This is a genomic window from Fibrobacter sp. UBA3718, assembly GCF_002371935.1.
Lineage (GTDB): Bacteria > Fibrobacterota > Fibrobacteria > Fibrobacterales > Fibrobacteraceae > Fibrobacter.
Map to the genome: position 1 here is coordinate 173015 of NZ_DFHR01000022.1, position 40500 is coordinate 213514.

A 40500-nucleotide genomic window follows, 5' to 3' on the forward strand; every position below is an offset into this window, starting at 1 on the left:
TTACTCCCAACGAGGAACACATCATCCAGGTGCTCCTCAAGAAGAACGGGAAGCTCGACGAGAGCATCCTGCGTAAAGCTATTGCCTTCATCGCCGACGCGCACGACGGGCAGTACCGCAAGAGCGGAATGCCCTACACCGAGCACCCGTTCGAGGTCGCGAAGATCCTCGCCGAACTGCAGCAGGACCAGCCGACGGTCCTTGCAGGCCTGTTGCACGACGTGGTGGAAGACACGCCGCACACGCTTGCAGAAATCGCGGCGGAATTCGGCGACGACACGGCGTTCATGGTGGACGCAGTCACCAAGATTACCGCGGCACAGGAAGAGAACAAGACCGCGCAGAAGGCGGAGACCTACCGCAAGCTTATCACCGCGATGGCGAAAGACCCGCGCGTCATCATGATCAAGATCGCAGACCGCATCCACAACATGCGGACGATGCGCTACATGAAGCCCGAGAAGCGCAGGGCCATCGCGCAAGAGACCTTGGACATCTACGTGCCCCTCACCCACAGGTTCGGTCTCTACAAGCTGAAAACCGAGCTCGAGGACCTGAGCTTCAAGTACGTAAATCCCGACGAATACCAGAAGATTGTCGACGCCCTTATCGAGAACAAGGCCAAGCGAGAACAGTACGTGCAGTCCGTCATCGGGCCTCTGCAAATCAAGATGGCGCTCGAGGATTTCGACTGCACCATCCAGGGCCGCACCAAGAATATCTACAGCATCTACAACAAGATGATCAGTCGCGACTGCCAGTTCGAGGACATCTTCGACATCTTCGCAATCCGCATCATCGTGGAAACCATCCCCGAATGCTACCTCGCACTCGGCTACGTCCATAACCTGTGGACCCCGCTCCAGAGCCGCTTCAAGGACTACATCGCGACCCCGAAGCCGAACCTCTACCAGAGCATCCACACCACGGTCATCGGACCCGAGAACAAGATGGTCGAAGTCCAGATACGTACGAAGGACATGGACTTGACCGCCGAGAAAGGTTTCGCCGCGCACTGGGCCTACAAGCTCGAAACGCAACACGAGGGCGAAGAACTCGCCTGGCTCAACCACATGGTGAAGTTGCAGTCTGAAATTTCGGACTCCAAGGAATACCTCGACTTCCTTAAGGTCGACCTTAAGCCCGAGGGCATGACGGTGTTTACCCCGAAGGGCAACTCCATCGAGCTTCCCGAAGGCGCCATCGTCCTCGACTTCGCGTTCGCCGTCCACACGGAGCTCGGACTCCATTGCATCGGTGCCCGCATCAACGACGAAGTGGTGAGCCTCGACCACGTGGTGACGCACGGGGCCACCATCCAGGTGCTCAAGAGCCCGAGCCAGGAACCAAGCCCCGAATGGCTCGACATCGTGAAAACCGTGAAGGCGAAGCAGGAACTGCGCCGCTGGATGAAGACCAGCATCACCAAGCAGGCACGAAGCCTCGGCAAGGAAATCTGGACACGCGAACTGAGACTCGCGAAAATCGAGAAGGACAAGCTGCCGAGCGAGATGGACATCTGCAAGTACTTCGGCACTTTCAACCTCGACGACTTCTACGAACGCATCGGGCAGGGCGAACTCCCGCTGCAGGACATTCACCGGTTCATCACGGGAGGCTCGTCGCTCCCCAAGGAAATGGCGCTCCGGTTCTTCCCGGCCTTCGGCAAGGACAAGAAAAACGATATCCGCGACGAGATGCCGCTCCAGATTGGCCAGGAAACAAGCCTCGTCATCCACTTCGCCGACTGCTGCGCCCCTATCCCGGGCGACAAGATCGTGGGCGTCCTCAGGCCGCAGATGGGTATCGAAGTCCACAACATCACCTGCCCGTGCCTCAAGGACCTGCCGAGCGACCAGCAGATCGCGGTGGAATGGAGCGCCGACGTGACGCAGCCGTTCACCACGCACCTCACCATCGACACGGATAACCGCAAGAACATCACACTAGACATTTTGCAGGAACTGAAATATTCCGACCTCTCGCTCGACCGCATGAGCGTTGCAAGCGCGCAATCCTCCGGACGCATCCGCATGGAATTCAAGGCGTTCCGCAAGGAGCAGGTCGACGCCATCGTCACGAAGATTAAACAGATTTCGGGAGTCCGGGAGGTGTCCAAGGCATGATTACCCCGCTGCACCATAGCGACTACACGCTCAAGAACCGCGCCTTCAGTTGCCGCATGCGCAACCGCTACTACGAGGAAGTCTACTATGCGTTCCGAGCAGTGATGCCGCTCGACTCGAAGGGAAACATCGACGGGTCGGCCATGAACGCCGAATGGTTCAAGAACCTCGCTCAGGAAATCAAGAGGCTCGACCGCGTGCTCATGACATGTCTCGAATATTCGCAGGCAGCCGTATTCTACGGCAAGGCGGACATCGCGACGCTCTACTCCAAGGACAAGCGCTGGGGCATTCTGCAAGAAGAAATCTTCCTCGTGCACTTCTTGCAGGAACTGCTTTCCACCACGCGCTATATCATCGCGCGTCTCGAAACTGACCACATGTTGCAGCGCTGGAGCGGTTCCATGCAGGACATGAAGGCGAAGCCCATGAGCTCCGGATTCGTGAGTTCCATCCAGGAAAAGCTTACCGCCATGTCGGAGGCGACCATCGACGAGTTCAAGGACCTCTTCAAGCATATCATCGACCGTTTCCAGATCGGCAACCAGCTTTTCGGGACCGTGCAGGAACTGCAGAATTTCTATTAAGGACAACCCATGTCTGAATACATAATACTCTCCATTTTCCTTTTTCTTGGTGCGTTTATCGCGGCCGCGGCGACTGTCGTCGGTCTCCTGCTAGGCTACCGCACGAAGAATACGAAAAACAAGATGGCCCCCTACGAATGCGGCATGGAGACCATCGGAAACGCCCGCATCCAGTTCAAGGTGGGCTACTACCTCTTCGCGCTCCTCTTCCTGGTCTTTGACATCGAAGCCCTGTTCCTCTTCCCCGTGATGATGAACTTCAGGGAAATCATGGCTGGCCACACGGCGCTTTCACCGGTGATTGTCATCGCCGACCTCGCCATTTTCATGGCTATCCTCGTTTCGGGCCTCGCATACGCCTGGAAAAAAGGAATCCTCAAATGGGAATAATCAATTTCGCACCCAAGATACTCGACCCGATTCCCGGCGGCAAGTATGTCGTGAACGCTATCGACTACGTTGTCAACTGGGCACGGGCAAATTCTATTTGGCCCCTCACCTACGGCACGAGCTGCTGCGCCATCGAGATGATGTCGAGTTCCATGGCACGCTACGACATCGCGCGTTTCGGTTCCGAAGTGTTCCGCGCATCGCCGCGCCAGGCAGACCTCTTCATTCTAGCAGGTACAATCACCCGCCGCATGGCCCCCGCCATCCAGATGCTCTGGGAACAGATTCCCGGCCCCAAGTACGCCATCGCGATGGGCGCATGCACTATCAGCGGCGGACCGTTCATCTATGACAACTACGCCGTCGTCCGCGGAGCGCAGAACCTGATTCCGGTCGACGTGTTCGTTCCCGGATGCCCGCCGCGTCCCGAAGCGCTTTTCCACGGGCTACTCACCCTACGCGAAAAGATTCTCAAGGAGACCTGCCGCCACCCGTGGCACGAAGGCCAGCCGAAAGACGTCTCCACCATGGACCGCTACCGCGAAGCCGCAAAAACCTGGGCCGCCCTCGAAGAGATGAAAGACGAGGAGATGGCCGAAGCCCGCGCGAAGTTCAAGGAAGAACACCCGGACTACAAGAGCACATTCAAGCCTGTCCGCGTGAAGAAAGAAGACTTTCCCGAAGTGGAACGCAAGCCGTTCCGCAGGGTGGGCCTCACGCAGCTCGAGCTCTACCAGAAACTGCACGACAAGTTCCCCGGCATCACCTTCCACACCCACAGCGAAGATCCCATTGAGACGGTGCTTGCAAACGCGCCCGCCGACAGGCCGCTCGAAGTGATGGTGGAACCCGAGGACTATGTAGCCGTGACCGAATTCGTGAAAAACGATCCTGAATTCAAGATGGACTTCCTGATTGACGTGACAGCCATCGACTACGACGACCATTTCGACCTGGTGACACAGCTCCGGAGCCTACAAATCGGACACAAGATATTCCTCTGCGTGCAGCTGAAAAAGGACTTCAGCATTCCGGAAGAAAAGCGCGCGACATCGCTCCTGGCGAGCGTGCCTACCGTAAGCCATCTCTATCCCGCCGCAGAATTCAAGGAACGCGAAGTCTACGACATGTTCGGAATCAACTTCGAAGGCCACCCCGACCAGCGCCGCATATTCCTTGACAAGGATTTTGTCGGGTTCCCCCTGCGCAAGGACTTTACGCACCCGGAAATGATCAGGAGGCCCGTATGATCCAGCCACGTTTCTCGAACTTGCCTCCCGGATTCCGCATCCAGCGCGAAACCAATACCGAAGAATTCTTTATCAACATGGGGCCGCAGCACCCGAGTACGCACGGCGCACTCCGCCTTGCGCTACGCATGGACGGCGAAACCATCGTTGAACTTGTACCGCATTTCGGTTACATCCACCGCGGCATGGAAAAGCAGGCGGAATCGATGAGCTACCTACAGTACATCGCGCTTTCCGACCGCCAGGACTACCTCACCGCCATCCAGAACAACCTGGGTGTCGTCATCGCGCTCGAAAAGGGCATGAACGTAGGCGTCCCCGAAAAGGGAGAATACATCCGCGTGATGCTACAGGAACTGGGCCGCATCGCATCTCACCTCGTGTTCTACGGCTGCTTCGGCGGCGACCTCGGCGGACAGACATGCCTCCTCTTCGGGTTCAAGGAACGCGAGATGATTCACGACATCCTGGAAGAAGTGACAGGATCGCGCCTCACTACAAACTTCTTCAGGCCGGGCGGAAGCCGTTACGACGTGCCCGACACGTTCATTCCGCGCGTAAAAGCCTTCCTCGACCATCTCGAAGACGCCATGCGCGACTACGAGCGCTTCCTCTCGAAAAACATTATCGTGCTCGAAAGAAGCATCGGCATCGGAGTCCTCTCCAAGGAAGACGCCATCGCCTACGGATGCTCGGGGCCGGTACTGCGTGCAAGCGGAGTCGAATTCGACGTCCGCCGCGCAAACCCCTACAGCATCTACGACCAGTTCGACTTCGACATTCCCGTGTTCCATAACGGGGACTGCTACGACCGCTACAAAATCCGCATTGCCGAAATCCACGAATCCATGAAGATCCTGAGGCAGTGCATCGACAAGTTCCCGAAAGACGGTCCGTGGAGATCCAAGGAAAAGCCGGTGCGACTCCCCGTGGGCCGCTACTACAGCGAAATCGAGACGGCAAAGGGACTCTACGCGACCTACGTGGTCGCAGCCACCACCGGCGAGAAGCCCTACCGCATCCACACGCGAGGGCCCAGTTTCCCGCATATCGCCGCGCTCAACAAGATGGTGCAAGGCCACAAGGTTTCGGACCTCGTTACCATCATGGCGACCCTCGACCCCGTGATTCCCGAAATTGACAGGTAGTTTATGTTCGTTCCCTCCATTACAAACCCCGTCGGCGACTTTGTCCGCGAAATGGTCCCCAGGCTCGCGGAATACCTGCCCGCTAGCATCCAGAGCGATACGCTCAACAGCATCGTCGCCTTCCTGGTGAATGCGCTCATCTGCGTCATCGCCGTCTGCGCGGTAAACATCGGTTCTGCCCCGATCCTCATCTACATGGAACGCAAGGTGTGCGCCCACGTGCAATGCCGCCTTGGCCCCATGCGTCTCGGCTGGCACGGAACCATCCAGACCATCGCCGACGTGCTCAAGATGCTCTTCAAGGAAGTGTATGCCCCGAGCGGTGCAGACAAATTGATGTTCTACCTCGCCCCGCTCATCGTCCTTATCGCCCCCTTCATCGTATGCGCGCTCATCCCCTTCGGCCGCGACCTCGTCGTTGCGGACGTCTCGATGGGAATCCCGCTCATCATCGCGGTGAACGGATTCGGCGTGTTGGGTATCTTGCTCGGCGGCTGGAGCAGCAACAACAAGTACTCCCTGCTCGGCGCCCTCCGCAGCGGCGCCCAGATGATCAGCTACGAAATCTCGTTCACGATGATCCTCCTGTTCGTCGTAATGATTTCGGGTTCCACGAACCTCATGAGCATCACGCTCGGCCAAGAAGGCACCATTTCCGACTGGTGGATCTTCAAGATCCCCGTCCTCGGCATCATCGCCTTCATCCTCTTCTTCATTTCTTCGACCGCCGAGATGAACCGCGCGCCCTTTGATATCGCCGAAGCGGAGCAGGAACTCACGGGCGGATACCACACGGAATACAACGGCACGCCGTTCGCCATGTTCTACCTCGCCGAATACATCGCGCTCGTCACGAACTCGGCTCTTGCCACCACGTGCTTCCTCGGCGGATTTTTACCGCCCTGCATCGGAGTCGCGTTCGTGGACAACTATCTCAACATGGTCCCCGGCGTCGTGTGGTTCTTCGCGAAAGTCTTCTTCATGATCTGGTGCTACATGATGGTCCGCTGGACGTTCGTGCGTCCGCGCGTCGACCAGCTCATGGATTTCGAATGGAAGTTTTTGTTGCCCGTGAACCTCGTGCTGCTCATTGCCGGCGCGGCATACATCGTGATCTGTGGTTAGGCGGGAGTTTGCTATGCAAGAGAATATTACCTTACTACAATATTTCAAGCGCTACTTCAAGCGTTGCATCACGGGGCCGTGGAGCCTCATGTGCGGGCTTTCCGTTTCGCTCAAGTATTTCTTCGACCCGAGGCGCATCGTCACCGAACAGTACCCCGAGAACAGGAAGACTCTTCGGATGCATCCGCGCTACCGCGGACGCCTCGAAATGATCGAGGATGCAGACGGGAACAACCATTGTACCGCCTGCGGCATGTGCGAACGCGCCTGCCCGAACGCATCCATCAACGTGCTCTCGACCAAGAATATCGCGGGCAAGAAGGTGCTGGGCCGCTACGTGTACCACTTCGCGAGCTGCACCCAGTGCGGGCTCTGCGTCGAAGCCTGTCCGTTCGGCGCCATCCGAATGAACCAGGATTTCGAGGTCGCAACGACGGACCCGAATACTCTCGAAATGATCTTGAACAAGAAGGAGGGACAAGGCTAATGTTCCCGAACCTGAATTTGCCCGGCCTGCAGTTGCCGGACCTTCCGCTAGCCTTCCCCATGGGAGGCATGGACATCGCGTTCTACGTGGTCGCAGCCGTAATGCTCTTTACCGCCGTCTGCACCGTTGCCGTGAAGAATATTCTGCAGAGCGCCGTGTTCCTGATTTTCAGCTTTGTCGCGACAGCCATCCTCTACCTGCTCTTGCATGCGGAATTCATCGCACTTGCGCAGGTGATGGTCTACGTGGGTGGTGTCGTCATCTTCGTGGTGTTCACCATCCTGTTGACAAGCCACTTGGGCGAAGACGCCTTCGCCACAAAAATCCCGCGCGTATTTGCCGCATTCGCGCTTTCCATCGCTTTTGTACTCGTGATGGTCAAGTGCATCTTGCCGACGCCCGAACTTGCAAGCGGCGCCGTCAGTTCCCCGGAAAACTACTCCGGGCTTGAACCCATCGCGATGAGGCTTCTCGGTTACGGACCCGACGGATTCATCATCCCGTTCGAGGTGGTGAGCATCCTTCTTCTAATGACGCTCATCTGCGCCATCACTGTCGCACGCAAGAGCAAGGACGAAGTCGAAAAAGAAAAGGCGGTGCAACAATGAACTTGATGAACTGCCTGATTCTTGCCTTCCTGCTGTTCGGTATCGGAGTCTGGGGCCTCATGCGCAGGCGTCACCTCATCGGCATGCTCATTTCCATCGAGCTCATGCTGAACGCAGCAAACATCAACTTTATCAGTTTTGCCTACTTTACCGCGCACGATGCAACGGCAGGTGCGCTCTTCAGCATTTTCGTCATCGCCGTGACAGCCTGCGAAATGGCAATCGCGCTTGCCATCATCGTCACCATGTACCGTCGCCACAAGAGCCTTGACGCCGACCAGTTGAGGGACCTCCATGATTAACGACATCACCCTCTCCTACCTCATTTTCCTACTCCCGCTTCTGACATTTGTCGTAAACGGGCTTTTCCTCGGCAACCGAAACGCGAAGGCCGCGGCCGCATTCGCCATCGCATGCAACGGCATTGCCGCGGCATCGGCCATCACGGTCGCCATCCACTACTTCACCTCGACATACGCCCCGCAGAAGGCGACGCTCTTCGAGTTCAACTTCCTCCCGTTCGCAGGCGACCTCGTCGCAAAAATCGGGATGCTCGTGGATCCGCTCTCGGTGATGATGCTCGTGGTCGTCACGTTCATCAGCTTCATGGTGAACATCTACAGTCTGGGCTACATGCGAGAGGACCGCGCGATGGGCAGATTCTTCGCCCTGCTTTCGCTGTTCAGCTTCAGCATGCTCGGGCTCGTCGTTGCGACCAACCTCTTCCAGATGTTCATCTTCTGGGAGCTCGTGGGCGTTTCCAGCTACCTGCTCATCGGTTTCTGGTACCACAAGCCCTCCGCGGTAAGCGCCTCCAAGCAGGCGTTCATCCTCACGCGATTTGCCGACAGCTTCTTCCTGCTCGGCATCGTGCTCGTAAGCTACGTAATCGGGAGTTTCGATTTCTCGACCATCAACTCGCTTTCGCTCTCCGACTTCCGCTCGGGAACAATCAACCTCGGGCTCATCGAGATGTCGCAGGCAAGCGCGCTCATCCTCGGTTCAATCCTCATCTTTACCGGCGGCTGGGGCAAGTCGGCCATGTTCCCGATGCACATCTGGCTCCCGAACGCGATGGAAGGCCCGACTCCCGTCTCCTCCATCATCCACAGCGCAACGATGGTGGTCGCAGGCGTATACCTGGTCGCCCGACTCTTCCCGTTCTTCGCTGCATGCGGGGATTCACTCACGCTCATCATGTGGGTAGGCGCCTTCACGATGGTGTTTGCCGCCGTCATAGCCTGCACGCAAAAGGATATCAAGCGAATCCTCGCCTACTCCACGCTATCGCAGCTCGGCTACATGATGTTCGCTCTCGGAGCATGCAAGATCGGCCAGGCCGTGTTCACCACGGGCTGGACGGCATCGACCTTCCACATCTTCACGCACGCCTTCTTCAAGTGCAGCCTGTTCCTTATCGCGGGCAGCCTCATCCACCAGGTGCATACGAACGACCTCGATGCGATGGGTGGACTCCGCAAGAAGATGCCAGTCACCTACATCTGCACCCTCATTTCCGTGCTCGCGATTTCGGGAATTCCGCCGTTCTCCGGTTTCTTCTCGAAGGACGAAATCATCCTCACCGCCTTCCAGGGCCAACATTATGCGGTATTTGCGCTTGCCCTCCTCACGAGCGGGCTCACCACGTTCTACATGTTCCGCCTGTTCTTCCTCGCCTTCCACGGAGAACCGCGCCATGAGGGCGTTCGCGCAGGCCATGTGCACGAAGATTTTGCAATGACGCTCCCCATTGTCGTATTGGCCGTTCCCGCACTCCTGAGCGGTCTCCTCGGCAAGGGACTCTTCGAAAAGTACTTCACGCCGGGAAATCTGCACGTTCCCGTGATGCTCAAGCTCGCCCATGCGGAGTGGATACCGTTTGTCGCCGTAGCAGTCGCCATTATCGCACTCCTTATCGCCTGGTTCCTCTATGCAAGTCCGAAGGCGAAAATAGAACGCGCGCTCGACGAGACGAACCGAAGCGGCATTTACAAGGTCATCTACCACAAGTTCTATTTCGACGAGATGTACTACACCGTCGTGCGCCAGTTCATTTTCGGCGGCATCGCATGGGTGGCACGCGCCTTCAACGATTACGTCATCGAAGGCCTGCTCGCATTTTCCGTCTGGTTCATCCACAAGCTGGGCGACCTTGTGCGCACGGCACAGGCGGGCTATCTCCCCTTCTACCTCGGCACACTGATTGTGGGCGTTCTCCTCTGGCGTTTCTTCGGCCAGCTTCCCCTGTAGGTGCAATATGGATACAATACTTTTTAACCTCATCTGGGTCATCCCGCTCGTCACGGTTCTCGCCTGCATTCCCATTCCGGCGGCTCGCGAAAGGTTGCTCCGCGGAATCCACACCGCCTCCGCGACCCTCGTTCTCGGCATCGTCTGCTACCTCACCTTCCGCGTCTACGCCATAGGAAGCGTTTCCGCAAACGAAGTCGCGGCACCGCTCCTGCTTCGGTTCTTTACTGACATTCCCTGGCTTTCGATGTTCAATGCCCACTATATAGTGGGGGCCGACGGCCTCAACATGCTGCTGCTCGCGCTCACCGCGTTCATCGTATGGGCAGGAGTCCTCGTAAGCTACAGGATCAAGGGCAACCAGAAGGTATTCTTCGCGCTCATCCAGATTCTTGCAACGAGTGTCTACGGCGTATACATGAGCTTCGACCTCGTGCTGTTCTTCGTATTCTACGAGATGGAAGCGCTCTGCATGTACCTGATGATCGCCTGCTACGGCAGCGGCAAGCGCGACTACGGTGGCAAGAAGCTCACCTTGACGCTCGCGTTCGGATCTTCCATGATTCTCGCGACCCTCTTCGGACTCTACTTCGAAGGCGGCGTAAACAGCTGGAGTATCATGGAGCTTTCCAAGGTGACACTCCCGATGGAATTCCAGATGTGGGCCTTCCCGCTCATGTTCATGGGATTCGCCGTATCGAGTTCCCTGTTCCCATTCCACTTCTGGAGTCCGGACGGCCACTCCGCCGCCCCGACGGCCGTCTCCATGCTCGCCGCCGGCGTGATGATGAAGATGGGAGCCTACGGATGTCTCCGCGTCGCCATGTTCCTCATGCCCGAAGCGGCAAAGATTTGGCTCCCCTACGTGGTGGCGCTCCTCATCTTCAACGTGGTTCTCGGCCCCTTCATCGCGCTCCGCCACAAGGATCTCAAGTACATCACCGCCTACAGTTCCATCAGCCACCTGGGCCTCATCTTCTTGGGCCTTGCGGCACTTACGCCGGTCGGCCTGCGCGGCGCCAGCCTCCAGATGATTTCGCACGGATTCCTCACGGGCCTCTTCTTCGCGACCATCGGCATGATCTACGAACGCACGCACACCCGCGACATCACGCAGATGGGCGGCATCATGCGCAAGATGCCCTTCCTCGGCGTCGGTTTCGTACTCGCAGGCTTTGCGGGCCTCGGACTGCCGGGATTCAGCGGGTTTATCGCCGAAAGCACTATCTTCATCGGCGCCTTCCAACAGGATTCGACCCTCACGCGCATCGTCACGATTCTCGCTATCCTCTCCATTACGACGACCGCTGTCTACATCCTGCAGACGGCTAACCGCATGCTCCACGGCCCGCTCCCGCAAAAATACGAGAGTCTCACCGACGGATGCTTCCGCGAAAAGCTCGTCATCGTCGTGCTTGTCGCATGCCTCCTGTTCATCGGCATTTGCCCCGGCTGGATTTCCGACATGCTCGACTGGAGTATCGCCCCGATATTTGCAAAGATTTCTGCAGCCACCCAGCCCGTCATCGGCGGGATTGGAGGTTAAACCATGTTCGATTTTTCAACGTCACACTTTCTTATTCCCGACCTGCTGTTGCTGATTTTCCCGTTCATCGTCATCGGGAGCCGCCTCTTCTGCAACGCGCAATCCAAGATGCCCTGGCGTATCGCAAATTTCGGTTTCATCGCCATTTTCATCTTGCTGAACTTCATCCCGCTTGCTAGCGGCGAAGGCCGGTTCTTCATCAGCAACTGGCGTATCGACGACTTCGGCGTACTCATGCGCGAGGTGCTCCTCGTGAGCGCCATTCTCGGCATGTGGTTTGCAAAGGACTACTTCGAGCACGGAGCCGACGGCAAACCGCAGATGCACCAGATTGCAGAATTCATCGGAGCCATCGCATTCGCGACCTTCGGCGGCGTGACCGTCGTTTCGGCATGCGACATGCTCACCTTCTTCCTCGGCCTCGAAATCGCGACCATCCCGATGTATGCGCTCACCGCCTGGAACAAGAAGGACCAGCTCGGAAGCGAAGCGGCCACCAAGTATATCCTGATGGGTTCCGTCGCCACCGCTTTCGAACTGTTCGGATTCAGCTACCTCTACGGTTTCGCAGGCTCTCTCCACTTTAGCGAAATCCAGACCGCCGTGGCATCTGGCACAAGCCCGCTCCTTTGGGTTGCCGTACTCTTCCTCTTCTGCGGAATCGGATTCAAGCTCACGCTGTTCCCCTTCTACACCTGGGCCCCGGACGTCTACGAAGGCGCGCCGACTCCCGTCACAGCAGTCCTTTCCGTCACCTCGAAGGCAACCGCCATCGCATTCCTCGTGGTGCTCGTTTTCGGCCCCCTCGCCCCCATCCAGGAACAGATAGCACCGCTCATTGCGCTCCTGGCCGGCACCACGCTCTTCGTGGGTAACCTTGGCGCCCTGAAGCAGAGCAGACTCCGCAGGTTCATGGCCTACAGTTCCATTGCACAGGCGGGCTACATCATGGTCGCCCTCCTCGGCCCTGCCGCCACGGCAAAAACGGCCATCATCTACTACCTGTTCGTCTACGCGGTCTCGAACTACCTCGCATTCTTCGTGTTCGGCATCATCGGGCACCACCGCGAAGAGACTTTCGCTTCGTTGCGCGGTCTTTCGAAGCAGAACCCAAGCCTCGCCATCTCGCTTGCGATTTCGATGTTCAGCCTCGCCGGCATTCCGCCGCTTGCGGGATTCTTCGGCAAATTTCACCTGTTCTACAGCGGAGCCTCTACCGGCCACTACATGCTGGTCGCCTTCGCCGTCTTGAACAACGTTCTCGCTCTGTTCTACTACATACAGCTTATCAAGAGCGCCTGGGTCGACGAGCCCGACGGACACCTTACACCGCTACGCCTCACGCGTCGTCAACGCGCAGTCATCGTGGCACTCAGCATCGCCGTCGTAGCGCTCGGATTCCTGCCGTTCCTGAGCAACAACATCGTCGCGGGATTCAGCTTCTAGAATTCCAGCAACAAATTACACCAGCCGCAGGAGTACACCTTCTGCGGTTTGTTTTTTCCGTAGCGGTTATTCGTCCGCGACACAGCGGACATTGAGCTCGTTTTCCTTGTATTCTTCATCGGGGTACATATACGAGGCGTCCCTATAGTATTCCCTAAGGACGTAGCTCCTTGCAGACCTGGCATTCAACTGCGAAGTGCTCCAGAATTTCGCAGTCACCCCGCGATCCAGGAAGTTTCCACTCATGAACCTGAAACCCGACGGATATATATTAAAATGCGATTCGTTCGTCCCGTTTTCCCTTTTCCATCCGTAGGTCGATTTTAAGGCCCGGGTTGCAAGCGAGCCAGCCTTGCTTTTGACATAATAGAGCATTTCCTTCCATTCGGCATCGCTTGGGATATGCCAGCCTTCGGGACAGACACCACGAATATAGGGCTTGGCCAACAATTTACATTCCGAAATGTTGCATTTCGTTTCAACGCCCATCGCAGACGCCCATGTATAGAAGCGACCGCCTTCTTCCTTGCAGTTTAATTCTTCACCGTTGAAACATTCGCTATTGGGACTGCGGTACCTCAAGTTCTCCGCCATCCAGGCCTTCTTGTTGATAACGGCAATCTCGTATTTCCGACCGTCGCGCTTATCCGTAAAATAACGTTCCCATTTGCTTGCTTTGGGTGCGGCGCTCTCCACGCTGTCCTTTTTCGGAACTTTCGCATCGCTAGCCTTTTGGAATGGGGATTTTTCCCACGGATTGTCATTGCTGTCAAATGACGCAGAAGCGCCAAAAGCCGACAGCATGACAAAAAAGGCTATAGCTTTCAAGCGGGACATGCTTCCCCGAAGAATTACCCAACAAAGATACGGCCGTTGCGGAACAACTGCATCCACGGGCCGTCTTCGCCCCATTCTGCCGGGTGCCAGGAGTACTGGCAGGTACGGAACACGCGTTCGGGGTGCGGCATCATCACGAGGGCGCGACCGTCTTCGGAGCAGAGGCCGTTGATGCCGAACGGAGAGCCATTGGGGTTCAGCGGGTAGCGTTCGGTGTATTCGTGCTTGCCGTCCACGTAACGCAGCGCCACGAGACCGGTCTTCAGGCAGGCTTCGGCGGCTTCGCGGCTAGCGAATTCCGCGCGGCCTTCGCCGTGTGCGACCGCAATCGGGAGCACGGAGCCTGCCATGCCCTTGAGGAGCACAGCCGGAGTGTCTTCGACCTTGAGCGTGCAGAAGCGGGCTTCGAAGCGTTCGGAGAGGTTCTGCACAAAGCGCGGCCAATGCTTAGCGCCCGGAATCAAGTCCTTGAGGTTAGAGACCATCTGGCAGCCGTTACAGACGCCCAGCGTGAAGGTATCCTTGCGGTTGAAGTAAGCCTCAAATTCGGCGCGGGCCTTCGGGTTGAAGAGGATGCTCTTGGCCCAGCCTTCGCCAGCACCGAGAACGTCACCGTAGCTGAAGCCACCGCAAGCCACGAGACCGTTGAAGTCCTTGAGGCTTACGCGACCTTCGAGAATGTCGGTCATGTGAACGTCGATAGATTCAAAGCCTGCCTTCTGGAAGGCGGCAGCCATTTCGAGTTCGCCGTTCACGCCCTGTTCACGGAGGATTGCCATCTTCGGGCGGCTTGCGTAGTCCTTCACAATCTTGGCGGACGCCGCCACGTCGAAGGTGACCTTCGGCGTGATACCCGGATTGTCCTGTTCCAGCTTGAGCTTGTATTCGCTTTCGGCACAATCCGGGTTATCGCGGAGGGCCGCGATGCGGCGGGTCGTGTCGCTCCAGATGGCGCGCAGATCCGAGAGGCCTTCGGCGTAGTCGCCGATGACCAAGTTGTAAGAATCGTTGAGCGTTGCAATTTCAGAAACCGTATCGCCGAGACCAGCGGCAGCAAATGCGTCGCGCACAGCCGCAAGGTCGGCATTCTTCACCTGGAGCACGGCACCGAGTTCTTCGTTGAACAATGCGTCGATGAGATTACCCTTGAGGGCGTCGGCCTTCACCGTCACGCCCACGTGGCCTGCGAATGCCATTTCGGCAAGCGTCGTGTAGAGACCGCCATCGCTCTTGTCGTGGTAGGCCATAATCTTGCCAGCCGCATTGAGCTTCTGGATGGTTTCGAAGAAGGCACGGAGTTCCTTAGCGCTATCGACATCCGGAGCCTTGTCGCCGAGGTTGCAGTAAACTTGAGCGGCAATGGATGCGCCCATGCGGTTCTTGCCACGAGCGAGGTCCACGAGAACGAGGGTCGAATCCTTGTCCTGCAACAGCTGCGGGGTAAGCGTCTTGCGCACGTCGGCGCACGGAGCAAAGGCACTGATAACGAGCGAAATCGGAGCGGTCACACGGTGGCTACCCTGAGCGTCAGACCACACGGTGCTCATGCTCATGGAGTCCTTACCCACCGGAATCGTAATGCCAAGTTCCGGGCAGAGTTCCATACCGATGGACTTCACGGCTTCGTAGAGGTCTGCGCCATCGCCTTCGTAGTTCGGCGTAGCCATCCAGTTTGCGGACAAGTTCACGCGGCCCATATCAGGTACGCAAGCGGCAGCCATATTCGTAAGGGATTCAGCCACCGTCATGCGGGCAGCGGCAGCCGGAGAAATCAAGGCAACCGGAGCGCGTTCGCCCATACTCATCACTTCACCTTCGTACGAGTCGAGCGTTGCGCTGGTCACGGCGCAGTCGGCGACAGGCACCTGCCACGGACCAACCATCTGGTCGCGGCAAATCATACCCGTCACGCTACGGTCACCGATAGAAATGAGGAACGTCTTGTCGGCGACGGTCGGGTTCGCGAGCACGCGGTGAGCCACGTCCTTGATAGTTGCATCGGCCGGAACCACCGTGGAATTGAGCGGGCGCTTCTGGCTCTTTTCGTTGCGGATCATGCGGGGCGGCTTACCGAGGAGCACGCCCAGCGGCATGTCAATCGGAGTCGTGCCGAAATGTTTGTCGGTAAGCGTCAAGTGCTTTTCGGGGATGGCCTCGCCCACCACGGCATACGGGCAACGTTCACGCTTACAAATCGCGTCGAACACATCGAGTTTGTCGCCGGCGATTGCAATCACATAGCGTTCCTGGGATTCGTTACTCCAGATTTCGAACGGGCTCATACCCGGTTCATCGTTCGGCACGTTACGGAGTTCAAACTTACCGCCGAGGCCGCCATCGTTCACGAGTTCCGGGAAGGCGTTCGAAAGTCCACCTGCACCCACGTCGTGAATGAACGTAATCGGGTTTTCTTCGTCCATCGCCCAGCAGCGGTCAATGACTTCCTGGCAGCGGCGTTCCATTTCGGGGTTTTCACGCTGCACAGACGCGAAGTCCAAAGATTCATTACCGGCACCGTTCTGCACGGAGCTAGCAGCACCACCACCGAGACCAATGAGCATCGCCGGACCGCCGAGCACAATCAGGTGGTCACCCGGATCGATGTGGCCCTTTTCGATATGTTCATGCTTGATGTTACCGAGACCACCGGCCAACATGATCGGCTTGTGGTAACCGCGGACTTCCTTGCCGTTCTGGGCATCGACTTCCTGTTCGAAAGTACGGAAGTAACCGAGGATGTTCGGACGGCCGTATTCGTTGTTGAACGCAGCGCCACCGAGCGGGCCTTCGATCATGATGTCGAGGGCCGACGCAATGCGGGACGGGCTTCCGAAGTCCTTTTCCCAAGGCTGGACTGCACCCGGCAGTTTCAAGTTCGAAACGCTGAAGCCCGTGAGACCGGCCTTCGGCTTGGAACCCTTACCCGTGGCACCTTCGTCACGGATTTCGCCACCACTACCAGTAGCGGCACCCGGGAACGGAGAAATCGCCGTCGGGTGGTTGTGGGTTTCGACCTTCATCAAGATATCGACTTCTTCGTTGTGGAAGTCGTACTTGTTCGTACGCGGGTCAGCGTAGAAGCGGCCGGCGGTAGCGCCCTTCATCACGGCGGCGTTGTCCTTGTAGGCGCTGAAGATGTTCGAGTTGTGGAGCTGGTAGGTGTTCTTGATCATCTGGAACAGGGACTTGTCCTGTTTGACGCCGTCGATGGTCCATTCGGCACCGAACACCTTGTGGCGGCAGTGCTCCGAGTTGGCCTGCGCGAACATGTAGAGTTCCACGTCGGTCGGATTGCGCTTGAGCTCGGTGAAGTTCTTCACCAGGTAATCGATTTCGTCGGAGCTCAGAGCGAGGCCCATTTCCTTGTCAGCCTTCACGAGGGCGTCGCGGCCTTCGGTAAGCACCGGAATCACATTCAGCGGACGCGGTTCTTCTTTGCTGAAGAGGACTTCCAAGGAGGCGGTGTCGGCAAACACGGCCTGCGTCATGCGGTCGTGAATCTTGGCGGAAATCTTTTCGCGGGCGCCAGCCGGTGCAGCACCTTCAAACTTTACATAGTATGCAATAGCGCGTTCGATGCGCTTGATGGCCGGGAGGCCGCAAATGTGAGCAATATCCGTTGCCTTGGAGCTCCACGGGCTGATGGTACCCGGACGCGGGCACACCACAAAGAGTTCGCCTTCGAGAGCCTTGGGTTCGCGGGCCGGACCGTAGTGCAGCACCTTCTTGAGCGTTTCAGTTTCTGCATCGGAAAGTTCGGCGGACAGGTCCACCACATGCAGGAATTCAGCATAGACGGAAGCGACAGAGAGCCCCGCAGCCTTGAAATCGGAAGAAAGTTTCTGGAGACGGAAATCCGACAGAGCCGGCGTACCACGAAGAATGAGCATTATAAACCTCGGTTTAAATTTTACGCCGTAAATTTAGAAAAAACATGCGGGAGGGGACCCAGCTCGGAGTTGCGAAGGCCGCACGGTCCCCTCCCTGCACCCTCCCCTTCCTTGGCCAACGCTTTATTATCTTCCATAAAAAATAACACGACCCTTTTTAGAGTCGTGTTTCATTTTTCCGTATCTTATTAAGTGTCAAGCGATTAGCGCTTTTTACCCTTCTTGCCTTTCTTGCCCTTGTCGGCCTTTGCAGGCTTTGCGGGAGCCGGGGCTTCTTCGACAGCTTCGTCGCCCTCTTCTTCCTCGCCTTCCACTTCTTCTTCCTGAGCGGCAACGAATTCACCGTAAAGCGCGCTCACGTCGATAGAATTGAGGCCCGAAAGGGTCTTGAGTTCAGTCTTCTTGTCGACATCGACCTTGTCAAAACTGGAGACGATGAAGTAGGCGCTCGTGGCCTCGAAACGGCGAGTCTTGTTCGCGATGCTGTTGGCACCCTTCGTGGTCGGGAAGTACTTGGCTTCGAGCTTCGCCATATCCTGGGAAGTCTTCACCGTCTGCTTCGCTTCGCTGGCCAACGCCCACACAAGCTTGTTCACGTCGGCAGAATTGTTCACGCGGCTCAAGATTTCAGTGGCAGCGTCGTAGTTCGCCTTCGTTGTCGTATTATAGTGTTCGGTCGCCTGGCCTACATAGTTGCCTTTCTGCATAAGGACCAGCGCCGCGACAGCGACAACCAGGATGGACAAAACAATGGCAATGTTCTTACTATTCATCCTATACTCTCCTTATTCGAAATGGTAGGGGGCCGCTTTCGCAACCGTGAAGTTTTCAGCAAAATTGTATTCGACGAGGGCCTTGTAGTCGCTCTCCTTGAGCTTGCCCTTGACAAACGTAAACTTGACGACGCAGTTCTTGCCACAGGCAACTTCCTTCACGCCGCCTTCGTCCTTCAGGAGGAACTGTTCGGCAAGGCCGACCGCGCTGATGTCGCTCTGGACCTTATCCGGAATGCTTGCCGCCGTGTACATGTACGAGAGCTGCTTCACGCGGGCACCCGTATCCTCAAAAATCTTCTTCACGTTGGCATCGAATGCCGCCTCGGTATTCGCACCCGCGATAGTCGCGTAGACAAGTTTCCAAGCCATGCCGTACTGGTCCATCGACTTCCACTGTTCCTGGAGTGTCGTATTCACGGCCGCCTTGTAGGCACCGACCTGTTCCTTGACCGTTGTCTGTGCCTGCTCGTTGAGCTGACCCTTGAACACGAACATCACGACCACGAGGGCCACGATGAGCACGCCATCGACAATGGCCAGAATCTTGAACTTTTGCTTATTCATAGATAATCCTTCGAATTAGAATTGATTTAATATGATTAATAAGAAAATAATACTTAATTTGAAAAAAGCAAGCAAATTTATAGAAAAATTTGCACCCCAAAAGGCGATATATGGCAAGGAACGCTCTTTTTTGTATATTTTTCATAGAATGACAGAAAGCAACGAAACAAAAAAGCTGCCATCGCAGATTATCTTCGAGAACCTGAAAGAACTCCTGAGGGCAAAGAACGCCGCCCACGAGTCCATTTTTAAATTCCACTGGAAAAAGATGTGGCCATTCAACCGCATCTGGCCGCAGGTGGACTTTGAGCGCATCGTACGCCTGATGAGCGAAATCCGCAAGAACATCATCGCGCAACAGAACCTCGTCATCGAAGCCAAGGAAAAGTCCAAGCCTTTCGAAAAAGTCTTCCTTGACGCCGTACCCGCCTATCTCAAAAGTCTCGATGAAAGCTGCAAGGGGCTTGCCGACATCGCACAGTGGAAGCAGGACATGCTCTACAAGAAAATTCGCAAGCAGGCAAAGCTGGTCCGTGACACGCGCGACTACAACACCCTCCTGAAGACCTACGAGAAGCAACAGGGGGACTTGGTCCGGGCCGGAGCCATCGTGCAGATGGGCTGGGGCGAAGTCGTGCAGAATCTCCCAAAATAGGATTCGGGCCCGCCCATGCCTGCGATAAGCGTCATCATCCCGGTTTTCAATACGGAGCCCTTCCTCGCGAACTGCCTAGCGAGCATATACGGGCAGACGTTCCGGAATTTCGAAGCGATCGTAGTCGACGACGGTTCCACGGACGGGAGCGCATCCATAGCCAAGGCTATCGCCGAAAAAGACTTACGCTTCCGCATCGTCACACAGGAAAACAAGGGGCTCTCGGAAGCGCGCAACGCAGGAATCGAAGCCGCGCAGGGCGACTGGATAACCTTCGTGGACAGCGACGACATGCTCGCCCCGAACTTTCTGCAGGCTCTCTTCGATGCAATCATGCAAACCGGTGCGGACATCGCCTGCAGCGGCAAACTCCATTTCGGGGATATCCCGCAGAAAGCGGGCTCAATTTCGACGCTACGGGCGCATTACGGATTCAGTCCCCACTCCGGGAACTGCATCCGGCTCTCCCCCACGAGGGCGCTTGCAAATGCATTGTACCAGAACGACCGCCCCGACTATTCCGCATGGAACAAACTTTATGCGGCCAGCCTCTGGAAAGGCCAACGGTTTCCGCCAGGAAAATTCTTCGAAGACATGGCTACAATCCCACAGGTCCTTCTGGATGCAAGACTTGTCGCATTCGTGCCTGATCCCCTCTATCACAACCGCAGACATTCCTCAAGCATCCTCGCCACCTCTTACAACCGGAAAAAGGCGGAGCTCCTGGATATCGCGGAGGCGCTATGCAGCCAGGTCAAAGGCAAGGGAGCGAGGCTCGAAAGAGCAGCAAGGAGCAACCTCTTCAGCGCAAGCTGCAGCATTCTGATGCGCACGGAAGACACGCCCGAATTCGCCGACTACCGCGAACGCGCATGGAATCACATCAAGGATTTGCGGATGGGAACATTGTTCAACCCGAGAACCCGGCTCCGCAACAAGACCGCCGCACTGATTTCCTTTGCCGGAAAGACGACGCTCGTAAGGGCACTACGGAGGCACGGATGATTCCGAAGAAGATTCATTTCTGCTGGTTTTCCGGCGAACCCTACCCCGAAAGCGCACAACGTTGTCTTGAAAGCTGGCAGAAGTTCCTGCCCGATTTCGAGTTCATCAAGTGGAATGCAGAAAAAGCGCAAGCCACAGGCATCCCCTGGGTGCTGGAGGCGCTCGGACAAAAGAAATGGGCATTCGCGGCCGATGCCGTTCGGCTCTACGCCCTCTACAACGAAGGCGGTTTCTACCTCGATACCGACGTGGAAGTTTTGCGTCCACTCGACCCGCTGCTGAACCGCCCGAATGCTTTCGGCTACGAAAACGGTTCCAGGCGCATCGAGGCGGCGGCCATGGGATGCGAGGCGGGATGCGAACCGATAAAGGCTGCTCTCGAATTCTACCACCACACGCACTTCGAATACCGCGAATCGGGCGTAGACGACATGGTGCTCCCGAAAATTTTGGCGGACGCATTTGAGAAATTCCCCAATACCGAAATCCTGCCCGAAAGCGCGTTTTCGCCCAAGAGCTACATCGACGGGAAAATCCGCACGACCGGCGACACCTACTGCATCCACCATTTCGACAGCGCATGGCGACCGGAATCGGTCCGCAAGGGGATTCGGCGCAGGCAAAAGCTGTTCGCCACCTTCCCCCGCCCTATCGCAAAAGCGCTTTCCCTTCCGCTTTCGCTGTGGACGAACCTCGCGACCCTCGGGGTGCGCGGGACTCTAAAAAAGATTTTCAGATTACCGCTTTAGCAAAAAGCGCGGAATGAAGAGCTTGGGGAAGCGCTTGAAGAACGGGAGCGAGAACGACCAGAGCTGCGGTAGCCTGCGAAGGGCCTCCTTCTTGTCGCAATAGGCAAGCATCGAAAACCAGTGCGACTTCCAGGTGTTCACGGCCTGCCGGTACAGCGGATGCGAAGAATACTTGTCGATGACCTTGAGCGTATTTTCGTACAGCCAGTTCTTCTTGCCCGAAATATTCGTCGAATGGATTCGATAGTAGCAACAGATTGTATCGAGAACAGGGACGGGTTCGTATAGCGAAAGGAACTTCAGCATCATCTGGAAATCCTCGATGACGAATTCCGCATTGTAGCCGCCCAGGTCGCGGAACACCCTGCAGTCAATCATTTCCGAACAGCCGTGGAGTTCCTTTTTCCCGAGAAACACCTCGGCGAACGTCACCTCGGGAATTCCCGAAGTGTATCGCGGATCCGGAGCCGATTCGAGCTTGCCATCGGCATCCATATTGATGACCTGGCCAAAGCAGATGGGCTTGCCGGGATGCGATTCCAGGTAGTCGCTCTGGAGCCTGAGACGGTCCGGAGGCATGATGTCGTCGGAAGCAAAGCTGCAAAAATACTTGCCTCGCGCCATGGACAAGAGTTCGTTCATGGTCGGGACAAGGCCCTTGTTCGGACGGTTTACGTAGGTAAACTTGAGTTCGGCCTGCAGGCGTTCGAGAATTTCGGGAGACCTGTCAGAACTGCCGTCGTCAATGACAATGAGTTCAAACGGCACGCCCTTCTGCGCCATCACGGAGCGCACCGAAGCCTCCACGTACTTTTCGTGGTTGTAGCAGGCCATCAGCACCGACACGAGCGGCGGCATTTCGCGTTGTTCCGTTTCGGCGCCCTGCACAAAAGCCTTCACGTAAACGTTTTCGTCTATCTTTTCGGCAAACATGTTCGTTATGGAGTATTCCATTTGAGCCTCCCGACCGTTATGGCGAGAACGACCAGCGTCACAAAGTTTTCGAGCGCATAGGCAAGCATCGGGCCTTGCAGTTCAAACAACCTGATTCCAACGAAGGTTCCCACGGCAAAGAGAAGGTTCGCCCCCACCTCGATAACGAGGAAAGCCTTCGTTTCGCGGCGAGCTACTAGCACCATGCCAAAGCACCAGCCTCCCGAACGGAACAGGTCGCCCAGCAACTGAATCGGCATAAAATCCGCCGCAGGCGCATACGCTCCCGAAAGGAGAATCGCGACGACAAGGCTACGTCCAAAGTAAAGCGCGATGCAGAACAGGAGCGTAAAGCCCATCATGCGCAGGAAAATCGGATAGAATTCCCTGCGGAATGCATCATGCGTCATGTTACGGCTAATACGCGGCAAGACAAGCACCCCGAGGATTGCCGAGAAGATGGACGCAAAGAAGTCCGATATCTTGTAGACGCCCTGCCAGATGCCAGCGGCATTCCAGCCGAGTTCAGAACCCACGAGCGAACGCACAACCATAAGGACGAGCGGCGCGACAATCATCGGCACAAGTCCCATCATGGCATACGACCACCAGGGCTTGCGAACATCCAGAACCGATTCCCTGAAGGTCTTGATGTTGAATCCTGCACGTGCCGCCACGCGGGCGGCAAAAATTCCTGCGACAATCGACTGCGTCGCGATGATGGAAAGCACAGAAAGGCGACCGGAATAGAGGAAGAACGCGACCCAGAGCATCTGGAAAAGCGACGCGACTATCTGGATGAGCGCCCAGCGCTTCACGAGCCCAAGGCCGTTCATCACCGCAGAGCATATCGCGACCATGTTGGTAGCAAGCATTCCTGGAAGCGCAAAGAGGATGGCCGCCTGCGCAAGGCGCGGATGCACCCCCGGCAGCAACGATTCAAGCGGGGCCACGAAGCAGAAGATGACGGCGACGACGCATGTAAAAATCGTTGCAAAGGTCGTGAGCCGGAATCCGCCACGCCAAATGCCGTGCAGGTTTCTGAGGTTATCCTTGTTCTGTGCGGTAAGGCTCACCCAGCCGTTCTGCATCGCAAGGCTCGATGTCGCCTGCCCGATGCTCATCCAGTTCATGAACTGCCCGACACACGCGAATGCGGCAGGCGGCAAGAACACGGCCAAAAGCTTGTTGATGACAAAGGCACGGAGCGTATTGAATAGCGTCACCGAACCCGAGCCGAAGAACAGTTTCCATATTTTAGAGGAATGGTCCACCGTCAGCCGCCTACTTTTTTTGGAGACTGCACGCTGTCTATTTCGCGAATGACACGCGCGGGGACACCACCGATGACGACGTTCGCCGGGAACTCGCCCGAAACGACCGCACCCGCCGCGACAACAGAATTTTCACCAATCGACGTTCCCTTGAGAATGGTCACGCGGTCGCCAATCCACACATTGTCCGCGAGCGTCACCTTGCCCATCTTGGGATTCCCTCCGATGCGTCTCGACGGGTCGATTTCGTGAAAGTCGCTATCCATCAAGGTCACCGAAGATCCAATGAGCACATTGTCGCCGATTTCGATTCCCTCGCCTTCGGAAACGGCGGTAAAGTGGTTGCAAATCTGGCAGTTCCTGCCGATTACGATTTTTGAATCCTTGTTGCGCACGTTCAAGAACTCGTAAGATGTCCAGTAATCCGCATCCTCGATAAACCCGAACGAGGTTCCCTCCCCCACGACGATACGGCCCTTGCCTTCGCAAAGTACGGGAGCAATGGAGCGGAACTCGCCTTCGGGCTTCGCTGTCGAAATGCTCCTGAAAAAGAGCACCCACGAAGTCCGCAACAGCTTGCGGATGATTCTAACGAACAAATTCATTCATCGCTCCAATAATTTCGGAAACTTCGCCGTCCGTAAGGACCTGCGACACGGGGATGCTCAACACGGTCTCGGCAATCTTCTCCGCAATCGGGAATTTCGGATTCGCGGGAAGCAAGAAGTTTTCACCCTCCGGCCCGGCCGCGTAGGCCTGCTGCAAATGCGGAGGAATCGGGTAAAAGATAAGCGTCCCGATACCGCGGGCCTCGAGATGTCCCTGCAAGGCATCGCGGGTCGCCCGGTCAGGCGTGCGTACCGTAAACACATGCCACACATGCTCCCGCGGGTCTGCCGGAATTTCGGGCAATCGCACCAGCGGGTTCCTGATTTCGCGCACGTAGCGGGCCGCAATTTCGCGGCGGCGTGCGTTCAAAGCATCAAGATGCGGGAGTTTCGCGAGCAAGAAGGCAGCCTGAATTTCGTCGAGGCGGGAATTGACGCCGCGATACTCGTTCACATACTTCTGTTCGGAACCGTAATTGCCGAGCATCCGCACCACGCGGGCGAGTTCGGCATCGTCGGTCAAAACCAAGCCCGCATCGCCGAGCGCCCCGAGATTTTTCGTCGGGTAGAAACTGTAAGCGACCGCGGCGCTTTTTGAACCGGCGGACGTAGCGTCCGAACCAAGCCGTGCACCATGCGACTGCGCCGCGTCCTCAAAAACAAGGAGATTGCGCGTCTTGGCAAATTCGCTAATTGCCTTCATGTCGGCCAAGCGCCCATACAGGTGCACCGCGAGAATCCCGCGCGTCTTTTCCGTGCAGGCATCCGCAAGCCGTTGCGGGTCGATGTTGAAAGTATTCTCATCGGGCTCCACGAGCACGGGCACAAGCCCTGCCGCATTCACCGCAAGTACCGTCGCGATGTAGGTATCCGCGGGCACAAGGATTTCGCTACCCGGAGCCAGGCGGCCAAGTTCGACGGATGCCCGAAGCATGAGCGTGAGGGCATCGAGCCCGTTCCCGACACCCACCCCGTGCGCAAAGCCGGAGTAGGCGGCAAATTCCTTCTCGAAGCGATCGCAATAGGATCCGCGGATATACCAGCCCGATTCCACGACCGCCGAGGCAGCGTCCTTCAAAGCGTCCATGTAGGGAGCATTCACCTGTTTCAGGTCAAGGAAAGGAATCTTCATTACCGCTCCTTCTTGAACTTGAGGTATTCGCCGTAATCGCGCCAGTAGTCGCTCTCGTCAAACTCGTGCGAAGTGAGCACCAGACAAATGGAGCCCGAAGAGAACCCGAGTTCCTCGGCCCACACTCCGGGCGGAATGTGCAGCCCGAAATACGGACGGTCAAGGCGGTAGACCTTCTCGTTCTCGCCGTCGGAAACCTTGATATCGAAAGCGCCGCTCGCCGCGACCAGCAGCTGGTGGCATTCCTTATGCGCGTGTCCACCGCGCGTCACGCCGCCGGGAATATCGTACAGGTAAAAAACTCGCTTGATATCGAAGGGTATCTCCTTCGAATTCTGGATAGGCGTAAGGCTACCCGAACGCTCGCTTATCCTCGGGAGTTCAATGAGCGAGCACATGTCGATGCGGGCTTTCTTCAAATCCTGCTCGTTCATTTGCGTACCTCGCGGATAAACTCGTCAAAATCACGGATGTAATCCTCCTCGGAAAAATCCGCCGAAGAAACGACTAGCGCAAGCGAATTGGTCGAGAAATTGTCGAGGGTGCGCCAGTGCATCGGGGGCAGGTAGAGCCCGTAGTACGAGCGAGAAAGCGAGTGGCGTTTTTCCTCGGTACCGTCGTGAACGACCACGTCGAAACTGCCCGAAAGCGCGACGATAAATTCCTTCTCCGTCCTGAAAGCGTGGCTCCCGCGCAGGCAACCGCCCGGCACGTCGTAAATCCAGTAGGTGCGCCGGATTTCGAACGGAACATGCTTTCCCGATTCCAAAACGCTCAAGTTCCCGCGTTCGTCGAGGAACTTGGGCAACTGGATGATTTGCGCTTTTTCTTCAAAATTCGGCATATTATGAAAGTAATATACAATTTTTTATGTTCTGCAGGCGGTAGATTTGTATCTTTAAGGCATGTTCAGTGTTTTGCCGTACGATTCGCACCTCGAGGCGCGTTGGGACCGGTTCGTGATGAACGAATCGGTAAACGGCACCTTTTTGCAGACAAGGCGATTCCTGAACTACCATCCGCAAGGGCGATTCAAAGACGCATCGTTCATGCTGGAATCGAGCGGCATCATCGTCGCCGCCTTCCCCGGCAACATCACGGAATCCGGCGAATGGATTTCGCACCAGGGATCCACCTTCGGCGGCCCAATCATCTCGAAGCATTACTACACCGCGGAACGCATCGCAAGCATCGTCGAATTTGCGGAAAATTATCTGAAAGGCATCTGCAAAAGAGTCCGGATGCGCCCGACATCGAGCCTCTTCGCCCTGGATTCGACAGCCCTCCTGGAATACACCCTGGAGCACCGCGGTTATACAAGGCAGACCGAACTGAGCGCCTTCTGCACGCTCGACCCAAACAAAGACCCCTTCGAAACCTGCAAGGATTCCTGCCGCTCGGTATTCCGCAAGTCGCTTCCGCACAACCTCGAATACCGAGAAGTGACAGACGCGGAGCTGCCCGAATTCTACAGGCACCTCTGCATCTCGAAAGCGAAGTTCAACGTGAAGCCCGTCCACACGCTCGAAGAACTTCTCGACCTCAAGCACAACCGCATCGCAAACGAGGTAAAATTCCGCGCCCTATGGAAAGGCGGGACATTTGTCGCGGGAATGATGATGTTTGATTTTGAACAAGTGAGCGTCCGGCATGCGCAGTATATCGCCCCGAACGTAGAAATCCGTGACTTCCAGCCCTCGACCGCCATTTACATAAGCGTCATGCGCGAAGCCGCGAAAGACGGAATCAAGAAATTCTCGTGGGGAATCTCGACCGAAGATTGCGGCGAATACCTGAATCTTCCCCTGTTCAAATTCAAGGAATCGTTCGGAGCCAAGGCCTCGCTGAACCTTATTTACAGCAAAGATTTCTAGATCATAGCATGAATCGGTGCACCACTCAGTCCTTCAAACAGCGGACCGAGAACCCGAAATTCGGCCTCAAAATGAGCAGCGCTACACTAGTGTTTGCATTATTCAAATACGCAGTGAACGTCTGCTCGGTAAGACGATTGTTAGAACTCCAGAAGGCCATGGAGATGCCCTCACTTTTAAAACTCCCCTCGCCATACACGCCAGCAGGCAACGCTGCAAACGAATAGGAATCCGAGCCATTTCCATCGTCGTTCCAACCGCTTACAGATTTGAGCATATCGCCTGCGGAAGATGAGCCTCCAACATCATTGAATAGCGTGCGAAATTCCGTCGTGTCGGGCAGATGCCAACCCTCAGGGCAAATACCACGCACCGGGTATTTCTGGAAGCATATTTTTCCATAGCCGCAGCCCATGCCATTCGTGCTCCACAAACCAGCGCTGTCCATCGCAGCCGCCCACGTATAAAGGCGACCGTACTTGTCGCAATATTCTGCAGAATCGTTATAGCACCAGCTCGTGGAATCGGAGGTGTAGTCCCCATCGCTATAAGGAACGCCAACGAATGCGTAATTCAGGTTCTCTGCCATCCACCACTGATTACCAATCTTTACCGTCTTGTAAGACTGGCCATCGCGAGAATCGATCAAGGTTCCCTCAATTACAGTCGATGGGTCTATGTATCCCTCGGAAAGACTGCTACTAGATTTCACGCTGCTGCTTGTCATGGCGGCCGGAGCCTGCCCCGAGCTTGATGAATGGGAGCCGCCATCTCCTTGACTGCTACTCGACTTCGGCGTAACGCTGGAAGAAGAATTCGCAGAACAGCTAGACTCTATCGACGACGATAAAACGCTGGATGAAATTTCCTTCGTGTCCGGGCGCGAAATCAAATCACTTTCATCGTCACTGCAGGCGACAAGCATCACGAACACAAGCAGAACGAACAAGTTTTTCATAAAGCGCATTTTTCCTCCTTAATGTTTCTTTTGCCTTTAAAAAAAGCACGCCATTTTTGCCCTGGGGCATATAAGACACGGCAAAACGGGCTATTTATATGCCCCTCACACGCACATAGGCGCACAACCGCATCCGTTTTGTCACGCACAAACTAATAAAGGGCATATAGATTCAGCAAAAAAAAGGGGAATTTATACGCCCCGATGGCAAATCAGCCCCAAAATTCGCCCGCACCAGCCATAAAACTTACCCTCGCCGGCCAAAAAACGCCTTCTAGAAGTGCGGCGGCCACCGTTCATCCACAAATTGCTATATTTATGCATATGAGTGAATATTTGCATAAATCCAGCATCGGCCCCGTGGAGCCGAAAGACTTCGTCAAGGACTATGGCGAGGCCGGTTTTGCGCTGGAAAACGGAAAGACGCTCCCCGCGCTCAACATCCGTTACGAGACATACGGCAAGCTGAACGCCGCCGCCGACAACGCGGTTTGGGTCTGCTCGCCCTTGACCGCCGACGCACACGCTGCCGGCTGGTACACCGAAAGCGACAAGAAGCCCGGCTGGTGGGATGAACTCATCGGCCCCGGCAAGGCAATCGACACGGACCGCTTCTTCGTGGTCTGCAGCAACATCCTGGGCGGCTGCAAGGGCACTACGGGCCCCGCAAGCGTGAACCCGCGTACGGGCAAGCCCTACGGGAGCACCTTCCCCACCATTACGATAGGTGACATGGTGCACGCCCAGAAAGAACTCGCCGACGGCCTTGGCATCAAGGAATTCTACTGCGTCATGGGCGGCTCGATGGGCGGCTTCCAGGCGATGAAGTGGGCCATCTACTACCCCGAGCAGGTGAAACGCATCGTGATTATCGCGAGTTCCCCGCGCTTCTCGAGCCAGGCGCTCGGTTTCGAAGTCGTGGCCCGCGACGTGATTACGCAGGATCCGAACTACAACAACGGCGATTTCTACGGTGAAGGTGTCGCAAAACCCGACGTGGGCCTCGCGAATGCCCGCAAACTTGCGCACATCACCTACCTCAGCGCCATCGGCATGGAGCAGAAGTTCAAGCGCGCGCAGGCACAGGAAAACAAAAGCCACGCCGTCACGTATTCCACGCCGTTCGACCTGAACCTACCTATCGAAAGCTACCTGCGTTACCAGGGCAAAAAGTTCGTGGACCGCTTTGACGCGAACAGCTACCTGCACATCGCGCACGCGACCGACGCATTCGACCTCGAAACCGAATACGGCAGCATCGAGAACGCCTTCAAGGACATCAAGGCCGAAGTGCTGAACGTGAACCTCTCCACCGACTGGCTGTTCCCGCCGCACGAGAGCCGCCGCATCACGAGCGCACTCCTGAACGTGGGCAAGAAGGTGACAAGCCTCGAACTCGACACGCAGTTCGGGCACGACGGATTCCTTATCGAAGTGGGCGAACTCGGCAAGGCCGTAGGCCGCTTCCTCGATTCAAAGATTATCCCGCAGCAAGGCACGCAGGCCGTTCCCGTTTTCCACGAAGAGAGCGACTTCAAGCTGCTCGGCAAGCTCGTGAAGGAAGACAGCCACGTGCTCGACCTCGGTTGCGGCAGTGGCGACCTGCTCGACTTCCTCATCCAGAAGAAGAACGTCACGGGATTCGGCATCGAGAAGAACATCACGGGTATCCTCGACTGCCTCGAGAAGGACGTGCAGGTCATCCAGCGCGACCTCGACGACAAGGGAATCTCGGACCTGAAGAACGGAAGCTTCGACTACGCGATTATCAACCGCACCATCCAGGAAATCCGCGACCCCGTGGCACTCCTGAACGAACTGTTGCGCGTCGCAAAAAAGGCCATCGTCACGTTCCCGAATTTCGGGCACTGGACCACCCGCGGAAGCCTCATGCTCCACGGACGCATGCCCAAGTCCAAGGAACTGCCGTACGAATGGTACGACACGCCGAACATCCGCCTTTTGACGGTAAAGGACTTCTACACGCTCTGCAAGAAGGAAGGGTTCAAGATAGAGAACATCAACTTCCAGAGCGACCATACGCTGAGTAAGGTCCTTTCCGCATTCGGACTCAAGAACTTTGGCGCAGAACACGTGATTGCCACTATTTCGAAGGTTTAGACATGTCCATCATTTCCATGACCGGATTCGGAAAGAGCGAATCCACATTGAACGGAACCACCTGCGTTATCGAAGTGCGCAGCGTGAACAGCCGTTTCCTCGAAATTTCAAGCAAGATTCCTAAAAACTTCGCCTACCTCGAAAACGACCTGAAGGCGATCGTGAAAGACAAGCTCGCACGCGGTTCGGTGAATCTTTCCATCACGCTCGGCGAAGGCGCCGTCGGGAACATTCCCGTGTGCTACAACGACGCGGCTGTTGCGAAGTTCGTCGAGATTACGAAGGCCCTGCAGGCAAAGCACGGCATCGCAGGCGAAATTACGCTCGACCACATTCTCGCCATTCCCGAAGTATTGCAGTTTACCGACGCGGGAGCCGATAACGAAGCCTGGGAAAAGCACCTGAAGAAAGAACTTTCGAAGGCGCTGGACGGCGTTATCGCCATGCGCGAAAAGGAAGGCGCGAATCTCGCGGCCGACCTCACAAAGCGCGTTGCCCACCTGGAAGACGTGCTTACGAAAATCGAGGTGCTGGACCCGCAGCGCATCGACACATGGAAGGTCAAGTTCAAGGAACGCATCGACAGCCTGATGAAGGATAGCGAAATCGACGACGTGCGCCTGTTGCAGGAAGCCTGCATCATGGCCGACAAGCTCGACATCCATGAAGAAATCACGCGGTTCCACAGCCACAACAAGCTGTTCCTGGACGCGCTCAAGAAAGGCGGCGCGCAGGGCAAGAACCTCGGGTTTATCCTTCAGGAAATGGGCCGCGAGGCAAATACCCTCGGGACAAAATGCCAGAGCGCAGAGATTGCTGCTCTTGCCATCGAACTCAAGAACGAAATCGAGTGCATTAGGGAGCAGAGCTTAAACATCGCATAAGGCTCGGTCATAGAAGATGCCCGCCTTTTCGTCCACAGAGTGGATAACTCAACTAAGGCAATAAATTGCCAAGTTTCGTATAGCGGGCATGACATTACGCAGGCGCACTTTATTAGCGCACTTTATTTTTTGGAAGTCTTCTTCTTGTCCTTCAGCTGGACGCGGCGGCTACCCGCACGCAGGCGTTCCCACGGGCAGAAAGCCATCGTTCCGAACGTAAATCCGAAAAACCAGATTGCAAAAGCGACCCAGAGAATCACAGCACCGGCTATTTCCTTGCCCGAGGCATTCCCCATGTCGACCGTGACGGCCGCAAGCGAGAGCAGGCTAGAAACACAAACCGGCAGGAACATTTTCTTGCCAGCCTTCACGAGGGCTCCCGCCTGAGGCGATCCTTCAGAAAGTTCCTTGCCAGCAACAAGCGCAAATGCCACGACGTTTGCAAACCCGACCACGCTCAGAACCGCCCAGACAAGCCACGCATTGCCGGGAATCAGCGGCAACCACGCCACAAAGCCGGTCATCAAGGCCCACGAAAGCGCAAACGGGAAAAGCGCGCAGGCGACACTCCACTTCGCAAACAGCAAAAGCAGAAGCGCAACTCCGGCAAAAGCACCGTAGAAAGGCAACTGCATTCCCTCGGCCCCATCAAGGAAGCCTAGCGATGCAATCAGCGCAACCGCGGCCACCACGGAACCGAGACCGCCACGGATTCCGCCAAAGACAAAAGAAAGGACAAACATCGCAATAGCGGCGACACACAGGTACTGCGCCGAATTCCAGAAAGCGCCAACACCATCCAGATTCGCAAGCCACATGCCCATGCCTTCGGATGCAGCAATCGGAAGCGTATTGACCGCCTGCCAATCCTTCGCCAATAAGGTGACCGTCAAAACAACCATCAGAACCACGAAAATCAACCTGAAGCGAAGCATCAGTTCCAAAAATTTCTGCACCTTGCCCGGTTTCTCTCTCAAATCCATATTTACCTCGAAATCAAAAGTTTCTGTTTCTTAGTCCACGTCTTTTTCTTGAAGCTGTTCGTCGCGGCGACCTCGCTTCGCACAACATAATGATACAGGCCGTTGGCCAGAAGCCGCCCGTGGTTATCCTTGCCGTCCCAGTGCGTCACGCCCGAAACGGCATCCTTCAGCACTTTTACCAGACGGCCATGCTGGTTATAGATAAAGATATCCACCGTAGATTCGCGATCCACTGCAAGATTCTTGAAGTAGAACGTAGTCCCCTTCTTCCCTACCGGATTGGGAACGTTGAACACGTCGGCAAGGCCCGCCTTCATGTCGTCGGAGATTTCCAGGTTCACCGTCTTTTTCGCGATATTTCCCAGCACATCCTGCGCCTGGACTGTAAACACGTATTTCCCAGCAGGGTACGAAGCCGATGCGAACTCCTTGCGGAGAACCGCGCGTCTCGAATTCTGTTCCATGAACGGGTACGGATGGTAGGGCGCCTCGACGCCCCTCAATTCAAACATGATTCCTTCATCGGCCTGCTCACGGAAATCAAGCCCAGTCGAATCCTCGACCACCACCTGGAGGCACGCCGGGGACTGCATTTTTACCGTCTCACCATCGGCATAGGACGCCTCGGAACCCTTTCTGAAGCAGGACTGGACATGAATCGTCGGAGGGACAGCGTCGTGAATGGAATCGGCATATGCCGAAAAGCCAAACACACCGATTCCCCCAATTCTGAGCCTTCCTATCGGGGCCTCGTTTTTCGAGTAGGCCCAGGCGCTGAACTCTACAGCCGTATCGCCAAACGCAATCTTCCGGGGCAAAACAAATTCCGTTTCGAAGCGGCCTCCCGCCACGGGAATCTGTTCTGAATAAATCAGGGAGCCCTCGTACAAGACATCCAGCGTGTCATTTTCCGAGTCGTAGCCCTTGTAAAGGCGCTTGTTCCTGGAACCTTCGCGCAACGACAAGGATATGTTTCCATCCGACATTCCACGGACAGATCCACTGAGGCGCATTTTGTCCAGCGCCTTGAGCGTATCTATCTTCTGGTCAAGCGACACCTTGAAATCCGTCTTGAGCATCTGAATCACCGGTTCGCCAAAAAGGATGTAATGTTCGTTGTTATAACGTTGCGAAGTATACTGAAGCGGATCCTCTTTTTCCCAGCGCACCTTCTTTGCCTTGACAAAGGCGTCACCGATGGTAATTCCAGGGTTCGCAAGCAAATTCAGAACAAAGTTTTTACCCAACAGTTCGTTGTAGACACCATAAGTCTCGCGGGCCGCCCCCACCGAAGCAATCGACCCCGCCCCGGGAGCAATCAGGAATTCTTCGGACAGCGAGCGCTTGCCTCCTTCGTCAAAACGTCCCACCGCGCAGGAGAACGAATTGAGAATCGTGTAGCGTCCCTTGTTGTTGACTCTCGAAAGGTAGCTCGGCTTAAGAAGGCCTTCACCTGCCCAGTCCGTCTTGGATCCATGCCCGAAATAGGTTGTGAGGAGCGCACCCTGATTCAGGATGTTAATGAAATCCTGAGAAGCCTGCCGCTTCTGCCCAGCCGCATCCACATCGTAATCCAGCAGGTAGACCTTTTTCTGGCTCCAGCGGAATCCAATTTCATCAGTCAGCGCATTGATCAGCCTGGACACACTTTCCTGCTTGTTCGTATGGTCCATATGATCATCGAATACGCCATTCTTCGCATCATCGGCCGTGAGAAGTAGCGTGTTGCGCCATTCCGAATGGTCAAAGACGCCCACTTTTTCGTATTCCTTCGCCTTTTCAATATAGGCGGAAAGTTCGACGGTCGACATCACCGGCATGCGTCCGACAGAAAGGTCCAGGTCGTAAGAACCGAAACGCACCATTTCGCCAGAATCAAGAGCCGCAAAGAAATCCTCCGTCACGGCGTCTTCCATCTCGAAAGGCGGGATAAAGTTCTTGCCGAGCTTGCCCGTAAATCCACGGTAATCGTAATGACCGTACCCGAGAAGCAGCACGTATTTCAGGTCCTCACACACGGAATAGGCGTAGGCGATATAGTTGCGAATCGCCACAGGCGAAAGCGAACCGCCCGTATATTGCCGATAAACGTCATCGACATTGACGACCGTCGTCGCAAAAGACGTTCCCGCCTCGCCTCCCGAACGGAACTCACCCAACGACACGGCGCCATCCAGAAATTCCGGGGCCGATATGATGAGGTACTCCGTCTTGGAGTTTATTTTCGAGATATCCTTCAAAACGCCATCAGGCACGTCGGCAGCGATTTCTACCGAAAGCGCCGTCCGATAGACGCCCTTGCGGTAAGCCAGGTAGCGGACATCCTCACCCGGGGCGATGCTGTCACGGGCGTATCCCGATTCCACCGACAAAAGCCCGACGGGCCTTAAATCGACGAACTTCATGATTTCCACGTCCGATTTTGCCGGAATGCGAATCACGCCAGTCGCGTTTCCCGGGAGCATCCACTCCGCAGAATCGACAGAAGGTTCCCAGTGGTAGGCGACCGAAAAGCCGTCAAAACGGTCAAACTGCAAATCGTTCGGGAGCATCGTTATCGAGAATTCGTTTCCGCCTTCCTTGAGCGCATCCGTCGTGAACCGGAAATTTCCGCCAGGCAGCAGTTCAGCATCCGCGCGATGCAGGGTCGCACCATTTACATGGAAATCGAACCTGATTCCGTTCATGCGTTCCGCGTAGGGGTTCATCGAAAACGTCGAGCCACCCCTCTGGTCGTTGAGCTGTTCCACCGAAGTTGTCGCTGCGGAACGGTACGGGAAATACGAGACATCGACAACGGCCGATTTCCCGGCCACAAGCCCCGGCAGGTTCCTCACCTGCGGAAGCGTAAGCTCGGAAGAAGCCACCGCCGTCGTGTCAAAGCGGCAATGCCAGTACCAGAACCATTCCTTGCCCGTCGTAGATTCCCAATCCAGGCCCTTGCCGTGGAAGGCATCCCTCAAAAAGGCATCTTTCTCCGAGCGCACGAAGCGCATCCAGGGAACATCCTTTCCCTGCGTCTTGATGGCAGGCAGCCTCTCATCGAGCCGAAGCCCCTTGCCCGTCTCGCTCCACCCCAGCTGGAAATACTGGAAGTAGGAATAGGGAGATGAGGAGAAGTAGTAGGTGGAATCGTACTTTTTCCAGAAGGACGTGCCGTAGCCGGCGAAAACGATTGAATCCCCCTCGCCAAATGTCCCGTCGGGGGATGCGCCGTTCCTGGAATGGTCGCGAACCTCGATCGGAATTTCGAAAAGGCCGTTCGGGAGTATGGACTGCGCGCCAGGCACCGTGGCCTCGAGCGTATCGGGAGACGCTCCGTAGAGTCTCAACTTCTCTACGGGAATTCCGTCGAGGTCCGATTGCCGCAAGAACGGGACAAGCGCGTTGCGGATGGTCTTGAATTCTACCGCATAAAGCCCGTCCTCGCTAAGAGTCGCATGGTTCCTGTCCCCAACGACTAGGCGCGCCAGGAAATGGACTCCGGAGATATCGGCCGCGCCGGATTTTTTCAGCGCCCCTCGAAGGTTCCTAGTCCGGACACCGAACTTCGAGGCTCCTTCGGGGTTGTCCACGCGGGAGACGGCACGCTTGCCGGGATTGATTCCCGAACCCGCCATCGAAAAATCGACCGTAAGCCTGTAGCGTTTGCGGAGCCTGAGCGAGGAACCCGACTTCTCGTAGAGCGGGACGACCACTTCCATAATCCAGAGGCCATCCTTGAGCGCTGGCGCCGAAGCCTTCACTCCAGAAAACTTCGGTTGCACGCCGCTACAGTAGTCGCCACCGAGCGGAACCGTCGACAGCACCGAAAGCGACACCCGAGGCTTTGAACCGGCCGGGACTGCAACCCGGTAAATGCGGAAGGGCATTCCGGATTCGGCATCGTATTCCGAATTCTCGGGAACAAACGTTCGACCGGGGATTTCAGCCCCTTCTTCATCCGTACAACCGTAAACCGAAGCGTCGACAACCGCGTCATCCAGGACAAACCGCGAACGGGAATCCTCCACGACCGTGGAAGCGAGCGCCGAGACGCCGAGCAGCAGGCATGCCAATATGTGGATTCTGAACTTCACCATCTAAAAATATAAAATCGCAACCCCGTAAACTACGGATTCGTGATAACCATTTCGTAAAAACCGTTGCCGTCCGTCTTGAACTCCACCCACTGCCCATCGACAGCCTTCGTCTTGAAAATGGTAAACTGGGCGGGCTTCACGCCCTTCGAGAGGATTGCCTCGAGCTCGGAGTCCGAAATCATCGCGCGGGAATTGAACGAGGCCATGTACCAATGCCACGGCTGCCAGTTGAAAAGCGCTCGCGTCGACTGGACGAAGGCCCGCAGCATCAGAGAATACTCGTAGGCAAAGAAATCGCGGTAATTGCGTATTTCCGAGCGCTTTTCCACGACCGTCTTGGTCGCGAAGTCGGAATCGAAGCGGAGCGGCGTGGCATCCCGGTTCTCGTAGGTAAAGCGGATGGACTTGTCGTTTGCCACGACCTTCAGGGTCGGGCGGTCCAGGTGGACGAATTCCGAGGGGGAAACTGCCCTGTAGTCACGGAACACCACATCGGGGCTGAGCACCCGGTTCATCTTCAGCGGTACGGGTTTTGCATCCAGCGAAGCAAGTTCGTAAAAGACTATGACTTCGCCCGTGCCCTTGGGCAAAAGCACCGACAGCAGCGGACGCTCGCGTTCCGAAATCACCCAGACCATCTTCGGCTTGTTGTTCGACTTGAGCAACGGGTCCAGCACCTTCATTACGGACGGGTCGCGGACGCCGTTTACATCCCATTCCATCCAGGTTCCGGTTCCGCCTACCGAATCGAGGACAGCAAACAGGCGCTCCCCGCTAAATTCGCCCTTGGAATCAACGGCGCCCAGAAGCTTGGAAGCCGGAGCGGCAAAAGCCTCCGTCACAAGGGCTAGCACCAGCGAACAAAGAAAAAAGAGACGCATCCGCAGCAACTTTTCCTAGAAGCCAATCGGTTCGAGAAGGCTCTCGTCCAGACGCGAATACGTCATGTGATATTCCTTCTCGATCCAGTAGAGGGCGAGTTTCTTTGCCGTCCAATTCTTCTTGACGGCAATGGATTCTATGCCCTTGGTAATGAGCGGAAGGGTTTCGGGCAGGTCCAGTTTCCACGCGAGGTCGTCCCATTCGAAAATCATGACGGGCACCTCGGGACTTTTCGCAAGCCCGACACTTCCGCGGTCGTTCTTCACCTTCATGGGGCCGAGGTTCAAGTTCGTGAAGCGTTCCAGCATTCCGCTCTTGCTGAGCATCATAAAGAGCATGCGGTCCTCGTCCGTCTCCCACAGGTGCTCACGTTCGTAGAGGCGGTAGAGGATGATGGTGTAGGCCTCGTAGAACTGGCAGGTATCAAGCGCCTCGGAATCATAGACCTTTGCATGGTTTTCGAGCGTATCGAGCCAGTATTCCGAAGAATCCGTCAGGTAGGCATACAGCGTATCGGCAGGAGCTCCGTTGCGCACGGCATCGAGGAACCCGCGGAACATGCTTTCGAGCATCGCCTGCTTGTTGTCGAGCCCCTGCTGGTACTGCGCATCTTTTTCCTGGGCTGCCGGAGAATCCGTTTTTGCGGTAGCGCCGCCATTCGCCCCCTCAGAAGTTCCCGCACAGGCCACAAACGACAGCGCCAAGGCCGCCACGAGGACCACCACTATTTTATTTTTCATGATATGCATCGCGATACCTACCTCAGAATGACTTTGGACCAGCTCCTGGCAGCCTGCACCCAGAAAGGTTTCCAGGGATCCGGCCCCGGCGGCCAGCACAGGAACAAAACCAACACGGGAGTCCTGCTGAACCTCCGCGAATACAATTTAGAAATCAAATCCTGCGAAGCGAGGTCGGCAAAGGAAAACAGGACCCATGCGCTGCACCGCATGCAAATGGCCATCGCGCTGAACGTCCGCGAGACGCCCCCGGCTGTCGAAATTCCCTTCCCCGGCAGCAACGGCCACATCCAGCCTTCTAACGCGCTATTTCCGCTCTTTATCGCCCACGTGTTCGACATCATGGCGCAAAAGAACGGGGACACCAAGGAAGCGGCCGCAGCCTTCAAGCTCACCCCGAGCGCGCTCGTGAAGATTCTCAGGCAAGACAAGGCCTGTGCCGAAAAGCTCCAGAACCAGCGTGTCGCGGGCGGAAAATCCAGGCTAAAACTCTAGTTGATAAAAAAAAACGGCAAAAAAGGAACATTTTCCCGTTTCAACCGTTTTTATGTGTAGGGACAACACCAAAACCAAGGAGGTTACATGCTCCCTACACAAAAGATCAAGAAAACCGCATGCGCTGTGGCGCTCGGACTCTGCGCCCTTTCCGCCTGGAACTGCGGCGAAAACGAAACCAAGGACAACGCCCTGACCGTCTCTAGCGAGACCGCCAGGATTGCACTCCGTCTCGAGCACAGCGACACCCCACTCCTCGACAGCCTCGTCCTCGACTGCGAAGGCGCCGACACCCTGCACTTGGTGCAGGACGGTAGCGAAGCCGAATTCAGGCTCGACCTCTTCCCGCACGAACGCTGGAAATTCTCCGCGAAGCTCTATGCAAACGGCGAACTCATGCAGATCGGCGAAATCGAAGCCAAGCTCGAAGCGGGCGAAAACACAAATCTCGCCATCCCCATGCATGCTGTCGCAGGTTTCGTCTACGTCGAAATTCCTCTCGGATTCGGGAATCCCGCAGGTATCGCCTCGGGAACGCTCACGCTCAGCTCCGGAGCCGATGTTTTCGAATATCCCATGGCCGTCGAGGGCTCGACCGCCATCTTCAAGAGCGGGGTTCTCCCCCTCGGAAGGGATTACGGGATCCGCATCGAGCTTTCCAATTCCGACGGGATTGCCATCTTCAGCCTTTCCGACACGTTCAGGCTAGACGAATCGAGCCCAGTGCCCGAGCTGAAGATAAACTCGCTCCGTGCAAGGATCGCCCTCGCCATCGAAATCGCGGCGGACGTGAACCTCGGGATTTCGCTCCCGCTCCCGGCTTCGCGGAGGGTGGCAGGAACGGGTGACCTGGTCATCAGCGAGTTCCTGGTAAACCCCGTCAAGTCCGACTCCACGCAGTTCGATTTCATCGAAATCTACAACGGGAGCAACGACACCATCGATGTCGAAAACTGCTTCATCGGCAAGAGCACGAATTCCAAGGAATCAGCCGCCATCGAGCCGCTTTCCATTCTGCCTCGCGAAGCCCTCGTGCTCGGAAACGACACTAACCCCAACACACCCGAGGAATACCGTCACACGGAACTCATGCCCACGTTCACCAAGAGCAACTCATCCACCGCGGCAGCCATCGTGCTGCACTGCGACGGCGAGATTATCGACTCCGTCTACTACGGCAAACTCGACAGCCTCCACCTTTCGGCTGTACCGCTGAACGGTTCGACCTCGACCACCAAGAGTTCGCAGTTCGACCTTTCCGGCTGGGACGACCGCGAGAACCCGGAAAACTGGTGTCTCGGGACGCCGACCCCGGGCGTTGCAAGCTTCTGCGAGTAATGAGACAAGGGCGGGCAACCCCTCCCTAAGACCCTCCCGAGGGAAAAAAAACTTCGGCAAACTGCGTTTGCCTCGCGCATACGCTTTGCGTATGCGTAAAAAACAGGTCGGCATCCTTGCCGGCCTGTTTTTTAATTCCGCAATAAAATTTGAATCTAGGCGTGCAGCTGCGCCACGGGCTTTTCCATGTCGAACAGGCGGCGCAGGAGTTCGGTCTTGGCCGGGTCGCGTTCGTCGGGGAGTGTGAGCGGCGCCATGTTGATGGCGACGAGGATAGAACCCGGGTAGTTGTTGACGCACTTGATGAATTCGCTCGCCGATACACCCTCGGTGTAGAAATCCACGACAAAGGTATCCCAGTCGTCGTTTTCGATCTGCTCCATGGCTTCGGCTTCGGTCTTCACCGCCTTGAAGGTGGCCCCGACCATGAGGTCCGAAAGCACTTCGAGGCAGGCGTTTCGCCTTGCATCGTCCTCTTCCCAGATGAGAATGCGGCGTTCGCTGTAGTCACGGACAACCGCGGAATCTTCGGGAAGTTCCTCGGGGAAGAACTCCTTCGCTTCCTCGCTCATTTCGTCGTCATTTTCAAATTCGTCTAATTCTTTTGCCATAGTAGCCCAAATATAGTAAACCTGCCCCTCAAACGTTGCCATTTCTATCTTTAATTTCTAAATTTGGGCGCAAAAATTAAAACACAGGCAGATTCTATGGACCAGTCAAAAATCAGAAACGTCGCCATTATCGCCCACGTTGACCA

General features: G+C 56.1%; 36 protein-coding genes and 1 pseudogene (1 of these 37 running past the window's edge). 21 read left to right on the plus strand and 16 right to left on the minus strand.

From position 1 onward, the window contains the following. The 13 genes and pseudogenes from B4A77_RS08970 to B4A77_RS09025 form a co-directional block, all read left to right on the plus strand. A protein-coding gene (locus tag B4A77_RS08970; RefSeq protein WP_290740053.1) for a RelA/SpoT family protein crosses the window boundary here: on the plus strand, nucleotides 1-2126 show its 3' portion. It extends 16 nt beyond the left edge of the window; the window shows 2126 of its 2142 coding nt (coding positions 17-2142); its start codon lies off the left edge, out of view; the stop codon is at nucleotides 2124-2126. Further along, on the plus strand, nucleotides 2123-2713 hold the full coding sequence (locus B4A77_RS08975) for a hypothetical protein (RefSeq protein WP_173365871.1): 591 nt from the start codon (nucleotides 2123-2125) through the stop codon (nucleotides 2711-2713). The genes B4A77_RS08970 and B4A77_RS08975 overlap by 4 nt, the downstream gene beginning before the upstream one ends. A 9-nt stretch (nucleotides 2714-2722) precedes the next feature. Next, nucleotides 2723-3103, plus strand: a complete 381-nt coding sequence (locus tag B4A77_RS08980; protein WP_173365872.1) for an NADH-quinone oxidoreductase subunit A — start codon at nucleotides 2723-2725, stop codon at nucleotides 3101-3103. Further along, nucleotides 3103-3582, plus strand: a pseudogene (locus B4A77_RS12850) (NADH-quinone oxidoreductase subunit B); the annotation flags it as partial. The gene B4A77_RS08980 and the pseudogene B4A77_RS12850, both read left to right, overlap by 1 nt. A gap of 360 nt (nucleotides 3583-3942) precedes the next feature. After that, nucleotides 3943-4353: an NADH-quinone oxidoreductase subunit C gene (locus tag B4A77_RS12855; protein WP_349678396.1), complete on the plus strand. Its 411-nt coding sequence runs from the start codon at nucleotides 3943-3945 to the stop codon at nucleotides 4351-4353. After that, nucleotides 4350-5501 carry an NADH-quinone oxidoreductase subunit D gene (locus B4A77_RS08990; protein WP_173382530.1) on the plus strand — a complete coding sequence of 384 codons (1152 nt, stop codon included), beginning with the start codon at nucleotides 4350-4352 and terminating at the stop codon, nucleotides 5499-5501. Before B4A77_RS12855 ends, B4A77_RS08990 begins: the two co-directional genes overlap by 4 nt. Before the next feature lie 3 nt (nucleotides 5502-5504). Continuing rightward, nucleotides 5505-6626: a complex I subunit 1/NuoH family protein gene (locus B4A77_RS08995; RefSeq protein ID WP_290740059.1), complete on the plus strand. Its 1122-nt coding sequence runs from the start codon at nucleotides 5505-5507 to the stop codon at nucleotides 6624-6626. A gap of 13 nt (nucleotides 6627-6639) precedes the next feature. Next, nucleotides 6640-7113, plus strand: a complete 474-nt coding sequence (locus B4A77_RS09000) for a 4Fe-4S binding protein (protein ID WP_173365876.1) — start codon at nucleotides 6640-6642, stop codon at nucleotides 7111-7113. Further along, nucleotides 7113-7721: an NADH-quinone oxidoreductase subunit J gene (locus B4A77_RS09005; RefSeq protein ID WP_290723952.1), complete on the plus strand. Its 609-nt coding sequence runs from the start codon at nucleotides 7113-7115 to the stop codon at nucleotides 7719-7721. Before B4A77_RS09000 ends, B4A77_RS09005 begins: the two co-directional genes overlap by 1 nt. Continuing rightward, nucleotides 7718-8023: an NADH-quinone oxidoreductase subunit NuoK gene (nuoK, locus tag B4A77_RS09010; protein ID WP_173365877.1), complete on the plus strand. Its 306-nt coding sequence runs from the start codon at nucleotides 7718-7720 to the stop codon at nucleotides 8021-8023. Before B4A77_RS09005 ends, nuoK begins: the two co-directional genes overlap by 4 nt. Continuing rightward, the gene (gene nuoL / locus B4A77_RS09015) at nucleotides 8016-9971 is read left to right on the plus strand and encodes an NADH-quinone oxidoreductase subunit L (RefSeq protein ID WP_290728707.1); all 1956 of its coding nucleotides are present in this window, start codon (nucleotides 8016-8018) and stop codon (nucleotides 9969-9971) included. Before nuoK ends, nuoL begins: the two co-directional genes overlap by 8 nt. Before the next feature lie 7 nt (nucleotides 9972-9978). Continuing rightward, entirely contained in the window at nucleotides 9979-11517 is a 1539-nt protein-coding gene (locus B4A77_RS09020) for a complex I subunit 4 family protein (protein WP_290728705.1), read from the plus strand. Nucleotides 11518-11520: 3 nt separating this feature from the next. Next, nucleotides 11521-12963 carry an NADH-quinone oxidoreductase subunit N gene (locus B4A77_RS09025; protein WP_173382534.1) on the plus strand — a complete coding sequence of 481 codons (1443 nt, stop codon included), beginning with the start codon at nucleotides 11521-11523 and terminating at the stop codon, nucleotides 12961-12963. Between the two features lie 66 nt (nucleotides 12964-13029). On the opposite strand, the gene B4A77_RS09030 is transcribed toward B4A77_RS09025, so the two are convergent. The 4 genes from B4A77_RS09030 to B4A77_RS09045 form a co-directional block, all read right to left on the minus strand. Beyond that, the gene (locus B4A77_RS09030; RefSeq protein ID WP_290740061.1) at nucleotides 13030-13767 is read right to left on the minus strand and encodes an FISUMP domain-containing protein; all 738 of its coding nucleotides are present in this window, start codon (nucleotides 13765-13767) and stop codon (nucleotides 13030-13032) included. Nucleotides 13768-13814: 47 nt separating this feature from the next. Then, a complete protein-coding gene (gene purL, locus B4A77_RS09035) occupies nucleotides 13815-17690 on the minus strand; it encodes a phosphoribosylformylglycinamidine synthase (RefSeq protein WP_290740063.1) in 3876 nt (1291 codons plus the stop codon). 203 nt (nucleotides 17691-17893) lie between these two features. Next, entirely contained in the window at nucleotides 17894-18463 is a 570-nt protein-coding gene (locus tag B4A77_RS09040) for a hypothetical protein (protein WP_290740065.1), read from the minus strand. Between the two features lie 12 nt (nucleotides 18464-18475). Then, on the minus strand, nucleotides 18476-19030 hold the full coding sequence (locus tag B4A77_RS09045; protein WP_290723971.1) for a hypothetical protein: 555 nt from the start codon (nucleotides 19028-19030) through the stop codon (nucleotides 18476-18478). Between the two features lie 148 nt (nucleotides 19031-19178). Here B4A77_RS09045 and B4A77_RS09050 point away from each other — a divergent pair, with 148 nt between their 5' ends. From B4A77_RS09050 to B4A77_RS09060, 3 genes are read left to right on the plus strand one after another with little or no spacing between them, the layout of a single operon-like run. Then, complete coding sequence (locus B4A77_RS09050) at nucleotides 19179-19685, plus strand: hypothetical protein (protein ID WP_173381889.1); 507 nt, start codon at nucleotides 19179-19181, stop codon at nucleotides 19683-19685. A 15-nt stretch (nucleotides 19686-19700) separates the two neighbouring features. Further along, entirely contained in the window at nucleotides 19701-20690 is a 990-nt protein-coding gene (locus tag B4A77_RS09055) for a glycosyltransferase family 2 protein (protein ID WP_290740068.1), read from the plus strand. Next, nucleotides 20687-21439, plus strand: a complete 753-nt coding sequence (locus B4A77_RS09060) for a glycosyltransferase family 32 protein (protein ID WP_290740071.1) — start codon at nucleotides 20687-20689, stop codon at nucleotides 21437-21439. The genes B4A77_RS09055 and B4A77_RS09060 overlap by 4 nt, the downstream gene beginning before the upstream one ends. Here B4A77_RS09060 and B4A77_RS09065 read toward each other — a convergent pair. From B4A77_RS09065 to B4A77_RS09090, 6 genes are read right to left on the minus strand one after another with little or no spacing between them, the layout of a single operon-like run. After that, entirely contained in the window at nucleotides 21428-22393 is a 966-nt protein-coding gene (locus B4A77_RS09065; protein WP_290730485.1) for a glycosyltransferase family 2 protein, read from the minus strand. The genes B4A77_RS09060 and B4A77_RS09065 overlap by 12 nt on opposite strands. Continuing rightward, on the minus strand, nucleotides 22378-23646 hold the full coding sequence (locus B4A77_RS09070) for an O-antigen translocase (RefSeq protein WP_290723981.1): 1269 nt from the start codon (nucleotides 23644-23646) through the stop codon (nucleotides 22378-22380). The genes B4A77_RS09065 and B4A77_RS09070 overlap by 16 nt, the downstream gene beginning before the upstream one ends. 2 nt (nucleotides 23647-23648) lie before the next feature. Then, nucleotides 23649-24251, minus strand: a complete 603-nt coding sequence (locus tag B4A77_RS09075; protein WP_290723983.1) for an acyltransferase — start codon at nucleotides 24249-24251, stop codon at nucleotides 23649-23651. Continuing rightward, nucleotides 24235-25386, minus strand: a complete 1152-nt coding sequence (locus tag B4A77_RS09080; protein ID WP_290730488.1) for a DegT/DnrJ/EryC1/StrS family aminotransferase — start codon at nucleotides 25384-25386, stop codon at nucleotides 24235-24237. Before B4A77_RS09080 ends, B4A77_RS09075 begins: the two co-directional genes overlap by 17 nt. Continuing rightward, a complete protein-coding gene (locus B4A77_RS09085) occupies nucleotides 25386-25820 on the minus strand; it encodes a sugar 3,4-ketoisomerase (protein ID WP_173381894.1) in 435 nt (144 codons plus the stop codon). Before B4A77_RS09085 ends, B4A77_RS09080 begins: the two co-directional genes overlap by 1 nt. After that, nucleotides 25817-26230 (minus strand): sugar 3,4-ketoisomerase, encoded by a 414-nt coding sequence (locus tag B4A77_RS09090; protein WP_290740074.1) that lies wholly within the window; start codon nucleotides 26228-26230, stop codon nucleotides 25817-25819. The genes B4A77_RS09085 and B4A77_RS09090 overlap by 4 nt, the downstream gene beginning before the upstream one ends. A gap of 61 nt (nucleotides 26231-26291) precedes the next feature. Here B4A77_RS09090 and B4A77_RS09095 point away from each other — a divergent pair, with 61 nt between their 5' ends. Further along, nucleotides 26292-27260, plus strand: a complete 969-nt coding sequence (locus B4A77_RS09095) for a GNAT family N-acetyltransferase (protein ID WP_290740078.1) — start codon at nucleotides 26292-26294, stop codon at nucleotides 27258-27260. Between the two features lie 25 nt (nucleotides 27261-27285). Here the strand turns inward: B4A77_RS09095 and B4A77_RS09100 are convergent, their stop codons facing one another. Next, the gene (locus tag B4A77_RS09100) at nucleotides 27286-28218 is read right to left on the minus strand and encodes a fibrobacter succinogenes major paralogous domain-containing protein (protein ID WP_290730496.1); all 933 of its coding nucleotides are present in this window, start codon (nucleotides 28216-28218) and stop codon (nucleotides 27286-27288) included. Nucleotides 28219-28542: 324 nt separating this feature from the next. Between B4A77_RS09100 and metX the strand changes: the two genes are divergently transcribed. Then, nucleotides 28543-30339, plus strand: a complete 1797-nt coding sequence (metX, locus tag B4A77_RS09105) for a homoserine O-acetyltransferase MetX (RefSeq protein WP_290740081.1) — start codon at nucleotides 28543-28545, stop codon at nucleotides 30337-30339. Between the two features lie 2 nt (nucleotides 30340-30341). Continuing rightward, nucleotides 30342-31223, plus strand: a complete 882-nt coding sequence (locus tag B4A77_RS09110) for a YicC/YloC family endoribonuclease (protein ID WP_290740084.1) — start codon at nucleotides 30342-30344, stop codon at nucleotides 31221-31223. 122 nt (nucleotides 31224-31345) lie between these two features. Here B4A77_RS09110 and B4A77_RS09115 read toward each other — a convergent pair whose 3' ends face one another. The 4 genes from B4A77_RS09115 to B4A77_RS09130 are packed head-to-tail and all read right to left on the minus strand — an operon-like array spanning nucleotide 31346 to nucleotide 37910. Continuing rightward, the gene (locus B4A77_RS09115; RefSeq protein ID WP_173381900.1) at nucleotides 31346-32206 is read right to left on the minus strand and encodes a hypothetical protein; all 861 of its coding nucleotides are present in this window, start codon (nucleotides 32204-32206) and stop codon (nucleotides 31346-31348) included. 2 nt (nucleotides 32207-32208) lie between these two features. After that, on the minus strand, nucleotides 32209-36288 hold the full coding sequence (locus B4A77_RS09120) for a C25 family cysteine peptidase (RefSeq protein ID WP_290740087.1): 4080 nt from the start codon (nucleotides 36286-36288) through the stop codon (nucleotides 32209-32211). A gap of 29 nt (nucleotides 36289-36317) precedes the next feature. Beyond that, nucleotides 36318-37169, minus strand: a complete 852-nt coding sequence (locus B4A77_RS09125; RefSeq protein WP_173366082.1) for a hypothetical protein — start codon at nucleotides 37167-37169, stop codon at nucleotides 36318-36320. Between the two features lie 15 nt (nucleotides 37170-37184). Next, nucleotides 37185-37910: a hypothetical protein gene (locus B4A77_RS09130; protein WP_290724004.1), complete on the minus strand. Its 726-nt coding sequence runs from the start codon at nucleotides 37908-37910 to the stop codon at nucleotides 37185-37187. Between the two features lie 3 nt (nucleotides 37911-37913). Between B4A77_RS09130 and B4A77_RS09135 the strand changes: the two genes are divergently transcribed. Continuing rightward, nucleotides 37914-38405, plus strand: a complete 492-nt coding sequence (locus tag B4A77_RS09135; protein WP_173366080.1) for a peptide chain release factor-like protein — start codon at nucleotides 37914-37916, stop codon at nucleotides 38403-38405. A gap of 87 nt (nucleotides 38406-38492) precedes the next feature. Next, nucleotides 38493-39743, plus strand: coding sequence for a lamin tail domain-containing protein (locus B4A77_RS09140; RefSeq protein ID WP_290740090.1), 1251 nt, complete (start codon nucleotides 38493-38495; stop codon nucleotides 39741-39743). Between the two features lie 155 nt (nucleotides 39744-39898). Here the strand turns inward: B4A77_RS09140 and B4A77_RS09145 are convergent, their stop codons facing one another. Then, nucleotides 39899-40354, minus strand: coding sequence for a hypothetical protein (locus B4A77_RS09145; protein WP_173366078.1), 456 nt, complete (start codon nucleotides 40352-40354; stop codon nucleotides 39899-39901). Nucleotides 40355-40500: the final 146 nt, after the last annotated feature.

Bases quoted from the DNA above. Each gene is read 5' to 3' on its own strand.
- B4A77_RS09085 (WP_173381894.1), bottom strand. From the start codon at position 25,820: ATGAACGAGCAGGATTTGAAGAAAGCCCGCATCGACATGTGCTCGCTC.
- purL (WP_290740063.1), bottom strand. From the start codon at position 17,690: ATGCTCATTCTTCGTGGTACGCCGGCTCTGTCGGATTTCCGTCTCCAG.
- B4A77_RS09000 (WP_173365876.1), top strand. From the start codon at position 6,640: ATGCAAGAGAATATTACCTTACTACAATATTTCAAGCGCTACTTCAAG.
- B4A77_RS09125 (WP_173366082.1), bottom strand. From the start codon at position 37,169: ATGCGTCTCTTTTTTCTTTGTTCGCTGGTGCTAGCCCTTGTGACGGAG.
- B4A77_RS09135 (WP_173366080.1), top strand. From the start codon at position 37,914: ATGCATCGCGATACCTACCTCAGAATGACTTTGGACCAGCTCCTGGCA.
- B4A77_RS09100 (WP_290730496.1), bottom strand. From the start codon at position 28,218: ATGAAAAACTTGTTCGTTCTGCTTGTGTTCGTGATGCTTGTCGCCTGC.
- nuoK (WP_173365877.1), top strand. From the start codon at position 7,718: ATGAACTTGATGAACTGCCTGATTCTTGCCTTCCTGCTGTTCGGTATC.
- B4A77_RS09050 (WP_173381889.1), top strand. From the start codon at position 19,179: ATGACAGAAAGCAACGAAACAAAAAAGCTGCCATCGCAGATTATCTTC.
- B4A77_RS09120 (WP_290740087.1), bottom strand. From the start codon at position 36,288: ATGGTGAAGTTCAGAATCCACATATTGGCATGCCTGCTGCTCGGCGTC.
- B4A77_RS08990 (WP_173382530.1), top strand. From the start codon at position 4,350: ATGATCCAGCCACGTTTCTCGAACTTGCCTCCCGGATTCCGCATCCAG.
- B4A77_RS09055 (WP_290740068.1), top strand. From the start codon at position 19,701: ATGCCTGCGATAAGCGTCATCATCCCGGTTTTCAATACGGAGCCCTTC.
- B4A77_RS09095 (WP_290740078.1), top strand. From the start codon at position 26,292: ATGTTCAGTGTTTTGCCGTACGATTCGCACCTCGAGGCGCGTTGGGAC.
- B4A77_RS09045 (WP_290723971.1), bottom strand. From the start codon at position 19,030: ATGAATAAGCAAAAGTTCAAGATTCTGGCCATTGTCGATGGCGTGCTC.
- B4A77_RS09140 (WP_290740090.1), top strand. From the start codon at position 38,493: ATGCTCCCTACACAAAAGATCAAGAAAACCGCATGCGCTGTGGCGCTC.
- B4A77_RS09065 (WP_290730485.1), bottom strand. From the start codon at position 22,393: ATGGAATACTCCATAACGAACATGTTTGCCGAAAAGATAGACGAAAAC.
- B4A77_RS09025 (WP_173382534.1), top strand. From the start codon at position 11,521: ATGTTCGATTTTTCAACGTCACACTTTCTTATTCCCGACCTGCTGTTG.
- B4A77_RS09110 (WP_290740084.1), top strand. From the start codon at position 30,342: ATGTCCATCATTTCCATGACCGGATTCGGAAAGAGCGAATCCACATTG.
- B4A77_RS09020 (WP_290728705.1), top strand. From the start codon at position 9,979: ATGGATACAATACTTTTTAACCTCATCTGGGTCATCCCGCTCGTCACG.
- B4A77_RS08995 (WP_290740059.1), top strand. From the start codon at position 5,505: ATGTTCGTTCCCTCCATTACAAACCCCGTCGGCGACTTTGTCCGCGAA.
- metX (WP_290740081.1), top strand. From the start codon at position 28,543: ATGAGTGAATATTTGCATAAATCCAGCATCGGCCCCGTGGAGCCGAAA.
- B4A77_RS09130 (WP_290724004.1), bottom strand. From the start codon at position 37,910: ATGAAAAATAAAATAGTGGTGGTCCTCGTGGCGGCCTTGGCGCTGTCG.
- B4A77_RS09090 (WP_290740074.1), bottom strand. From the start codon at position 26,230: ATGCCGAATTTTGAAGAAAAAGCGCAAATCATCCAGTTGCCCAAGTTC.
- B4A77_RS08975 (WP_173365871.1), top strand. From the start codon at position 2,123: ATGATTACCCCGCTGCACCATAGCGACTACACGCTCAAGAACCGCGCC.
- B4A77_RS09060 (WP_290740071.1), top strand. From the start codon at position 20,687: ATGATTCCGAAGAAGATTCATTTCTGCTGGTTTTCCGGCGAACCCTAC.
- B4A77_RS09145 (WP_173366078.1), bottom strand. From the start codon at position 40,354: ATGGCAAAAGAATTAGACGAATTTGAAAATGACGACGAAATGAGCGAG.
- B4A77_RS12855 (WP_349678396.1), top strand. From the start codon at position 3,943: ATGGTGGAACCCGAGGACTATGTAGCCGTGACCGAATTCGTGAAAAAC.
- B4A77_RS08980 (WP_173365872.1), top strand. From the start codon at position 2,723: ATGTCTGAATACATAATACTCTCCATTTTCCTTTTTCTTGGTGCGTTT.
- nuoL (WP_290728707.1), top strand. From the start codon at position 8,016: ATGATTAACGACATCACCCTCTCCTACCTCATTTTCCTACTCCCGCTT.
- B4A77_RS09030 (WP_290740061.1), bottom strand. From the start codon at position 13,767: ATGCTGTCGGCTTTTGGCGCTTCTGCGTCATTTGACAGCAATGACAAT.
- B4A77_RS09005 (WP_290723952.1), top strand. From the start codon at position 7,113: ATGTTCCCGAACCTGAATTTGCCCGGCCTGCAGTTGCCGGACCTTCCG.
- B4A77_RS09080 (WP_290730488.1), bottom strand. From the start codon at position 25,386: ATGAAGATTCCTTTCCTTGACCTGAAACAGGTGAATGCTCCCTACATG.
- B4A77_RS09075 (WP_290723983.1), bottom strand. From the start codon at position 24,251: ATGAATTTGTTCGTTAGAATCATCCGCAAGCTGTTGCGGACTTCGTGG.
- B4A77_RS09040 (WP_290740065.1), bottom strand. From the start codon at position 18,463: ATGAATAGTAAGAACATTGCCATTGTTTTGTCCATCCTGGTTGTCGCT.
- B4A77_RS09115 (WP_173381900.1), bottom strand. From the start codon at position 32,206: ATGGATTTGAGAGAGAAACCGGGCAAGGTGCAGAAATTTTTGGAACTG.